This is a genomic window from Neoaquamicrobium microcysteis, from assembly GCF_008180155.1.
Classification (GTDB): domain Bacteria; phylum Pseudomonadota; class Alphaproteobacteria; order Rhizobiales; family Rhizobiaceae; genus Aerobium; species Aerobium microcysteis.
Map to the genome: position 1 here is coordinate 1 of NZ_VSZS01000061.1, position 56,174 is coordinate 56,174.

General features: G+C 63.3%; 55 protein-coding genes and 1 tRNA gene (1 of these 56 running past the window's edge). 36 read left to right on the top strand and 20 right to left on the bottom strand.

Features of this window, described 5'->3' with window-relative positions; genetic code table 11:
* Window positions 1–128: 128 nt before the first annotated feature.
* From FY036_RS09365 to aroQ, 7 genes are read left to right on the top strand one after another with little or no spacing between them, the layout of a single operon-like run.
* Window positions 129–299, top strand: coding sequence for a hypothetical protein (locus FY036_RS09365; RefSeq protein WP_235897608.1), 171 nt, complete (start codon window positions 129–131; stop codon window positions 297–299).
* Window positions 296–1,597 carry a TRAP transporter large permease gene (locus FY036_RS09370; RefSeq protein ID WP_148914471.1) on the top strand — a complete coding sequence of 434 codons (1,302 nt, stop codon included), beginning with the start codon at window positions 296–298 and terminating at the stop codon, window positions 1,595–1,597. Before FY036_RS09365 ends, FY036_RS09370 begins: the two co-directional genes overlap by 4 nt.
* A gap of 4 nt (window positions 1,598–1,601) precedes the next feature.
* Window positions 1,602–2,036 (top strand): type II 3-dehydroquinate dehydratase, encoded by a 435-nt coding sequence (locus FY036_RS09375; protein WP_148914472.1) that lies wholly within the window; start codon window positions 1,602–1,604, stop codon window positions 2,034–2,036.
* Between the two features lie 7 nt (window positions 2,037–2,043).
* Complete coding sequence (locus FY036_RS09380; RefSeq protein WP_148914473.1) at window positions 2,044–2,865, top strand: sugar phosphate isomerase/epimerase family protein; 822 nt, start codon at window positions 2,044–2,046, stop codon at window positions 2,863–2,865.
* Between the two features lie 16 nt (window positions 2,866–2,881).
* Window positions 2,882–3,760, top strand: a complete 879-nt coding sequence (locus tag FY036_RS09385; protein WP_148914474.1) for a shikimate dehydrogenase — start codon at window positions 2,882–2,884, stop codon at window positions 3,758–3,760.
* A gap of 10 nt (window positions 3,761–3,770) precedes the next feature.
* Window positions 3,771–4,151 (top strand): 5-carboxymethyl-2-hydroxymuconate Delta-isomerase, encoded by a 381-nt coding sequence (locus tag FY036_RS09390; RefSeq protein ID WP_148914475.1) that lies wholly within the window; start codon window positions 3,771–3,773, stop codon window positions 4,149–4,151.
* An 8-nt stretch (window positions 4,152–4,159) separates the two neighbouring features.
* Complete coding sequence (aroQ, locus tag FY036_RS09395) at window positions 4,160–4,618, top strand: type II 3-dehydroquinate dehydratase (protein ID WP_148914476.1); 459 nt, start codon at window positions 4,160–4,162, stop codon at window positions 4,616–4,618.
* Window positions 4,619–4,686: 68 nt separating this feature from the next.
* Here aroQ and FY036_RS09400 read toward each other — a convergent pair whose 3' ends face one another.
* Both FY036_RS09400 and FY036_RS09405 read right to left on the bottom strand, forming a co-directional pair.
* Entirely contained in the window at window positions 4,687–5,328 is a 642-nt protein-coding gene (locus FY036_RS09400; protein ID WP_148914477.1) for a glutathione S-transferase family protein, read from the bottom strand.
* A gap of 114 nt (window positions 5,329–5,442) precedes the next feature.
* Window positions 5,443–6,075, bottom strand: coding sequence for an SGNH/GDSL hydrolase family protein (locus FY036_RS09405; RefSeq protein WP_201744734.1), 633 nt, complete (start codon window positions 6,073–6,075; stop codon window positions 5,443–5,445).
* A gap of 76 nt (window positions 6,076–6,151) precedes the next feature.
* Between FY036_RS09405 and FY036_RS09410 the strand changes: the two genes are divergently transcribed.
* A complete protein-coding gene (locus tag FY036_RS09410; RefSeq protein ID WP_161601120.1) occupies window positions 6,152–7,162 on the top strand; it encodes an aldose epimerase family protein in 1,011 nt (336 codons plus the stop codon).
* Window positions 7,163–7,236: 74 nt separating this feature from the next.
* Window positions 7,237–8,754: an aldehyde dehydrogenase (NADP(+)) gene (locus FY036_RS09415; RefSeq protein WP_148914479.1), complete on the top strand. Its 1,518-nt coding sequence runs from the start codon at window positions 7,237–7,239 to the stop codon at window positions 8,752–8,754.
* A gap of 12 nt (window positions 8,755–8,766) precedes the next feature.
* Here FY036_RS09415 and FY036_RS09420 read toward each other — a convergent pair whose 3' ends face one another.
* Together FY036_RS09420 and FY036_RS09425 are read right to left on the bottom strand one after the other, a co-directional pair.
* Window positions 8,767–9,450 (bottom strand): GntR family transcriptional regulator, encoded by a 684-nt coding sequence (locus tag FY036_RS09420; protein ID WP_148914480.1) that lies wholly within the window; start codon window positions 9,448–9,450, stop codon window positions 8,767–8,769.
* 83 nt (window positions 9,451–9,533) lie between these two features.
* Window positions 9,534–10,205 carry a GntR family transcriptional regulator gene (locus tag FY036_RS09425; protein WP_148914481.1) on the bottom strand — a complete coding sequence of 224 codons (672 nt, stop codon included), beginning with the start codon at window positions 10,203–10,205 and terminating at the stop codon, window positions 9,534–9,536.
* Between the two features lie 167 nt (window positions 10,206–10,372).
* On the opposite strand from FY036_RS09425, the gene FY036_RS09430 reads away from it, so the two are divergent.
* From FY036_RS09430 to FY036_RS09450, 5 genes are all read left to right on the top strand, one after another.
* The gene (locus FY036_RS09430) at window positions 10,373–11,338 is read left to right on the top strand and encodes a tripartite tricarboxylate transporter substrate binding protein (RefSeq protein WP_148914482.1); all 966 of its coding nucleotides are present in this window, start codon (window positions 10,373–10,375) and stop codon (window positions 11,336–11,338) included.
* Window positions 11,339–11,415: 77 nt separating this feature from the next.
* Window positions 11,416–11,919, top strand: a complete 504-nt coding sequence (locus FY036_RS09435) for a tripartite tricarboxylate transporter TctB family protein (protein ID WP_148914483.1) — start codon at window positions 11,416–11,418, stop codon at window positions 11,917–11,919.
* A gap of 11 nt (window positions 11,920–11,930) precedes the next feature.
* Complete coding sequence (locus tag FY036_RS09440; RefSeq protein WP_148914484.1) at window positions 11,931–13,472, top strand: tripartite tricarboxylate transporter permease; 1,542 nt, start codon at window positions 11,931–11,933, stop codon at window positions 13,470–13,472.
* A 61-nt stretch (window positions 13,473–13,533) separates the two neighbouring features.
* Window positions 13,534–15,273 (top strand): L-arabinonate dehydratase, encoded by a 1,740-nt coding sequence (araD, locus tag FY036_RS09445; protein WP_148914485.1) that lies wholly within the window; start codon window positions 13,534–13,536, stop codon window positions 15,271–15,273.
* A 13-nt stretch (window positions 15,274–15,286) separates the two neighbouring features.
* Window positions 15,287–16,003 carry a ribonuclease activity regulator RraA gene (locus tag FY036_RS09450; RefSeq protein WP_148914486.1) on the top strand — a complete coding sequence of 239 codons (717 nt, stop codon included), beginning with the start codon at window positions 15,287–15,289 and terminating at the stop codon, window positions 16,001–16,003.
* Between the two features lie 10 nt (window positions 16,004–16,013).
* Here the strand turns inward: FY036_RS09450 and FY036_RS09455 are convergent, their stop codons facing one another.
* A complete protein-coding gene (locus FY036_RS09455) occupies window positions 16,014–18,014 on the bottom strand; it encodes a putative bifunctional diguanylate cyclase/phosphodiesterase (protein WP_148914487.1) in 2,001 nt (666 codons plus the stop codon).
* 288 nt (window positions 18,015–18,302) lie between these two features.
* Here FY036_RS09455 and FY036_RS09460 point away from each other — a divergent pair, with 288 nt between their 5' ends.
* Window positions 18,303–19,343, top strand: a complete 1,041-nt coding sequence (locus FY036_RS09460) for a class I SAM-dependent methyltransferase (RefSeq protein WP_148914488.1) — start codon at window positions 18,303–18,305, stop codon at window positions 19,341–19,343.
* Window positions 19,344–19,368: 25 nt separating this feature from the next.
* On the opposite strand, the gene kduD is transcribed toward FY036_RS09460, so the two are convergent.
* Window positions 19,369–20,145 carry a 2-dehydro-3-deoxy-D-gluconate 5-dehydrogenase KduD gene (gene kduD, locus FY036_RS09465; RefSeq protein ID WP_148914489.1) on the bottom strand — a complete coding sequence of 259 codons (777 nt, stop codon included), beginning with the start codon at window positions 20,143–20,145 and terminating at the stop codon, window positions 19,369–19,371.
* Between the two features lie 244 nt (window positions 20,146–20,389).
* Window positions 20,390–21,538, bottom strand: coding sequence for a hypothetical protein (locus FY036_RS09475; RefSeq protein ID WP_210247466.1), 1,149 nt, complete (start codon window positions 21,536–21,538; stop codon window positions 20,390–20,392).
* Between the two features lie 293 nt (window positions 21,539–21,831).
* Between FY036_RS09475 and FY036_RS09480 the strand changes: the two genes are divergently transcribed.
* The 7 genes from FY036_RS09480 (at window position 21,832) to FY036_RS09510 (ending at window position 29,424) form a co-directional block, all read left to right on the top strand.
* A complete protein-coding gene (locus tag FY036_RS09480) occupies window positions 21,832–22,374 on the top strand; it encodes a biliverdin-producing heme oxygenase (RefSeq protein WP_148914491.1) in 543 nt (180 codons plus the stop codon).
* Complete coding sequence (locus FY036_RS09485; RefSeq protein ID WP_235897609.1) at window positions 22,361–24,910, top strand: HWE histidine kinase domain-containing protein; 2,550 nt, start codon at window positions 22,361–22,363, stop codon at window positions 24,908–24,910. The genes FY036_RS09480 and FY036_RS09485 overlap by 14 nt, the downstream gene beginning before the upstream one ends.
* A gap of 222 nt (window positions 24,911–25,132) precedes the next feature.
* Window positions 25,133–26,005 carry a putative selenate ABC transporter substrate-binding protein gene (locus tag FY036_RS09490; RefSeq protein ID WP_148914493.1) on the top strand — a complete coding sequence of 291 codons (873 nt, stop codon included), beginning with the start codon at window positions 25,133–25,135 and terminating at the stop codon, window positions 26,003–26,005.
* A gap of 11 nt (window positions 26,006–26,016) precedes the next feature.
* Window positions 26,017–26,676: an ATP-binding cassette domain-containing protein gene (locus FY036_RS09495; protein ID WP_148914494.1), complete on the top strand. Its 660-nt coding sequence runs from the start codon at window positions 26,017–26,019 to the stop codon at window positions 26,674–26,676.
* The gene (locus tag FY036_RS09500; RefSeq protein WP_148914495.1) at window positions 26,657–28,219 is read left to right on the top strand and encodes a PhnE/PtxC family ABC transporter permease; all 1,563 of its coding nucleotides are present in this window, start codon (window positions 26,657–26,659) and stop codon (window positions 28,217–28,219) included. Before FY036_RS09495 ends, FY036_RS09500 begins: the two co-directional genes overlap by 20 nt.
* Before the next feature lie 68 nt (window positions 28,220–28,287).
* Window positions 28,288–29,148: an LssY C-terminal domain-containing protein gene (locus FY036_RS09505; RefSeq protein WP_148914496.1), complete on the top strand. Its 861-nt coding sequence runs from the start codon at window positions 28,288–28,290 to the stop codon at window positions 29,146–29,148.
* 78 nt (window positions 29,149–29,226) lie between these two features.
* Window positions 29,227–29,424: a hypothetical protein gene (locus tag FY036_RS09510; protein WP_148914497.1), complete on the top strand. Its 198-nt coding sequence runs from the start codon at window positions 29,227–29,229 to the stop codon at window positions 29,422–29,424.
* Window positions 29,425–29,449: 25 nt separating this feature from the next.
* Here the strand turns inward: FY036_RS09510 and FY036_RS09515 are convergent, their stop codons facing one another.
* The 6 genes from FY036_RS09515 to FY036_RS09540 are packed head-to-tail and all read right to left on the bottom strand — an operon-like array spanning window position 29,450 to window position 35,118.
* Complete coding sequence (locus FY036_RS09515) at window positions 29,450–30,478, bottom strand: ABC transporter ATP-binding protein (RefSeq protein WP_148914498.1); 1,029 nt, start codon at window positions 30,476–30,478, stop codon at window positions 29,450–29,452.
* 19 nt (window positions 30,479–30,497) lie between these two features.
* Window positions 30,498–31,349, bottom strand: coding sequence for a carbohydrate ABC transporter permease (locus FY036_RS09520; RefSeq protein ID WP_148914695.1), 852 nt, complete (start codon window positions 31,347–31,349; stop codon window positions 30,498–30,500).
* Window positions 31,349–32,251: a carbohydrate ABC transporter permease gene (locus FY036_RS09525; protein WP_148914499.1), complete on the bottom strand. Its 903-nt coding sequence runs from the start codon at window positions 32,249–32,251 to the stop codon at window positions 31,349–31,351. Before FY036_RS09525 ends, FY036_RS09520 begins: the two co-directional genes overlap by 1 nt.
* Before the next feature lie 33 nt (window positions 32,252–32,284).
* Window positions 32,285–33,529, bottom strand: a complete 1,245-nt coding sequence (locus FY036_RS09530) for an ABC transporter substrate-binding protein (protein WP_148914500.1) — start codon at window positions 33,527–33,529, stop codon at window positions 32,285–32,287.
* Window positions 33,530–33,550: 21 nt separating this feature from the next.
* Window positions 33,551–34,354, bottom strand: coding sequence for an SDR family NAD(P)-dependent oxidoreductase (locus tag FY036_RS09535; RefSeq protein WP_148914501.1), 804 nt, complete (start codon window positions 34,352–34,354; stop codon window positions 33,551–33,553).
* Complete coding sequence (locus FY036_RS09540) at window positions 34,351–35,118, bottom strand: FadR/GntR family transcriptional regulator (protein WP_148914502.1); 768 nt, start codon at window positions 35,116–35,118, stop codon at window positions 34,351–34,353. Before FY036_RS09540 ends, FY036_RS09535 begins: the two co-directional genes overlap by 4 nt.
* A 149-nt stretch (window positions 35,119–35,267) precedes the next feature.
* On the opposite strand from FY036_RS09540, the gene FY036_RS09545 reads away from it, so the two are divergent.
* The 4 genes from FY036_RS09545 to FY036_RS09560 all read left to right on the top strand — a co-directional run bounded on the left by FY036_RS09545 (window position 35,268) and on the right by FY036_RS09560 (window position 39,273).
* On the top strand, window positions 35,268–36,410 hold the full coding sequence (locus FY036_RS09545) for a mandelate racemase/muconate lactonizing enzyme family protein (RefSeq protein ID WP_148914503.1): 1,143 nt from the start codon (window positions 35,268–35,270) through the stop codon (window positions 36,408–36,410).
* 44 nt (window positions 36,411–36,454) lie between these two features.
* Window positions 36,455–37,321, top strand: a complete 867-nt coding sequence (locus FY036_RS09550) for a DUF6772 family protein (RefSeq protein ID WP_148914696.1) — start codon at window positions 36,455–36,457, stop codon at window positions 37,319–37,321.
* Window positions 37,321–37,656, top strand: a complete 336-nt coding sequence (locus FY036_RS09555; protein WP_148914504.1) for a hypothetical protein — start codon at window positions 37,321–37,323, stop codon at window positions 37,654–37,656. Before FY036_RS09550 ends, FY036_RS09555 begins: the two co-directional genes overlap by 1 nt.
* A gap of 138 nt (window positions 37,657–37,794) precedes the next feature.
* Complete coding sequence (locus FY036_RS09560) at window positions 37,795–39,273, top strand: protein adenylyltransferase SelO (RefSeq protein WP_148914505.1); 1,479 nt, start codon at window positions 37,795–37,797, stop codon at window positions 39,271–39,273.
* 40 nt (window positions 39,274–39,313) lie between these two features.
* On the opposite strand, the gene FY036_RS09565 is transcribed toward FY036_RS09560, so the two are convergent.
* From FY036_RS09565 to FY036_RS09580, 4 genes are all read right to left on the bottom strand, one after another.
* Complete coding sequence (locus FY036_RS09565; RefSeq protein ID WP_235897611.1) at window positions 39,314–39,781, bottom strand: DUF3237 domain-containing protein; 468 nt, start codon at window positions 39,779–39,781, stop codon at window positions 39,314–39,316.
* Window positions 39,778–41,073 carry a TRAP transporter large permease gene (locus FY036_RS09570; RefSeq protein ID WP_148914506.1) on the bottom strand — a complete coding sequence of 432 codons (1,296 nt, stop codon included), beginning with the start codon at window positions 41,071–41,073 and terminating at the stop codon, window positions 39,778–39,780. Before FY036_RS09570 ends, FY036_RS09565 begins: the two co-directional genes overlap by 4 nt.
* On the bottom strand, window positions 41,060–41,605 hold the full coding sequence (locus tag FY036_RS09575; protein WP_148914507.1) for a TRAP transporter small permease: 546 nt from the start codon (window positions 41,603–41,605) through the stop codon (window positions 41,060–41,062). Before FY036_RS09575 ends, FY036_RS09570 begins: the two co-directional genes overlap by 14 nt.
* A 66-nt stretch (window positions 41,606–41,671) precedes the next feature.
* Window positions 41,672–42,691, bottom strand: coding sequence for a TRAP transporter substrate-binding protein (locus FY036_RS09580; protein ID WP_148914508.1), 1,020 nt, complete (start codon window positions 42,689–42,691; stop codon window positions 41,672–41,674).
* A gap of 323 nt (window positions 42,692–43,014) precedes the next feature.
* On the opposite strand from FY036_RS09580, the gene FY036_RS09585 reads away from it, so the two are divergent.
* The 5 genes from FY036_RS09585 to FY036_RS09605 all read left to right on the top strand — a co-directional run bounded on the left by FY036_RS09585 (window position 43,015) and on the right by FY036_RS09605 (window position 48,803).
* The gene (locus FY036_RS09585) at window positions 43,015–43,941 is read left to right on the top strand and encodes an ArsR/SmtB family transcription factor (protein WP_148914509.1); all 927 of its coding nucleotides are present in this window, start codon (window positions 43,015–43,017) and stop codon (window positions 43,939–43,941) included.
* A 185-nt stretch (window positions 43,942–44,126) separates the two neighbouring features.
* Complete coding sequence (arfA, locus tag FY036_RS09590; protein ID WP_148914510.1) at window positions 44,127–45,632, top strand: arabinosylfuranosidase ArfA; 1,506 nt, start codon at window positions 44,127–44,129, stop codon at window positions 45,630–45,632.
* A gap of 114 nt (window positions 45,633–45,746) precedes the next feature.
* On the top strand, window positions 45,747–47,021 hold the full coding sequence (locus tag FY036_RS09595) for an extracellular solute-binding protein (RefSeq protein WP_148914511.1): 1,275 nt from the start codon (window positions 45,747–45,749) through the stop codon (window positions 47,019–47,021).
* Between the two features lie 58 nt (window positions 47,022–47,079).
* Entirely contained in the window at window positions 47,080–47,964 is an 885-nt protein-coding gene (locus FY036_RS09600; RefSeq protein WP_148914512.1) for a carbohydrate ABC transporter permease, read from the top strand.
* Window positions 47,961–48,803 carry a carbohydrate ABC transporter permease gene (locus FY036_RS09605; protein ID WP_148914513.1) on the top strand — a complete coding sequence of 281 codons (843 nt, stop codon included), beginning with the start codon at window positions 47,961–47,963 and terminating at the stop codon, window positions 48,801–48,803. The genes FY036_RS09600 and FY036_RS09605 overlap by 4 nt, the downstream gene beginning before the upstream one ends.
* 130 nt (window positions 48,804–48,933) lie before the next feature.
* On the opposite strand, the gene FY036_RS09610 is transcribed toward FY036_RS09605, so the two are convergent.
* Together FY036_RS09610 and FY036_RS09615 are read right to left on the bottom strand one after the other, a co-directional pair.
* A complete protein-coding gene (locus FY036_RS09610; protein WP_148914514.1) occupies window positions 48,934–50,007 on the bottom strand; it encodes an ABC transporter ATP-binding protein in 1,074 nt (357 codons plus the stop codon).
* Window positions 50,008–50,067: 60 nt separating this feature from the next.
* Complete coding sequence (locus FY036_RS09615; RefSeq protein WP_148914515.1) at window positions 50,068–50,871, bottom strand: FadR/GntR family transcriptional regulator; 804 nt, start codon at window positions 50,869–50,871, stop codon at window positions 50,068–50,070.
* A 136-nt stretch (window positions 50,872–51,007) separates the two neighbouring features.
* Between FY036_RS09615 and FY036_RS09620 the strand changes: the two genes are divergently transcribed.
* Genes FY036_RS09620 through dgoD form a run of 4 tightly spaced genes read left to right on the top strand, consistent with a single transcriptional unit; the run spans window position 51,008 to window position 55,044 of the window.
* Window positions 51,008–52,027 carry a DctP family TRAP transporter solute-binding subunit gene (locus tag FY036_RS09620; RefSeq protein ID WP_148914516.1) on the top strand — a complete coding sequence of 340 codons (1,020 nt, stop codon included), beginning with the start codon at window positions 51,008–51,010 and terminating at the stop codon, window positions 52,025–52,027.
* 52 nt (window positions 52,028–52,079) lie between these two features.
* The gene (locus FY036_RS09625; protein ID WP_201744735.1) at window positions 52,080–52,589 is read left to right on the top strand and encodes a TRAP transporter small permease; all 510 of its coding nucleotides are present in this window, start codon (window positions 52,080–52,082) and stop codon (window positions 52,587–52,589) included.
* The gene (locus FY036_RS09630) at window positions 52,586–53,860 is read left to right on the top strand and encodes a TRAP transporter large permease (RefSeq protein ID WP_148914517.1); all 1,275 of its coding nucleotides are present in this window, start codon (window positions 52,586–52,588) and stop codon (window positions 53,858–53,860) included. Before FY036_RS09625 ends, FY036_RS09630 begins: the two co-directional genes overlap by 4 nt.
* 11 nt (window positions 53,861–53,871) lie before the next feature.
* Window positions 53,872–55,044, top strand: coding sequence for a galactonate dehydratase (gene dgoD, locus FY036_RS09635; protein ID WP_148914518.1), 1,173 nt, complete (start codon window positions 53,872–53,874; stop codon window positions 55,042–55,044).
* A gap of 138 nt (window positions 55,045–55,182) precedes the next feature.
* Here the strand turns inward: dgoD and FY036_RS09640 are convergent.
* Window positions 55,183–55,273, bottom strand: a tRNA-Ser gene (locus tag FY036_RS09640).
* A gap of 521 nt (window positions 55,274–55,794) precedes the next feature.
* Here FY036_RS09640 and FY036_RS09645 point away from each other — a divergent pair.
* A protein-coding gene (locus FY036_RS09645) for a porin (protein ID WP_148914519.1) crosses the window boundary here: on the top strand, window positions 55,795–56,174 show its start. The gene runs 718 nt beyond the window's last position; 380 of the gene's 1,098 nt are visible here — the first part of the coding sequence; it begins with the start codon at window positions 55,795–55,797; its stop codon lies beyond the right edge, outside the window.

Consider the following 56,174-nt stretch of genomic DNA (forward strand, 5'->3'; position numbering starts at 1 on the left):
ATCTGGCCGGCGCCGAACCGTAGAACGGCACCACCATCTGCACAGGCAATGGCCGGAAAGCCGATCATGCATTAAAACTGAAACCGGACCACCTCATAGGGGCAGGCCAGTACGACTATGTGACCTTCATGAAGGTCGAGAAGACAGCCTACCTCAAGTTCCGCTTCGATTGGGTTTTTTCTATCTACGTCGTCTTCGTGGTGGCCATCCTCATTCGTTACGTCTGGTTGTCGTGGGTCGTGCTCCGCGGCTCCGCACCGGACGAATTCGATCCGACCAAGGCGGGGTCGGGCGTATGAACCTCGCAAGCCCATTCTCCCTGTCGGTCATCGCCATAACCACGCTTGCAATGCTTGGCCTGCCGATCGGACACGCCATGATTGCCGGGTCCGTCCTCTATCTGTGGATGGCCGGCCTCGACATGGGTACCGCCGCCGAACAGTTCCTCAACGGGATGTACACAAACTACATCATACTAGCCGTGCCTCTGTTCATTCTGGCTGCCGAGTTGATGAACATCGGCTCGATGACCGAGAGGTTGCTGCATTTCTGCAATGCGTTTGTTGGCCGTTTCCGCGGTGGGCTGGCGCACGTCAATGTTATGCAATCCATCATCTTCGCTGGCATGTCAGGCTCAGCGATCGCCGACGCCGCCGGGTCGGGCAAACTGACACAGAAGATGATGACCGCCGACGGCCGCTATCCGGCCAGCTATGCGGCAGCGCTGACGGCGGTGACCGCCGTTATCGGCCCCATTATTCCGCCGTCGATCCCTGTCATCATCTATGCACTCGTATCGGACGCGTCGATCGGCTACCTCTTCTTGGCAGGGGTGGTGCCTGGCCTGCTCATGGCCGCCTTCCAGATGATCCTGATCGCGTTCCAGGCTCGAAAGCGCAATTTCCCCGTCGAGAACCCAACTCCGCTACGTGACATACCGATGATCACCTGGAGAGCGCTTCCCGCCCTGTTGATGCCGGTCGTGTTGCTTGGTGGCATCTATTCGGGCGTCACGACACCCACGGAAGCGGCGGCGATCGCGGCTGCCTATGCGCTGGTCGTTTCTGTCATTCTCTATCGTTCGGTGAGCTTTGGCGACTTCTATCGATCGGTTCTGGCGAGCGCACGCACCACCGCCTCGATCGGCATGCTGATCGCCGGCGCCATAGTCTTCAACTATGTGGTGACGATCGAGAATATCCCTCAGTCGCTGAGCGCACTGCTGACCGGCTGGAATCTTTCGCCGATCACCTTCCTCATAATCGTGAACGTAATCCTGCTTTTGCTTGGATGCCTGCTCGAAGGCACGACGATTATTCTTGTCATCATTCCGGTGTTCATCCCGTCTGCGCAGGCGCTGGGCATCGATCTCGTGCATTTCGGCATCGTCTGCGTGGTGAACATCATGCTGGGTCTGGTGACCCCGCCTTATGGCCTGCTCCTGTTTATCATGACGCGCATCGCCAACGCCCCGCTGTGGGACATCGTTCGCGAGGTGCTCCCGTTCCTCTACACGATGTTCCTCTCGCTCTTCATCATCACATTCTTCCCGGACACGGTGCTCTGGTTGCCCCGTCTCTTCGGCTATCAGGGCTGACCGGATGAGCAAGCCGATCTACGTGATCAATGGTCCGAATCTCAATCGCCTCGGCAAGCGGGAGCCTGAAATCTACGGCCACACCACTCTGGCCGAGGTGGAGGAAATGTGCCGCAAGGCGGCTGGTGGGCGAGCAATCGTCTTTCGGCAGTCGAACTGGGAAGGCCAGGTCGTGGACTGGATCCACGAGGCCATCGACGACGGCTCGGCAATCATCATCAATCCGGCCGGTCTCACCTTCACGTCCATTCCGATCCTCGACGCATTAAAGATGTTCAAGGGGCCAATTATCGAGCTCCACATCTCCAATGTGCACAGGCGAGAAGCGGTCTACCACAAGTCGCTGATCTCGCCGGTCGCGACGGCCGTCATCGCCGGGCTTCAGGTACACGGCTATGTCGCTGCGATCACCGCGATCCTTGCCCGTGAAGCGGCCTGAGATCGCCATGATCCCGAAACTAGGCCTTGCCCACTTCTCGGCAATCAATGTCCCACCCCACGAGTTCGCGCGTTTGGCTGCGGCGGCCGGTTATGGGAGGATCGGGCTGCGTCTGTGTCCTCCATTTGCCGGAGCGCCGCATTATCCGCTTCGCGCAGGCTCCGATGCCTTGCGCTCCCTGTCACGCCTGTGCGTGGACCTGAGCATCGAAGTCCATGACATCGAGGCCGTGGTGATCGACGCTGGGTTCGATCCCCGGACGATGTTGCCCACACTGGAGGCTGCGGCTGAACTGCGGGCCACCCGACTTACCGTCGCCGGCGACGACCCCGATTACGCAAGACTGGCGGCCAACTTCTCCCTTCTGTGTGAACTGGCTTTCCCCTATGGCGTGAGCGTCGACATGGAGAACATGGGCTGGCGATCGATCGCGACCTATGCCCAGGCCGATGCGTTGGTCGCCTCGATCGCCGCCGACAATTCCGGCGTTCTCGTCGACGCGATTCACTTCTTCCGCAATGGCGGAGACATGGCTCAACTGCACAGCGGGCTCGCGCGTGTTCGCAGCGTTCAGCTTTGCGACGTAGCCGGCCCCGCGCCTGAGACGGCCGAGGCCATGATGGCTGAAGCCCGCGCCGGCCGCCTACCGCCGGGAGAGGGAGAGCTTCCCCTTCACGCTCTGCTCAAGGCCCTGCGGCCTGAGGCCAGCATCTCGATCGAAGTGCCGCTGAGCGAGCCGGGGTGCTCTGCGGCTTACCATATCCAGCATCTGATGGCGTGCACGCGACAGCTCTTCGAAGCGTCAAATGAAACATCCCCGAAACGCTAGGAGCCGGGTTCTTCTTATGCCGCAGAGTGAAAAGAGGGCGCACGGCGCGAAACCCAGGATCAAGGTCGGCCTGATCGGCGCAGACATCCAGGCGTCGAAGTCGCCCGCCCTGCACGAGCGGGAAGCCGCCCATCACGGTTTCGACTATTCGTACGATCTGATCGACCTCGCCGTTCGCACCGGCGGCGCCGCGGTCCTGCCGCTGATCCTGAAAGAGGTCGAGGACAGGGGCTTCGCCGGGGTCAACATCACCTTTCCGGTCAAGCAGGCGGTCATCGAACATCTCACCGACCTGTCTCCGGAAGCGCGCTCGCTGGGCGCGGTCAACACCGTCGTGTTGCGCGACGGCAAGCGGACCGGGCACAACACGGACTGGTACGGCTTCCATGAGAGCTTCCGCCTAACCTTTCCCGACGTGCCGCGGGGCTGCGCCCTGCTTCTCGGCGCGGGCGGAGCCGGCTCCGCCGTCGCGCATGCCGCACTCGCGCTTGGAGTCAGGACCTTGCTCATACATGACGTCGAGCGAGAGCGCGCGAACGATCTGGCGACCAGATTGAACGACGAATTCGGTGCGGACCGCGCCGTCGTGACAACCGACATCCCAAAGGCGATGTCGGAAGCTGATGGACTGATCCATGCGACGCCGACAGGCATGGCTAAGCATCCGGGCCTACCTCTCGATGGTGATCTGCTGCGCTCCCACCAGTGGGTCGCGGACATCGTCTACATGCCGCTCGTCACTCCATTGCTTGCCCACGCGAGGGCAACAGGCTGTAGGGTTCTGGATGGCGGCGGTATGGTCGTCTATCAGGCCGTTGGCGCACTCCAGCTCTTCGCCGGGATCGAAGCGGACCCGGCAAGGATGCGCAGCCATTTCGCCGCGCTCGTCGCATAGGGGGCTCGGCGTGCCGCATATCCTGATCGACTACAGCTCCGGTGCCAACGAGGTGGTAGATATGGCGCGGCTGGTGGAAGCCGTGCACCGGACCGCCCGATCCAGCGGCCACTTCGCCCCGAACGTCGTGAGGACGCTCGCACGCGGCGCCCACTACTCCCTCGTCGCCGACGAGAACCCGCTCAACCAGTTCGTCCAGATCACCATAAGGATGGCACCTGGAAGGAGCAGGGAGGTCCGCAAAGCCTTCTCGCAAGCTGTCTTCGACGCGGCGTCCACAACGGTCCCCGAAGCTTGGTCGCGCGGCAGGTTCGCTCTTCGCGTCGACGTGACTGAGTCCGATCCCGAACTCTCCTCTCAACGAAACCTGCTGCCGAAAGCATCAGAATAGGTGAACGCGTGAATACGATTTACGTCATCAACGGGCCCAACCTCAATCTGCTGGGAAAGCGCCAGCCCCACATCTACGGTCACGAGACGCTTGAGGACGTCAAGAACGCGTGTATTCAAGTTGGCTTGGATAATGGCCTTGACGTCACGTTCATGCAAAGCAATGCGGAAGCGCAGATCATCGATTGGATCCACGATGCACGGGAGAACGCCACGGGCATCGTGATCAATCCGGCGGCGTTCACCCACACGTCGGTCGCAATCCTCGATGCGCTCAACACGTTCGATCATCCGATCATCGAGGTTCACATCTCGAACGTCCACAAGCGCGAGCCATTCCGTCACCACTCATACGTCTCAGGGGTGGCTTCTGGCGTCATCGCTGGTTTCGGCACCCAAGGCTACGTCTTCGCAGTTCAGCGGATGGCGCAGCTGTTGGCTGCCGCAGCCACGGATAGGGCGTCATAGCCTCTCAGTCAGTGACGCGGCGTTGTCTGCTCTTAGGCGGCCAGGAGGGGTCCATTTGCGCCCCAGCCTCACCCCGCCGCCCGTTTCGCGTCGCCAGCTGCGAAGTGGGCGAGCTGGTCGGCGTGGGCCTTGTGGAAGGCGGGGCGGTCGGTGATGCGGGCCACGTAGGCTTCGGTGGCGGGACGGTCTCCGAACGCACGCAGCTTTGCGACGCGCATGACATCGGCCATGAGAAGGTCGGCTGCGGTGAAGCGGTCGGCTGCCAGCCATTCCCGCTCGCCCAGCACGCGCTCAATGTGGGCAAGGCGGCTTTCCAGCCAGCCGGTGAGGTGGTTTTCCTTCGCGCCGGTCACCTCCAGGAACCACCACGGCACGCTGACCATCTCGACGGAATTGAGGGCCGCCATGATCCATTGCGTCGTCTCGGCCTCGCCGGCCGGATCGCGCGGCATCAGTCTCTCGCTCCTGCGGGCCAGATGCAGCAGCCCGGCGCCGCTCTCGAATATCTGCACCGCGCCGTCGTCGATGAACGGCACCTGGCCGAAGGGCTGGCGGTCGAGATGATTGGTGGCGCGGTCGTCGAACGCGACGGTCTTGATTTCGTAGGCGAGGCCGGCCTCCTCGCAGGCCCATCTCAGCCGCAGGTCGCGCACGAAGCCGCGCGGGCCCTCGGGCACCCAGTCATAGGTCCAGATCGTCAGCTCGCTCATCGCCACAGGCCTCCTCCGTGCCGGTATTGCCCGGCGACGATGTGCGCAGGCGCGGGGCGCGTCAATAACGCTGGCCGTAGCATTTGGTGGCACAAGGCGGACGGTTATGACCGTTCAGCCGAGGAAGGCGCGGACCGGCTCCACCAGCGCGGCGCCGATGGCGCGGGTGTTTTGCGCATCGAGGTGGACGCCGTCCGACCCGTGCGCCGTCGCCACGGTTGCCGCGTCGAAGAAGCCGCATCCATTGGCTTCCGCGATCTGGCGATAGCCGGCGGCGAGCTTGTGCGATTCCGCGACGATGCGCCCGGAGGCCGGGCCCTCGCCATTGTCGCAATCGCGAAAGTGGGGAGGAGAAATGACAAATACCTTCGGCACCGGCATCTGCGGCCGGTAAGGAAAGCTGCGCACGATCTCGACCAGCCGGCCCATGCCTGCAAGTGCGCCGTGGGCGCTGGGCGATATGCTGGCCTTGAGGTCGTTGGCCCCCAGCATGATGATGACCAGATCGAGCGGCGAATGGGTGGCGAGCAGCATCGGCAGCGCCTTGGAGCCGTTGCGGTCAAAGGCGGCGGCGTGGTCGTCGAAGACCGTCGTGCGCCCGCCGAGGCCTTCTGGGATGACCGCGTATTGCGGGCCGAGCCCGGCCGCCAGCGCGCTGGTCCAGCGGTCTGCGAAGGCATGACGGCCGCCGCCGACGGGATCGGTTCCCCATGTCAGGCTGTCGCCGAAAGCCATGATGGTGCGCATCCGGATTTGTCCTTTCTGTTTACATTTGGGTTCAGTACTGAAAAGAAGGCGGCCGGGCAACTGGACAGGGATGCGGATGACGGCGGCGAGCAGGTTCGGCACATTGCCAGACGGCGACACCGTCCACGAGGTCACGCTGCGGTGCGGGCGCATGCAGGCGAAGGTGATCTCGTGGGGCGCGGTGCTGCGAGATCTGCGCATCTCGTTGCACGGCGAAGCACGGCCGCTGGTGCTGGGCTTCGAGCGGCTGGAGCACTATCTCGACCATTCCCGCAACCAGGGCGCCAATGTGGGGCGTTATGGCGGGCGCACGCGCGGCGGCAGGCTGGCGATCGACGGGCAAGAGTTTGCGCTGAGCCGCAACCTCGACGGACGGCACCATCTGCATGGCGGGTTCAACGGGCTGGGGCGGCGCAACTGGCGCATCGTCGATGCGACGGACGAGACGGCGACGCTCGAAATCCGCTCGCCCGACGGGGACGAGGGCTATCCCGGTGAGCTGACGCTGCAATGCCGCTACACGCTGGAAGAGAGCGGCCTGTGCGTTGAACTGAGCGCGACGACGACCGCGCCGACGCCGGTGAACATCTTGCACCACAGCTATTTCAACCTCGACGGCGCCGGGCAGATCGACGGTCACACGCTGGAAATCGCGGCCGGCGAGTATCTGGAGTTCGACGCGGAGGGCCTGCCGACCGGGCGCAAGCTGGCCGTGGCGGGCAGCGCCTTCGACTTCCGCGAGCCGCGCACGCTATCGGCCGACGAGCGGTTCGATGCGAGCTTCGTGCTTGCGGGTTCGCCGAGGGGGCTGCCGGTTCACGCCGCGACGCTGACGGGAAGCAGGAAGGACCTGCGCATGGACGTGGCGACCACCGAGCCGGGGCTGCATTTCTACAACGGCTACGCGGCGGCGGCACCTGTGCCCGGCCTCGACGGGCGGCCGCATCTGCCGTGCTCCGGCCTGTGCCTGGAGGCAACACGCTTCAACGACGCGGTCAACCTGCCGCAACTGGGCGACGTGATCCTGCGCCCGCACGATACCTATCTTCAGAAAACCCGGTTCAGCTTCACGCCAATTGCGGCGTAGGTCTGGACCGCCAGCCGGAACCGCCGTAAGCCCTTCGCTTCCGGCAAAGCCACCACGCATGAAGGAGACGACGCATGACATATACGCCGCACGGCAAGCACCTGATCGCAGGCGAGTGGGTCGACGGGCAGGGCACGTTCCAGTCTGAGCCGGCGACGGGCCCGGCGCACGCCTTCGCAGTCGGCACGCCGGAACTGGTGGATGCCGCGTGCAAGGCGGCCGAGGAGGCCTTCTGGTCCTACGGCTACTCCTCGCGCGAGGAGCGCGCCGCGTTCCTGAACGCGATTGCCGACGAGATCGAGGCGCGCGCAGCGCAGATCACCGAGATCGGCTCGCAGGAGACCGGCCTGCCGGAAGCGCGCCTCAACGGCGAGCGCGGCCGCACGACCGGCCAGCTGCGGCTGTTCGCATCGCACATCCTTGCAGGCGACTATCTGGACCGCCGCCAAGACGAGGCGCTGCCGGACCGCCAGCCGCTGCCGCGTCCCGACCTGAAGATGGTGCAGCGCCCGATCGGCGCGGTGGCCGTGTTCGGCGCGTCGAACTTCCCGTTGGCGTTCTCCACGGCCGGCGGCGACACCGCCGCCGCATTGGCTGCCGGCTGCCCGGTGGTGGTGAAGGGTCATTCAGCTCATCCGGGCACCGGTGAGATCGTGGCCGAGGCGGTCGATGCGGCGCGCAAGAAGCTGGGCCTGCATCCGGGCGTGTTCTCGCTCATCCAGGGCGGCAACCGCGAGGTGGGCTCAGCGCTCGTGCAGCACCCCGATATCAAGGCCGTAGGCTTCACCGGATCGCTGGGCGGCGGACGCGCGCTGTTCGACCTGTGCGCGGCGCGGCCTGAGCCGATCCCGTTCTTCGGCGAATTGGGCTCGGTCAACCCCATGTTCCTGCTGCCCGCCGCGCTGGGCGCGCGCGGCGAGGAACTGGGCAAGGGCTGGGCAGGATCGCTGACGATGGGTGCGGGACAGTTCTGCACCAATCCCGGCATCGCGGTGGTGATCGACGGGGCGGATGCGGATGCGTTCGTCGAGACGGCAAAGGCCGCGCTGTCGCAGGTCGGCCCGCAGACGATGCTGACCGACGGCATCGCCAGCGCCTACCGCAAGGGGCGCGACCGCATGGCGGCGTCCACCGGCGTGCGTGAGCTGCTGACGTCCACCTGCGACATGCGAAACGCGACGCCCTACCTGTTCGAGACGACCGGCGAGACCTGGCTGGCGAACCACGATCTGGGCGAGGAAGTGTTCGGCCCGCTCGGCCTCGTGGTGCGCGTGAAGGACGAGGATGAGATGCGCCGCATCGCAAAGAGCCTAGCGGGACAGCTGACCTGCACGCTGCACATGGACGGCGGCGACACGGCGCTGGCACGCTCGCTGATGCCGATCCTCGAGCGCAAGGCCGGCCGCATCCTCGCCAACGGCTTCCCGACGGGCGTGGAAGTGGCCGATTCGATGGTGCATGGCGGGCCGTATCCGGCGTCCACCAATTTCGGCCACACCTCTGTCGGCACGCTGTCGATCCGTCGCTTCCTGCGGCCGGTGTGCTACCAGAACCTGCCGGAAGAGACGCTGCCGGCCGATCTGCGGGGCTGAGCCTTAAACAGGTTAGGGATCGTAGCGGAAATAGTCCGGGCGATCCCTGCTCAACATGTTGGCGATGGCGATCGACTGCGAAAGGTGGTGCGCCATCGCCTCCTCCGCGCCCTCCGGCGATCCCGCCGCGATGGCGTCGAGCACGCGGCGGTGATCGGCCACGATGCGCGCGACCTTGTCGCCCAGCGGGAGATGCAAGGCGCGCAGCCGGTCGATATGAACGCTCTCGCGCCGGATGACCGCAAACAGCCGCTGATAGCCCGAGGCGTCGAAAAGCGTTTCGTGAAAAGCCATGTCGAGGCCGGCGAAGGCCTCCAGATCGCCTTCCTGTGCGTACTGCTCCTGAAGGGAAACGATGTGGCGCAACTTGCGCACCAGTGCGTCCGGCGGGTTGGAGGCGAGGGTGCGCACGATGTTGCGCTCGACCGAACTGCGCAGGAAATGCGCCTCGCGGGCGTGGCGAAGGTCGATGCGGCTGACGACCGTTCGCGACTGGGGATAAATCTCGACCAGCCCTTCCTCCTTCAGCCGCAGCAGGGCGTCGCGCACGGGAGTGGAGCTGACGGCATAGCGCGCCTGAAGCTCGGCGCGCGACAGCGGACTGCCGGGCGGCAGGTCGAGCGCGATGATGCGCCTGCGCAGGTCGGCATGCACGCCGGGCGAGCTTTCCGGCTCAAGGGAGAACGATAGGGACATTTCGGCCGTCGATTATGAACACTAATACATTAGTGGGTCAAAATCCGGCGCGCGGCAAGCCCGCATCGCGACGGGAAGGCCGCTCACTCGGTGGCGGCGAACAGGTCGGGCCGCAGCAGGAGCAGTTCTTCCATGTAAAGGACCGCGCCCGCGATGTGCTTGCGCAGCACGGTTTCGGCGCCCTGCGCATCGCTCCGCGCAACCGCGTCGAGAATGCCCTGGTGCTCCTCGATGAGGGTGGGCACCTTGCCGTCCTGCGGCCCTTGCAGGAAGCGAACGCGGTCGAGATGCGCCTTGCGGGAATGGATGAGACCCCACAGTTCGCCCATGCCGGCGAGCGCGAAGAGCGACTGGTGAAACCTGTCGTCGAGCGGCATGAAGGAGATGAAATCGTTCTCGGCCAGGCGCTGCCTGACCAACAGGCCACGCGGCTCGGCAAGGTCGATCGCGGGCACGGCGCAAAGCTGGCGGATGACGGGGATTTCGAGGTTGCTGCGCAGGAAATGCGCCTGCCGCACCGCGCGCGCGTCGATGCCCGCGACGAACGTGCCGTGCTGCGGCGCGACGGTCACCAGCCCGTTTTCGGCAAGGCGCAGCACCGCCTCACGAAGCGGCGTGCGGCTGACCGAGAAGCGTTCGCAAAGCTCCTTTTCGACGAGAATTTCGCCGGGGCGCAGCTCCAGCATGACGATCATGCGGCGAAGCTGGTCGTAGACCTCGTCGGCGAGTGACCGCCTGCGCCGTGTTGCACTCATCGCGTGATTCCCGTTTCTGCCCGGCATTTACGCAGCGCATGCGAGGTTTGCCAATCGGCCTGTCCACAGCCGGCATCCGACAGCGGCTCTTGCGTATCATGCACAAATATATTAGTGCAACGTCAGTGGTGCTTGCCACACGAATAACCGAGATGGGAGGAACTGACATGAAGAAAACGCTCGCGAGCGTTATGGCCCTTGGCGCGGCAGCGCTTATGTCGACGAGCGCGCTGGCGCAGAGCGACTGGCCGACACGCACCGTCAACGTCATCATCGGCGCCAGCCCCGGCGGCGACACCGACTTCAACGCCCGCACGATGGCGAAGTATTTCGAGCAGATCACCGGTACGTCGATGGTCATCACCAACATGCCCGGCGGCGGCGCGACCATCGCGACGTCGGAAGTGCGTTCGTCGGAGCCGGACGGCTACACGATGCTGTTCGGCCATACCGGCCATCTGATCGTGACCGAGGTGTCGGGCCTTGCCGACTACGGCATCGACGACTTCGAAATCTGCTGCATTCCGGCCATCGACCAGGGCGCGGTCTTCGTGACCAGCAAGTCGTCGGGCATCACCAGCACCGACGACCTGATCGCGCGTACCGAGGCGGAGCCGGGCAGCGTGATTTTCGGCACCGAGCTTGGCGGCTACTCGCATCTTCAGGGCCTCATCCTGCAGCAGCAGACCGGTGCGGAGATGCGCATCGTCGATACAGGCTCCGCGGCCGAGAAGATCACAGCGCTGCTGGGCAACCGCATTCACGTGGCCGGCATCGCTTACGGCGCGATCCAGGACTACCACACCTCGGGCGAGATGGTCGTGCTCGGCCAGCCCAATGAGGAGCGCAACCCGCTGCTGGGCGAAATCCCGACCTTCGCCGAGCAGGAAATCGACTTCGTCATGAACAACCCCTACATCATCGCCTTCCCGAAGGGCACGGATGCCGCCATCGTGGCGCGCATGGGCGAGATCATGGAAGAGATCACCCAGATCCCGGAATATGCGGCGGATCTGGAGCAGGGGTTCAAGCAGCCGGTTTCCTTCTACAACCAGGAAGAAGGGCTTGAGCGGCTGAACGCCATTCGCGAAAACTACATGCAGTATCGCGACGCGCTGCAGGCCGCACGCTGACGCCCGACTGACAATGCGAGGGACGAAGCGCGGTCCGGACCGGGCCGCGCTTCCGTCACCCGGCTTGGGAGCGAACCATGCAGGACGCGCGCGCCAGGGAAATGCTCGTCGGCATCATGATGCTGGCTGCTGGCACCATCTATCTCTACCTGACGACGGGAGTGCCGCGCCGCGGCACCATCGACGCCGCCTTCATTCCCTATGTGCTGGCCTTCGCGATGGTCGCGCTGGGTCTGGCGCAGACCTTCGTGGCGTGGCGGCGCACGGCGACGGACGTGGCTGTCGAGCAGGATGTCGATGACGAGACGCCGACGCAAGGGAAGCCCAATTACGCGACGGTGGTGAAGACCCTGCTGCTGTTTGCGGGCTTCACGGTGCTGATACGGCCGTTGGGCTTTCCGGTGGCTGCCGCGATCTACCTGTTCCTGCAGTTCATCGTGCTGACGCCGGCCGACCGGAAGCCGAACTACCTGTTCTATCTCGTGCTGGCGCCGGTGTGCGCCGCAGTCATCTTCGTGTCCTTCCGCTACGGCTTCGACCTGATCCTGCCGGCAGGCCCGCTCACACGCTATCTTCCGTAAGGGACCGGACCATGTGGGACCTCTTCCTTCAGGGCATCTCCAACGTCTTCGCGCCGCAAATCTTCCTGCTGGTGACGATAGGCGTCGCGGTCGGCATCGTGTTCGGCGCGGTGCCGGGCCTGACCGCCGTGATGGCGATCGCGCTGTGCCTGCCGATGACCTACGGGCTGAGCTCGGCCGCAGGCCTCGCCCTGCTGGTGGCGCTCTATGTCGGCGCGACCTCGGGCGGCCTGATCTCGGCGATCCTGCTCAAGATACCGGGCACGCCATCCTCCATCGCCACCACATTCGACGGCGGGCCGATGATGGAGAAGGGCGAGGGCGCAAAGGCGCTGGGCGTCGGCATCGTGTTCTCCTTCATCGGCACGATCCTCTCCATCGTCGCACTGATGTTCATCGCGCCCTATCTGGCGCGGGCGGCGCTCTCGTTCGGGCCGCATGAATATTTCGCCATCGCCGTGTTCTCGCTGACGCTGATCGCGACGCTTTCGTCAGGCTCGATGATAAAGGGCATCTTTTCGGGCGTTGCGGGCTTCGCCGTATCGACCGTGGGCATCGCGCCGGTGGATGCGATACGTCGTTTCACCTTCGGACAGGTGGAGCTGAACGCCGGCTTCTCGATCCTGACCGTGCTGGTCGGCATGTTCGCGATCGCCGAGATCATCAAGGTGGCGGAGAGCAGCCGGGCAGGCGGGAGCATCGGCGCACCGGTGATAGCCAGGATCAAGGGCTTCGGTTTCAGCCTCAAGGAATTCTTCGGGCAACTGCCGAACGGCTTCCGCTCGTCGGTGATCGGCATCGGCATCGGCATCCTGCCGGGCATCGGCGCGGGAACGTCGAACATCATTTCCTACATCGTGGCGCGCAGCCGCTCGAAGACGCCGGAAAAGTTCGGCAAGGGCACCATCGAGGGCGTCGTCGCCAGCGAGACGGCCAACAATGCCGGCATCGGCGGCGCAATGATCCCGCTTCTGACGCTGGGCATCCCCGGCGACGCGGTGACGGCGATCCTGCTGGGCGGCTTCATGATCCACGGCATCCAGCCTGGCCCGATGCTGTTAATCACGCAGGGCGAGTTCGTCTACACGATCTTCGCCGCGCTGATCCTTTCGGCCGTCATGATGCTGATCCTCGAGTTCTGGGGGCTGCGCGTGTTCATCCGCCTGCTGGCGATCCCCAAGCACATCCTGCTGCCGGTGATCGTGGTGCTGTGCGCGGTGGGTGCGTTCGGGCTGGCGAGCCGCATCTTCGATATCTGGACGATCCTGGGCTTCGGCGTTCTCGGATACGCATTCGTCAAGGCGGGCATCCCGACCGCGCCGTTCATCATCGGCTTCATCCTTGGCCCGATGGCCGAAACCAACTTCCGGCGCGGCCTACAACTGGCGGACGGCGACGCCACCAGCTTCCTGACCAACCCGATCTCTGGGAGCTTCCTCGCGCTGGCCGGGCTCTCCATTGCCTGGCAGGTCTATCGGATGCTGCGCCCGCGCCCCGCCGCCGTTTCGCCCGCCGACGCGGTGGAGGCCAGGGTGAAGCAGCCGCAGGAATGACGGGCCATAAACGACAGGACGACACGAAACGGGCGAGGCGAACGCCGCCCGGGAGAAGAGCATGACGACGATGAAGAAAAAACCCGAAGATCTGAGAAGCAGCCGCTGGTTCGGGCCTGACGATTTGCGCTCGTTCGGCCACCGCTCGCGCATGATGCAGATGGGCTACTGGACCGAGGAGATGGCGGGCCGCCCGATCATCGGCATCATCAACACTTGGTCGGACCTCAACCCGTGCCACGCACATTTCAGGCAGCGGGTGGATGACGTGAAGCGCGGCGTGCTGCAGGGCGGGGGCTTCCCGGTCGAGCTGCCGGCGCTGTCGCTGTCGGAAAGCAACGTCAAGCCGACGACCATGCTGTACCGAAACCTGCTGGCGATGGACGCCGAAGAGCTCATCCGCTCGCACCCGGTGGACGGGGTGGTGCTGATGGGCGGCTGCGACAAGACCACGCCCGCGCTGCTGCTGGGCGCGACCAGCGCCAACCTGCCGGCGATCTTCGTGCCGGCGGGGCCAATGCTTCGCGGCAACTGGAAGGGGCGCACGCTGGGCTCTGGGTCCGACGCCTGGAAATACTGGGACGAGCGCCGCGCCGGCAACATCACCGACGAGGACTGGCAGGGGCTGGAAGGCGGCATCGCACGCAGCTACGGCACCTGCATGACCATGGGAACGGCCTCGACCATGACAGGCATCGTGGAGGCCGTGGGCATGTGCCTGCCCGGCGCGTCGTCGATACCGGCGGCCGACGCCAACCACATCCGCATGGCCTCGGCAGCCGGCCGCCGCGTCGTGGACATGGTTTGGGAAGACCTGAAGCCCTCCGACATCCAGACCCGAGAGGCGTTCGAAAACGGCATCGCCATCGCCATGGCCATGGGCTGCTCGACCAACGCGATCATCCATCTGATCGCCATGGCGCGGCGAGCGGGCGCCGATATCGGGCTGGACGATTTCGACAAGGCAAGCCGGGTGGTGCCGGTGATCGCCAACATCCGTCCCAGCGGCGAGAAATACCTGATGGAGGACTTCTTCTACGCCGGCGGAATGCGCGCGCTGATGCGCACGCTGGGTAGCCATTTCCATCTCGATTGCGTGACCGTGACCGGCCTTACCGTTGGCGAGAACATCGAAGGTGCGGAGGTGCACGACGACGACGTCATCCGCCCGCTCGACAACCCGATCTACAGCGAGGGCGCGCTGGCCGTGCTGAAAGGCAACATCGCGCCGGAGGGCTGCGTGATAAAGCCGAGCGCGTGCGAGGAGAGGTTCCTCAGGCACACCGGGCCGGCGCTGGTGTTCGACGATTACCCTTCGATGAAGGCGGTGATCGATTCCGACGACCTCGACGTGACCGCCGACCACGTGCTCATCCTGCGCAATGCAGGCCCGCTGGGCGGGCCGGGAATGCCGGAGTGGGGGATGCTGCCGATCCCGCGAAAGCTGGTGAAGCAGGGCGTGCGCGACATGGTGCGCATCTCCGACGCGCGCATGAGCGGCACAAGCTACGGCGCGTGCATCCTCCACGTCTCGCCGGAATCTTTCGTCGGCGGCCCGCTGGGCCTCGTGCGCACGGGCGATCTCATCACGCTCGATATCGCAGCCCGCTCGATCCACCTCGAGGTGGATGATGCCGAGCTGGCAAGCCGCAAGGCCGCGTGGCAGGCGCCGGAACCCCGTTACGAGCGCGGCTATGGCTGGATGTTCTCCAGGCACATCAAGCAGGCGCATGAGGGATGCGATTTCGATTTCCTGGAAACACAGTTCGGCCGTCCGGTGGACGAGCCCGTCATCTACTAAGGAGTTCCCGCCAATGGCGCTTTCGACTGAAACCCGCGACAGGCTCAAAACGGTCAGCACGGCGACGCTGTGCACCGCACTGTTCAAGCGCGGGCTGCGCAACCAGTTCATCCAGGACGTGCGTCCGCTCGATCCCGGCAAGCCGAACATGGTCGGCGAGGCGTTCACGCTGCGCTACATGCCCGCGCGCGAGGATCTGAACGGGCTGGAGGTGTTTCGCAATCGCGCCCACCCGCAGCGCAAGGCCGTCGAGGACTGCCCCGAAGGCGCGGTGATGGTGATCGACAGCCGCAAGGATCCGCGCGCCGCATCCGCGGGCTCCATCCTGATATCGCGGCTGATGGTGCGCGGCGTGGCGGGCGTGGTGACGGATGGCGGCTTTCGCGATTCGCCCGAGATCGCCGCACTCGATATTCCCGCCTATCACAACCGCCCCTCGGCCCCGACCAACCTGACGCTGCATCAGGCCATCGACATCAACGTGCCGATCGGCTGCGGCGACACGCCGGTGTTTCCGGGCGACGTGGTGGTGGGCGATGGCGAGGGCGTGGTGGTGATCCCCGCACATCTGGCCGACGAGATCGCGGCGGAAGCCGTCGAGATGACCGCCTTTGAGGATTTTGTCGGCGAGGAAGTGCTGAAGGGGCGTTCGATCCTTGGCCTCTACCCGGCCACCGACGAGCAGACGACGGTGGACTTCCAGGTCTGGCGCAAGGCCAACAACCGGTAGGAAAAGGACGTCAGGCGGGCGAAGAAAGCGGCCGCTTGCGGCCACGCGTACGCACGCCGGCCTCGCGGCTGAGCAGGTCGACCGGCGTGGGGCGGCCCAGATAATAGCCCTGCGCCATATCGATCTTGAGGTCGTGGAGCAGTTCGAGCTGCTCCACGCTCTCGACGCCCTCGACGAGAATCTTCGGACCCCGGTTGCGCACCAGCCGAACGATGTCCTGGAACATCTCGTATCCGCGTTCGCTGTCGCAGTCGTGCAGGAACGAGCGGTCGATCTTGACCGTATCGAACTCTATCAGCCGCAGCCACGACAGGCCGGCAAAGCCTGTTCCAAAGTCATCCAGCCAGATCTCGATGCCCAGCAGCTTGAGGTCGGCGATGCAGCGCAGCACGTCGGAGTGCATCTCCATCTCGAGGCCTTCGGTGATCTCGAAGGCGAGCCTGCTGCCGGACACGCCCGTCTCGCCGAGGATGGCGGCGACCGATGCGGCGAAGCCGGGCATCTTGAGCTGAACCGGCGACACGTTGATGCTCACTATCGGCGTCAGGTCGTTGGCGATCACCTCGAGGCAGGCGGTACGGATCGCCCAGCGTCCGAGTTCGAGGATCGTCCCGGTGCGCTCGGCGACCGGAATGAACAGGCTGGGAGGGACGGAGGTGCCGTCGAGCATGCGAAGCCGCATCAACGTCTCCAGCGCCTCGATGCGGCCCGTCCCGATCTGCTGGATGGGCTGGTAGACCAGCGACACGAGATTCATCTCGATGGCGACCTTGAGCAGGGCTGCGATGTTTTCGCTCTCGTCGCTGCTCTGCGGATCGTTGGGATCGAACAGCTTGACGCAGTTGCGGCCTGTTGCCTTCGCCAGATAGAGCGCGCGATCCGCCTCGTGGATAATCTTTTCCAGCTTGCTGCCGGTGTGTTGGCGCGCGATAGCCGCGCCGATGCTGACGGTGACGATATCGATGCCGTCGCGCCGCTGCTGATGCTTGAGCGCGAGGTTCTGTACCGTCATGCGCAAATCTTCGGCGAGTTCGACCGCTTCGTCGCCGTTTTCCAGCGCAGCCAGAACGATGAACTCCTCACCGCCGTAACGCCCGATGGTCACGCCGGGGCGCATGCGCGCCTGCAACGCCTCCGCCACAACGACGAGGCACTGGTCGCCCTGCTGATGGCCGTAGCAATCGTTGAAGCGCTTGAAGAAATCGACGTCGATCAGCATCGCCGCGAAGGTCTGTCCATGATGTTGCCAGCCGTCCCACAGCTCGCGCAGGCGCTCGTCGATGGCGCGGCGGTTGTCGAGTCCGGTCAACGGATCGGTGCGCGACAGACGCAGCAGCGCCTTGCCGCGCTCGGTCGCCTCGGCATGCTGCAGCTTCGCCTCAAGCGCGTTGAGGAAGACGTTGTAGCGCTCGCGGTTGAGCCTCCAGTTCACGTAGGAGGTGAACACGAAGCACGAGATGTAGAACACGCCGAAGGAGAGCTGGTAGACGCTGTCCAGCGGGAACCAGTTCACCAGCACGAACAGCGACGCAAACAGCATGAAGCCGGACACGACCAGGGAAAAGCTGAAGCGGAAGCTGAAGAACAGGTTGGCGCTCATCATGAAGATGGCGCCGAACACCAGATAATATGAGATGGTGTGCGTGTACTCGGTCGTGATTGCCGAGAACAGCCATCCGACATAGGCGACCACGAGGGCGATCGCGCATGTGACGTCCATGTATGATGCCGGCGTCTCGTGGCGGTATTGCCATTCGACCAGAATCAGCGTGGCCACCCCAACACTGAAACGCACGGCAATCGTCAGCGGCGCGACATCGGGAATCAGCAGCAGATCGGTGATCGAGAAGACGAGGTAGACGAGGACCGCCACCCACAGGCCATGACGAACGCCGACGCGCCGCGCTTCCTCGCGGTCGCTGCGGTACAGCGCCTGCAAGTGTGCCTGCGATGGTGCTTCCGTCACGCCCTGCACCCGGCTGTCGTCTGTATACGCCTTTGCTTGCGCCATGCGCTTTCCCGCTGCGATGTGTTGCTGCCGCGCGCGCCATATGGCTTGCCCGCAGCACGACGCACCCGCTTGTCCCTCTCACGCCAACTCAAAAGACGAGGCATTCACCCGACGCCATCTTCCCGCGACGAACACAAGTTTCGGTTAAAGTGCACGGGCATCATCGTTCTGCCTTAGCGGATAGTAAATCCAGTCCCGAAAATACGAGTTAAATCGCCGCACGGCGTTGCGCCTTTGACACCTCCCGCTTACGGTTAACAAATCGTAAAGACTGGGGGCAGTTACCAAATGGCAGATCGACCAGAGCTGGACGGCGAAAGCCTTATCACTCCAGCGGCGGTTGCGGCGGACATCGCATCGCAGCATCATTCCTACGAAGAGCAGCAATTCAGCCAAGCTACAGCGGAGCTTGGCCTCGTGCTGCACACCGCACAGCAATGGTTCGAGGAGGGCAGGGAGCCGGCGCAGACCATGCGCTGGACGGTTGAGGCGTTGCACAATCTGCGCCGCAAGGTCGAGCCGCCCGTGTGGCGCGAGCTGGTCATCGTCGCGCAGGATCACCCGGTGTCCGAGTTTTTTCTCCAGGACCCTTTCACGCGCTGGTCGTTCGAAAAGCAGCGCGGCTATTCCGGCGATGCACACCTGCTCGATTTCATCTACCGCCACGAAAGCGTGCTGGAAGAAGCCACCGACGCTACGCCCGTAGGGCGCGAGCTCTATGCTTTCAGCAAGTTCTATCCGTCGTGCATAGCGGTGCGCGAACGGCGCGACATTCTCACCCGGCTCGTGGACGAGACGGCGGATGCAAGAGGCGAGGGCACGGAAGTGCTGGCCATCGCGTCGGGCCATCTGCGCGAGGCCGAAAACGCGGCCTCCCTGAAGGACGGGCGAATCGCGCGCTGGGTCGCCATGGATCAGGACCCGCTGAGCGTCGGCGCGGTGACGCGCGACTTCGCCGGCACACGGGTCGAGGCGATCGACGGCTCGGTGCGTGGGCTGCTGACCGATGCCTACAAGCTCGGCTCGTTCGATCTCGTCTATGCGGCCGGGCTCTACGACTATCTCACCGACCCGGTGGCGATCAGGCTGACCAAGCGCTGCCTCCGCATGCTCAAGCCCGGCGGCAAGCTTCTGTTTGCCAACTTCTCCCACGACCTGACCGACGACGGCTACATGGAGACGTTCATGAACTGGACGCTGCTGCTGCGTTCGGAGGCCGACATGTGGAACATCGTCAACGGCAGCGTCGACCGCAATACGGTGGATGCCGAGGTCTTCTACGGCGAGAACAGGAACATCCTGTACGCGACAATCACCAGGCGGGATTGAACGCAGGCCTCTCAGCCGTCTCTTTCTAACGCGCCAGCCAGCCGCCATCGACCGGAATGACGGCCCCGTGCATGTAGTCTGACGCGCGCGCGAGCAGAAACACGGCCGCATCGCCGATGTCGCAAGGCTCGCCCCAGCGGCCGGCAGGGATGCGTTCGAGTATCTGCGCACTGCGGTCGGGATCGTTGCGCAGCGCCTCGGTGTTGTTGGTCTCGATGTAGCCGGGCGCGATGGCGTTGACGTTGATGCCCTTTGCCCCCCATTCGCAGGCGAGAAGCCGCGTGAGACCCAGAACGCCGCTCTTGGAAGAGGTGTATGAGGCAACGCGTATGCCGCCCTGGAAGCTGAGCATCGAGGCGATGTTGACGACCTTGCCCGTGCGCCCGCCGGATTGCAGCACGCGCCGCGCATAAGCCTGGCACAGGAAGAAGGTGCTCTTCAGGTTGACGTCCATGACGTCGTCCCAGTCGGCCTCGGTGAAGTCGATGGCGTCGGCGCGGCGAATGATGCCCGCGTTGTTGACGATGCCGTCGAGCGGCCCTTGCGTGTCCCACGCCTCGTCCAGCATCGCCTGCGCCGCCTTGTGGTCCGCGAGGTCGACCTTCCTGGCGGTAAAGCGCGCGGTGCCGCCGGAAGCCTTGTCGAACAGCGCAGCCGTTTCGTCCATCGACGATCGCCCCGCGCCGATGACGTTACCGCCCGCACGCCCTATCGCCAGCGCGATGCCTTGGCCGATGCCCGTATTTGCGCCGGTGACCAGAACGGTCCTGCCGGCGAGCGAAAAGGCGGATAGGTCGGTCAACAAAGGTCTCCAGGCTGAATCATCTCGACATAGCGTAGTCTACATTGTCGGTCGCCATTGCACAGATGAACGCGTAGTTTGCCATGCCGGCGCCCAAATGGATCGACCATGGCAGCGACGGCGCCGCCTGCTCGTTGGCAACGATGAGGTGACTTGTCTGCTTGGTTCGCCCATCAGATGGATGACGCGTTGTTCGGCCGCGAGATCTCAGTAGAAATAGGCTTCCGTGCAGGTGGACGGACGGCTACTGCACCATCAGTTCCGCGCTTATTTGCTGAAGCCTCGTCTTGCGACGCATGACTTTGTCACGCGTCGGGCCGGACGGCTTCTTCGCGAGAACCTCGTCAAGGATAGCAATCCGCTGAGTCAGGAAATCGGCCGCCAGCAGTTGGCCCAAGCGTTCACCGGGTACCTCCGGTTCGATGAAGGTGCCTTTTCGGAATCTCGCTTTCCAGGCTGAGGGCAATTCGACGTACTGCGCTAGCCACTCGACATCCGCCGCGGCTCGCGCGGATATCTGAGAAATGCTTTCGTCCGGAAGTCCTCGCAGGCGTGGAAGAGACTCTGCAAACGGGGAGAACCGATTACTGATGTGCGGTGCAAGCTCGACGTCGAATTCTTCGGCGGACATCAGTCCCTCCAACGCGCGGCATACCGATGTCACGATGCCGATATGCGGGAGCGACTTCGCGGTGTTCAGCTTCTCCAATCGTATTTCGGGAAGCTGCTGCGGAATTGGTACGGCGGCGGCGATGCTTCCGACGTAGTCCGGCAACATCGTATCGTAGACCAGTATGCGCGCGGCATCCTTCCCGAACGTTTCGATCCACGGCTCAAGCTTCGGTCGATGCAGGAAAGTCCGCACCGTCGTGCCGATCTGCCCGGTCGTCATTTCTTCATTGATGTACTTCTCGAAGAAATCGGCGGCGGAAAGCGTGTTCCACCTGGCAGCGGTCATGCCGAAAACGGAAAGGACAATCTCCTCATGCCGTCGCACGACGTATACGACACGCACGTCATAACCACGTAACTCTTTGCGGACAGACTCGACACCCTCCCGATCAAGCCGGCTGAACGCTTCGCTGCTGATGAGAACGTGACTGCAGTCCGACTTGTCAATCTCGGTTCGAAGATTGCTCCAGCTGCCTAGCTCTGGTCTTTGTCGGTGGTCTCCCAGAGTGCTCCATGCCAGATTGTGCTGACCGTGTATCCGCGCATCGGTCCGCCCAGCGCCGGTAGTGGGGTAGAGAACACCCACGCTGGACAGCTCATCGCGAGCGGCTCTGAGCGCGGCCTGCAGGGAGGTAGTTCCCGTCTTGTGCGGTCCGATGTGCAAAACGACAGTCTTCAACAGCGGGCCTTTCTTGTTGGCGCCGATATTCCAGCACGTCATGCTTGTAGCGCGATGGCTGGCGCAGCATGAGGAAAAAGCGACGACATGAACGTCTGGGAGGGAAGCGTGAATAGTTTCCTTGGCTTGGGCACCCTATCCAGCGCGCCCAATAGTTACAAGCTATCGCCTGCCTGCTACCACAGGTACATGTCGGCTCAGCGTCTTTACATCCCGGCAAAGCCATAAGCGGGGGCGGTGCTGCAACTACTTCCGTCTCGCATCGGCATTAACAAATTTAACTGACAGCCGGACGTGCTGCGCATATTTTGCGCGCCGCATATCTGGAGCGGAATTTGAACGACGTAAGCCTTCGCAGCGCTTTGCGCGCGCATACATCCCATATTCATGAGCAGCTGGACGCCGCCACGCCCGCATTTGCGGACAAAACGGCTTATGTCGATTTTCTATCGAAAACGCTTCGCTTTCGTGCGGCTATGGAGCTCGTTCTGGCGCGCTGCCCGATATGGGAGCCCGATACGCTTGTGGTCGATCTCGAGCGAGATCTCGTCGACCTGGGCGTTGCGAGGCGCGATGCAAACGCGGAACCGCCACATTTTTCCGGTCTATCGGCCCAGCTCGGTGCCCTCTACGTCGTAGAGGGGGCGTCTGTGGGTGCGCGCGTGCTTTTTGCGCGCGCGGCCGCGCTGGGCATGTCGGAAAGCTTCGGCGCGCGCGCTCTGGCGCGGCAGGCACAGGACCGGCAGAGGTGGAAGCGTTTCGTTTCCGTGCTGGATGAAGCGCAGGGCGTCGACTTCGAGGCGGCGAAGAGCGCAGCGCAGCGCGCGTTCGAGTTTGCGTACCGTATTTATTCGGAGCCCGTCTTTGAATCAGCTTAAGCCCGTCGATCTGACCAACTGCGACCGCGAGCCCATTCACATACCTGGCAGCATCCAGCCGCACGGTTGCCTTCTGGCTTGCGACAGCAGCGGGGTCGTGGTGCGTCGTCACTCCGCCAACGCAGGCGAGATGCTGGGCTTTGCCGAGGCGATCAACGGACTGCCGCTGGAAACCGTTCTGGGAGCGCGCGTGACGCATGACGTCCGCAACGCCCTGGCCCGGACGCAGGAGGGCTCGCGACCCGCGCTGATCTTCGGCCGGCAACTGCAAGACGGACGAAGCTTCGACATCGCTGCGCATCGCTACAAGGGCGCGGCGATCATCGAACTGGAGCCTTCGGTAGACGATACCGCAGCGCCGCTGGAACTGGCGCGCACCATGATCGCACGCGTCAGCGCCGCCGAAAGCATCAAGCGGCTGGTGGGGGATACAGCGCGGCTGGTGCAGGCCATGCTGGGTTACGACCGCGTGATGATCTACCAGTTCGGCGCCGATGGTGCGGGCAAGGTTCTCAGCGAGGCGAAGCGCCCCGGCCTCGAAAGTTTCCTCGGCCAGTATTTTCCCGCCAGCGACATCCCCCAGCAGGCGCGCGCGCTCTACCTCAAGAACACGATCCGCATCATCTCGGATGCCGCCTGCGTCAGGATTCCGCTGAACCCCGAGCTGGATGTCTCCGGCGAGCCGCTGGATCTTTCGTTCGCGCATCTGCGTAGCGTATCGCCCATACACTGCGAGTATCTGCGCAACATGGGCGTCAGCGCGTCGATGTCGATCTCGATCATCGTCGACGGCGTGCTGTGGGGGCTGATCGCGTGCCACCACTACAGCCCGCGCACGCTGACGATGACCCAGCGCGTGGCGGCCGAGATGTTCGGCGAGTTCTTCTCGCTTCATCTTCACGCGCTGCACAACAAGCAGACGCTGGAGACAGCGACGAAAGCGCGGACCTTGTTGGACGGCCTGTTGCGCCAGGCGAGCGGGCTGGAAGACATCAACCAGATCCTGCGCGACCGGCTGGACGAGTTCGGCCAGTTCATCCCGTCCGACGGGCAGGGCATCTGGATCGACGGGCAGTGGACGGCGAGGGGATCGACGCCGCCGCCCGACGCGGTGACCGAGCTGGTGCGTTTCGCGCGCACGGCGGCGGAAGGCAGCATCTGGGCGACGCATCACCTGTCGGCGGCATTGCCTACCGCCGAAGCCTATGCGGCAGATGCCGCCGGTGTGCTGATCGTCCCGCTGTCGCAACGCCCGCGCGACTATCTGTTCTTCTTCCGTCGGGAACTGGTCCACACGCTCGAATGGGCCGGCAATCCCGAAAAGACCTATGAATCGGGCCCGCTGGGCGACCGGCTGACGCCGCGCAAGAGCTTCGCCATCTGGAAGGAGACGGTGCGCCAGCAGGCGAACCCATGGAGCGAGGCGGAACGCCAGTTCGGCGAGGCCTCGCGCGCTGCGCTTGTGGAAGTCGCCCTGCGCCATTCGGAATTGCTGGCCGACGAGCGTACGAAAGCCGAAATCCGCCAGCGCATCCTCAACGAGGAGCTGAACCACAGGGTCAAGAACATCCTTGCGGTCATCAAGTCGCTGGTGAACCACCCGACCGAGGACGGGGAGACGCTTCAGGGTTATGTAGAGACCCTTCGCGGCCGTATCCAGGCGCTGTCGCTGGCGCACGACCAGGTCATTCGCGGCGGCGGAGGCGGGGCGCTGGGCGACCTGCTCGCAGCCGAGTTGATACCCTATCAGACCGGGCGCTCCACCATCGAGTGCGACGGGCCGGGCGTCTGGATGGACGCGCGCGCCTACTCGATCATGGCGCTGGCGCTGCACGAGCTCGCCACCAACGCCGCCAAATACGGTGCGCTGGCGCGTGCCGGCGGCGTGCTTTCGGTTTCGTGGACGCTGGATGCACTGGGGGACTGCCACATCGAGTGGTCGGAGACCACGGTAACGAAGGTCATGCCGCCGAAGCGGCGCGGCTTCGGCAGCACCCTCATCGAACGCAGCGTGCCTTACGACCTGGGCGGCGAGAGCAGGATCGAATATCGGCCGAACGGGGTTCTGGCGCGGCTCCGCATTCCTGCGCGTTTCGTCAGAGCCCATGACGAAGAGCGGCGAAAGCCGCCCGAACCCGCGGCAAGAACATTGCCGGCATCCACCGACCTGAGCGGTGCTCGCGTGCTGATCGTGGAAGACCAGCTGCTCGTCGCCATGGATCTGGAGACGATCATCGAAGACGCGAAGGCGACGGTGATGGCGACGGCAAGCTCGGCGCGAGAAGCCATCAGCGTGCTGGATCGGGAACTGCCGGACGTTGCGATCCTCGACGTCAATCTGGGCGAAACCTCTTCCGAGGTCGTGGCACAGCGGCTGAGCGAGCGGGGCGTGCCCTTCATGTTCGCCACCGGATACAGCGACGGGGGCGCGATCCCCGCGCAGTTCTCGAACGTGCCCATCGTGCGCAAGCCTTACGAGGCCATGGCGATCCTGCGCTGCGCGGCAAGGCTGCTGGTAGAGCGCAAGGACAGGTGACGCTTCGACCGGGCACCGTCTCGCCCGGCCAGGCAACCGGTGGTTGACACGACCCTCTCACCGGCTAGATTTCAAATCAGCCCTAGGATCAGGCCGCTGATGCGCCGTGCGCGCTCATGTCCAAAGGACATCTGGCGGTCGAAGCGGCGGACAACACGGCAACAGGCCGTCCGCAATTCCGGTCGTTCAGGCGCAGTCAATTTTCTCTCTGGAGGATACGATATGCTTCGCCTGATCGGCGGTGCGGTCGCTGTTGTCGGCTTGATGTTCGGCACCGCGACAGCCAGCGCCCAATCCACGCCCACGCTCTATTTTTCCGCTATCCCCGATGATGACGAGACGCGCCTTATGGAGCGTTTCGGCAACGTCGCGGCCTATCTGTCGGAACAGCTCGGCGTGCCCGTCGAATACGTTCCCGTGAAAAGCTATGCGGCCTCGGTGACGGCGTTCCGCAACGACCAGATCCAGCTCGCATGGTTCGGCGGGCTTTCGGGCGTGCAGGCGCGGCTGGCCGTGCCCGGCTCGCAGGCGCTGGCTCAGGGCGACGAGGATATGAAATTCATCTCCTATTTCATCGCCCACGAAAGCACGGGACTGGAGCGTTCGGAGGATTTTCCGGCCGAGGCCAAGGGCTTGAGCTTCACCTTCGGTGCGCAGACCTCGACATCGGGCCGCCTGTTCCCCGAATTCTACATCCGCGAGGAGACGGGCGAGGCGCCTGACGACTTTTTCTCGCGCGTCGGCTTTTCGGGCGACCACGGCCAGACGTTGCGGCTTGTTGCGACCGGGGCGTTTCAGGTCGGAGCGCTGAACTACACCGTCTACGACACGGCGGTAGCGGAGGGCGCTCCGGAAGCGGAAACGACGCGTATCATCTGGCAGACCCCGCCTTACCCCGACTACAACTGGACCATCCGTGGCGATGCGGACGAACGGTTCGGCGAAGGGTTCAGCGAACGGGTCAAAGCCGCGCTCATCGGCATGGACGATCCGGAGCTTCTCGCCTCGTTCCCGCGGGCGGCGTTCGTGGAGGCTTCAAACGAAGATTACGCGCCGATCGAGGAGACGGGACGAGCGCTCGGCATTCTCGACTAGGCGTCCGATCCATGCTGCAGTTCAGCGGCGAGGCGCTCGCCTATGGCGACCACACGGTTCTCTCGGGCGTAGATTTCAATCTGCGCCCGGGCGAACGCGTCGTGTTGCTGGGGCGCAGCGGCGCGGGCAAGAGCACGCTGCTGAACGCCTCCTATCGCCGCCTGGCCGAAACCCATCCGGACATCGCGCTGGTGCCGCAGGAGCATGGGCTGGTGCCGCAGCTCTCAGTCTTTCACAATGTCTACATGGGGCGCCTCGACGCCCATGGGGCGCTCTATAATCTCGCGAATCTGGTCTGGCCCTTTCCCGCGCAGCGGCGCACCGTCGCCTCCGTGCTTGAAACGGTCGGTCTGGCAGGTTTCGACCGCAAGGCCGTCGAGAGCCTGTCGGGCGGACAGAAGCAGAGGACTGCGCTGGCCCGCGCGATCCATCGGGGCGGCCGCGTCCTGATCGGCGACGAGCCGGTGTCGGCGGTGGACGAGCGCCATGCCGCGGCTCTCGTCGACGAACTCGCAACACGCTTCGAAACGGTGCTTCTGGCACTCCATGACGTTGGGCTGGCACGCCGTGTCGCCACGCGACTGGTGGGCATTCGCGCCGGGCGCATCGTCTTCGACCTGCCCTCTGCCGAAGTTTCCGACGGCGACATCCATGACCTCTATCGCGCCTGAGCGCTTGCGCCTTCCACGTTTCGGCCGGCTGGGAACGGCGGCCGCCTTCGTCGTGCTGGCGGTCGCACTTCTGCCCGCCGCCGACTTCCGCATTTCAGGGCACGACCCATGGGCCGAACTGGCGAGGATGGGGCAGGGCCTGCTTTCTCCGGATTTCTCGGCGATCGGCACATTGGCCAGAGCCGCCGCCCTCACAGTGGCGTTCGCCATCTGCGGCGTCGCGCTGGGGGCATCGACGGGCTTTGCGCTGGCGCCTCTCTATCGCTTCGCGCCGGTGCGGTTGTTCTGTGTCGCGATACGCTCCATCCATGAGCTCTTCTGGGCGATCCTGCTGCTTCAGATCACCGGCCTGTCGGTGACGACCGGCATCCTCGCTATCGCGATCCCCTATGCCGGCATCTTCGCGAAGGTTTTCTCCGAATATCTCGACGAGGCCGACCCTCGCCCCGCGGCCGCCATGCCTCCGCGTGCCGATTTCATATCGGTGCACTTCTTCGCCCGCCTGCCGCTGGCGGCGCGAGAATTTCAGGTATACCTGCTCTATCGGCTCGAATGCGGTCTGCGCTCCAGCGCGGTGCTTGGATTCGTCGGGTTGCCGACGCTGGGCTTCGAGCTGGATACGTTCTTCAAGCAGGGAATGTATGGCGCGGTCGCCGCCGTGCTGATCATCTACTACGTGCTGATCGCGACGATGCGGCTGTGGATGCGCTGGCCGCTCGCCCCGTTTTATCTGCTCGCATCGATAGGCTTCATGGCGACGCTGGCGAGCCCGCCCATGGCGCCCGGCGCGCTGATCCGGTTTGTGACGAGCGACATCGTGCCGGCCCCGTTGCGCAATGGCGATTTGGGTGACCCGGAGACCTGGGTGCGCTTCGGCGACTGGCTGCACATGCTGCTATTCCAGCAAGCGCTGCCGGGGCTGACGGCCACGATGATCGTGGCTCAGCTTGCGCTGGTCGTTGCCGGGTTCGTGGCGCTAATCGGCTTTCCGCTGCTGGTGGTCCCGGTCGTCGGGCGGTTCGGCTCGGCACTCGGCCATATCGGCCTGGTCGTCGGACGCTCGACGCCGGAATACATGCTTGCCTACATCGCGCTGCAGATATTCGGGCCGTCGATGCTGCCGGCGGTCATCGCGCTCGGGTTGCACAACGGCGCTATCATCGCGCATCTGCTGGGCCGGCAGTCGGCCCATGTCCACGAGAACCTGCGGCCGGACGCGCCGCGCGGGCTCGTGCTCTACGCATACGAATTGCTGCCACGCATCTATGGCTCGTTCCTGGCCCTCTGCCTGTACCGGTGGGAGATCATCGTCCGCGAATCCGCCATCGTCGGCCTGCTGGGGATTGCGACGCTTGGGTTCTACGTAGACCGGGCCATACAGGAGATCAGGATAGACCGTGCGATCGTGCTGCTGCTCGTCACCATGCTGGCGACGGTGGCGATCGACGCCATTTCGCGCAGGCTGCGAAAGGCGATCGGCATCGACGGCCTGGTCTCCAGGCGGGATCAGGTGCCGGGAGCGACGGAAGCCAGGCTGGCGTGAGCATGCGCAGCTACGGCTGAAGTGCGCGCAGCTTCCGCTGGCAAAGCGTTCGCGCTTATCATGCTCGAATGACCCGCACCGCCCGCTGGATGCAACGCGCCTTCATATTCCTGATCGCTTCGGGAACGCTGTGGTTCATCGTCACCCAGATATTCGAGCGGATCGACCAGCGGGTTCCCGTCTTCGTCGCGCTGTTGCTGACATACGTGATCGCGGCCTATCTGGTGCTGCCATGGATCGTTCGCGCGAGCGTAGCCGTTCTGCGGCGCAACCGGATACCCAGGGTAACGCGCGCCGCCGACGGTCTGGCCGCCGACCCTGTAAACGTGGTGCTGATCGGCCGGCAGGAGCAGCTAGATGCCGCGTTTGCGGCTGCCGGATGGCATGTCGCGGATGCGCTGACGTTTCGCTCGGCGGTGAAGATGGCTGTCAGCTTCGTACTGAACCGTTCCTATCCGACCGCGCCGTTCAGCGCGCTCTATCTGTTCGGCAGACGGCAGGACATCGGCTTTCAAGAGGACGTGGGCGACAGCCCGAGGAAAAGGCATCACATCCGCTTCTGGGCAGCGCACGCCGACCTGGAGGAGGCAGGCGGCGACCCGGCCTACTGGACCCGCCGGCCGCACATCGACCCGGCGCGATCCCATGTCTGGGTCGGAGCCGGCACCACCGACACCGGCTTCGGCTTCCAGTCCATGACATGGCAGATCTCGCACCGGGTGGATCGCGACGCAGACGCCGAGCGCGAGCATGTCGTCGCGGCGCTGCGGGCGGCGGGATGGGTGGCTGACGAGCGCTATATCGAACCCGGCGAACCGGTGGGCACCCGGTTCGTCACGGACGGTCGAATATTCCATGCACGCCTGCTTTCCCTCGGATCGAAGCGGGGCAGTCGGACGGGAGCCGACGATGACGGGATTGCGACCTGAAGATTGGCATCGACGAGGCCCCTGGAGCGTCATAGGATGGCTGTCGTCTGCAACCGGTTCCCAGCCCTGGAGGTTGTCATGGCTGCTTTGGGTGACAGAATGCCCCCGATCGTCAACAAGGCCGCGGCGCTGTTTGCGATCGTCGTCGGCTTCCTCATCGCTGCCGAAGGCTATCGCACCGGCTCCGGATGGATCATCCTTGCCGGCGTCGCCGCGCTTGGCATCGGGCTCGCCCTGCTTGCGCTGAAGATATCCCGGCGCAACCGCGGGGCCTGAACCGCTGAAGCGAAGGCGAGGGCGCTCAGCCGTGAAGGTTTCGTTGCGCCCTGCCGTCAGCGCCGAAATGGTGCAGATCCTTGCTTGCCGCGACCAGCCCCACTCTGGCGTCTGCCTCCGGTGAATCGCCGTCGATGACGACGAGACAGGTCTCGCCACTGTCCAGGGCAACGTGGAGCAGCGAGGAGGCCCCGGTATATTCGGTGATGACGACCTTGCCGGAAAGTTGGCCCCTGTCGGGCGCGACGATGGAAAGGTGCTCTGGCCGGATGCCGACGCTCGCCGTGCCGGCCGGCTGCGCGCCGAAGCCCGCGGCCGAAGCTGCCGGGAGTATGTTCATCTTCGGGCTGCCGATGAACTGCGCAACGAAGATGTTGTCCGGCCGCTCGTAGAGTTCGCGCGGGCTTCCGACCTGCTCGACGAGGCCGTCGCGCAAGACCACGATCTTGTCCGCCAGCGTCATCGCCTCGACCTGGTCATGGGTGACGTAGATCATGGTGTTGCCAAGGCGCTTGTGCAGCGCTGCGATCTCCGAGCGCATATGGACCCGCAGTTCGGCGTCGAGGTTCGACAGTGGTTCGTCGAACAGGAACACGTCGGGATGTCCGACGATGGCGCGGCCTATTGCGACGCGCTGGCGTTGCCCGCCCGAGAGTTCGCGCGGAAAGCGCTCGAGAAGGGCATCGAGCTTGAGGAGGGCGGCCGCTTCGGCGACGCGCCGCTCGCGCTCCGGCCCCGGCACCTTCCGCACCTTGAGGCCGAAACCCATATTGTCGCGCACGTTCAGGTGCGGGTAGAGCGCGTAGGACTGGAATACCATGGCCACGCCGCGCTTGGCCGGCTGCACCTCGTTGACGACGCGGTCGCCGATGCGCAACTCGCCATCGGTGACGTCTTCCAGACCCGATATCATGCGCAGCAGCGTGGACTTGCCGCAGCCCGACGGCCCGACGAAAACCACGAACTCGCCGTCGGCGACGTCGAGATCGACGCCGCGTATGACCTCGACCCGGCCGAAGCGTTTCTGGAGATTGCGAAGTGTGAGGCTGGACATGGCGTTTCCGTAGTTCAGGTCAGCCCTTGACCCCTGACAGGGCGAAGCTCTCGATGATCTGACGCTGGGCCATCAGGTAGACGATGAGAATGGGCACGACGGCGAGCGTGGTGGCCGCAAGCTGCAAGTGCCACAGCGGCGAGCCGTAGGGATCGGTGAAGTTGGACAAGGCCAGCGGGAGCGTGAATTTCTCCAGCGACGAGATGAAGATCAGCGGCTCCAGAAACAGGTTCCACGAGTTCAGGAAGGTGATGATGGCGACGGCGGCCAGCGCCGGGCGCGACATAGGCAGCGCGATGCGCCACCAGATGCCGAAGCGCGACAGCCCATCCATTTTTCCGGCTTCCTCCAGCTCCTTCGGCAGTGCCAGGAAATACTGGCGCATGAGGAACGTCCCCACGATCCCCTGCGGGCCGAAGACGGGCAGCAGGATCAGCGGCCAGTGCGTGTCGCTGAGACCCAGCCAGCGGATGAGGAAAAAGTTCGGGATGATGGTCACCTCTTCCGGGACCATCAGCGCGGACACCAGAAATAGCGCGACGAGTGCGGCGCCGGCGAAACGCAGCCGCGCCAGCGCGTAACCTGCGAGCGACGAGATGAACAGCGTCAGCGCGGTGACGGTGACGGCGATGTAGAGCGAGTTGAAATACTGCCTTGCAAAGGGCTGGTAGTTGAAAACCTCGACGTAGTTGTTCCAGCGAAACGAGGTCGGGATCAGGCTCGGCTGCCCGAATATCTCCAACGGCCCCTTCAGGCCCGAAGAGATCATCCAGAGAAACGGGAACACGAACGGGATCGCGACGATGCAGAGCGAGATGGTCCAGCAGACCTGCTTGACCAGCCTGAGCTGGGACTGGGTGAGGGAGCCGATCACGTGTCCCTCCTGCGCAAGGCGAGCTGAACGATCGTCAAAGCCATGACGATAACGAACATGATCATGGCGAGCGCCGAGGCGTAGCCGACATCGAAGAACTGGAAGCCCTGCTGATAGATGTAGAAGGCGAGGACAAGCGTTCCGTTCTCGGGTCCGCCACCCGTCATCAGGTAGATGTGGTCGAACACCTTGAACGAGCCGATCGTGGTGATGACCATGATGACGAGCGTCGTCGGCCCGAGCAGCGGCCAGATGATCATGCGGAATATCTGCCAGTTCGACGCGCCCTCGAGCCGCGCCGCCGCTTCGTAGTCGCGTGGGATGGCCTGCAGCGCGGCGATGTAGAGTATCATGTTGAGCCCGACCATCTTGATGACCCGGGTCACGATGACGGCGACCATCGCCCAGTCGGGCTCGCGCAGCCAGTTGGGTCCCGATATGCCGATGCCGGCCAGCATCTGGTTGACGAAGCCGGCTTCGCCCTGCAGCAGGAATTTCCAGACGATGGCCCACGCGACAGCCGACGTGACGACGGGCGCGAAGAAGACGGTGCGGAAGAAGATGACACCCGGAAAGCGCCGCGACAACGCCAGCGCGAGCCCAAGGGCGAGCGCCATGTTGAGCGGCACGAGGCCTATCGCGAAGACGATGGAGTTGCGTACCACCTGCCAGAAATCGGGATTGCGCAGCAGCGCGTCATCGTAGTTGTCGAGCCCGACGAAGGTGGTCTGCTGCGACAGCAGGTTCCACTCCGTCAGCGAATACCAGACCACCGCGAACAGCGGCCCGACGAAGAAGATGAGGAAGCCGACAAGCGTGGGGCTCAGGAAGAGCCATGCTTCCATCGCCTCGCGCATTTTCAGCGTGAGCCACGGCGCGCGTTCCCCGCGCGCCGTCATGCTTGTTGCCGGCTTCCCCGCCACTCAAGTCCCCTAGAGCTGGGGCTGGATGGCCGCGCACACGGCCTTCAGCGCCTCTTCGACATTCGCGTCCGCCCGCCACAGGGCGTCCACGCGCGGCTTCATCGCAGCGAGCAGCTGTGGGCTGCGCTCGTGGCTGGGCAGCACGCTGCCCTTGGCGATGGCGTCGCCGACGATTTCCATCTGTTCGGCCGGGATGAGCTTGTTGGATGCGGTGAAGGCCTCGCTCGACAGCACGCTGTTGCGCGCCGGCGGAAAGAACTGCGCCATCTCGGCAACGTTCGCCTCGTTTGTCATGTGAGCGACGAATTCGGCGGCAAGCTCCTTCTGGCGGCCCGCGGCGAAGACGACGATCGCGGCCTGGCCGATAACCGGCGCTTCGCCGCCGGGGCCTGTCGGCAGCGGCGCTATCCCCCAGTTGAAGCCGGCGTCGGGCATCAGCGAGGCGCGCGAGATCTGGTTGATCGTCATCGCGGCATTGCCGGAGAAGTAGTCGCCGTTCTCGCCGGGCGGCACGATGGATTTGTCCGTGAACACCATGTCGTGCAACTGCTGTACCGCAGCCACGGCTTCGGGCTTGTCGAAGCCGCATTCGCCGTTCGACCACACATCACCGCCATAGGCGCGGATCGGCGGCATCAGGGCGTGCATGATGCGCGTGTCGTAGCCCTGGCCGTCCTTGAACTCGAAGCCCCACTTGCCGTTGGCCTCGGTCAGGGCCTTGGCGACTTCCTGGAACTTGTCCATGTCCCACTTGCCCTTTTCGGCCAGAGCCAGCGGGTCCTCGAGACCTGCGCTGTCGAACATGTCCTTGTTGTAGAAAATCACGAAAGGCGAGGTGGAGAAGGGTACGCCCCAGACCTTGTCGTCCGCCGTCCAGAGGCCCATCGCAGGTTCGGAGAAGTCGGCGAGGTCATAGCCCTCGGCGGCATTCAGTGCGGGCGCCAGATCCTCCAGCACCCCGGCATTGGCGAAGGTGGAGGCGGCATCCTCCATCATCCAGCCGGCATCCGGCGGATTCCCGCCGGCAAGCTGGAACGTCAGCTTCTGCGTGTAGTCGCCGGCCGGGATCGTCTCGTATCGCACGGTGACGTCCGGGTGTTTCTCCTTGAAGCTCTCGGCGATGCCGTTGAGCATGGCGAGATGTGCTTCGTTGCCGGTCCAGACGGTGAAGCGCAGTTCAGCCGTCCATGCCGGCGACGAACCGAGCATCAGCGCGAATGTGGATGCGGCCAGTATTCCCTTTGCGGCTTTCATGGGTCTCCTCCCTGGATTGTGTCAGCCGTTTGCGAAAGTCTTGTCCTCTGCGGGCAACGCGCCGGGCGCGTCGCCGATGGTCCAGCCGCCATTGACCGGCAGGTCGGCGCCCGTAACGTAGGCGGCCGCGTCGGAGCACAGGAACAGCACCGGACCCACGAGGTCCTCGGGGCTGCCGGCCCGACCGGCGGGAATCTTTGCCGTCACCGCCCGGCGAAATGCCGGGTCGGCATACCGGGCCGCGTTGTGCTCCACCTCGATCGCACCGGGCGAGACGACGTTCATCGTCACCCCGCTGGCGGAGACCTCGCGCGCCAGCGCGCGGACGGCCGTGAGTTGCGCAGCCTTCATTGCCGCGTAGGCGATCGTCTCGGCACGCGGGCGTTCGGCCATCACGCTGCCGGTTGCCACCACCCGACCCCAGCCCCGCGCAGCCATCGGCGGCACCAGATGCTGCGCCAGCGCCAGCAGCGAAAGGAAGTTGGCGTTGACATGCGCCATCACATGCGGAGCCGAAGCCTCCTGCCACGGCACGCGCCGTTCGATGGCGGCGTTGGCCACGAGAATGTCGATCGGACCGTGATTGGCCAGGACGTCGGCGGCAAGCGCCTCGGCCGCTCCGCCGCGTGTGAAATCGGCCTCGACCATCACTGCCCCGCCAGCTGCTTGCGCCACATCGGCAGCTCCGGCAGGATCGCCGAAGTGGTGCACGACAACCTGCGCGCCCTGCTCGAACAGGCCGAGCGCGATGGCCCGGCCGATGCCCGAACTCGCGCCGGTGACGAATGCGCGCCGTCCTTCGAGCGAGAAGCGGCCGCTGGTCATCTTCCGCGACCTTTTTCCGCCTTGAGCTTGCCCGTCACTTCGAGCGAGGCGATGTCGGCGGCTTCGTAGTGTCCGGCGATGGCCTGCTCGGCGCGCGCGCCATCTCCGTCCGCGATAGCCTCGTAAAGCGTACGGTGTCGCTCGATCGTCGCTGCCCAATCGGCCAGCGAGCGGTTGGCGCGGCGGGAGAACAGTTCCGACACCTCGCGCTGCACCGAGCGCATACCCTCCATCTGCACGCGGATCATCGAATTGCCGGTCGCCATGGCGAGGCCGACATGGAAAAGAATATCGGCCTCGGTGAAGGCCGCCGCATCGCCCAGACCGGACTGCATTTCGTCGAGCGCGCGCTGCATGGCGGCCATGCCGGCCTTGTCGCGGCGCTGCGAGGCGAGGCGGGCGATGCCGGTCTCGATGACGCGTCGCATCTCGTTTGCCTCGCGCAGCCTCGTAAGGCTGGAACGGACCGCATAGCCGTAGATTTTTTCCAGCGGTTCGCCGTTCAGCGCCTTCGCACGGGCGACCTTGCCCTGCTGCGTGAAGATGAGGCCGGCCGAGGTGAGCTGGCGCAGAGCCTCACGGGCGATGGGTTTGGAGACACCGAACTCGCGGGCGATTTCGCCCTCGGGCGGCAAGGGTTCGCCAGGCGCGATGCGGCCGTCGAACAGGGCGGCCGCGATTGCGTCCGAGACGGTGTCTGCAAGGCGTGCGGGGCTGGCAGGCCTTGCGGCGAACAGCGGCTTTCTGTCCGGTTCCGTGTTCATCGTCCTCCCTCCCGGCTCGTCACGATCGCAAATCGGTAACACGACGTGCTCCAACTTAGCAACTAAGTTTTTCAGTTGCCAAGTAACCTGGTTCGCGGCTACAGATTGCGCCAACCGGCGAACGGCCGGCGAACGAGGAGGGACGACGGGTGAGCGAGAGTGCAGACAGCGGCGCGGATATCCGCATCAGCGACATCATCGCCCATCCGCTTACCCAAGAACTGCCACGGCCGACGGTGACCTCCTGGGGCAAATACACCGAGGTCTCGATCGTGCTGGTGGAGGTGCGCACCGATGCGGGCATTACCGGCGTGGGTGAGGCGCTTGCCCGCTTCTCGCCCAAGGCCTATGCCGACCTGATCGAAACCTCGCTCAAGCCGCGCCTGATTGGCCAGGACCCGACGGCCATCACCGCCCACTGGAACACGATGCGTCGCGCGCTTTCAGGGCGCGCCGGCGGGATGCTGTTCGAGGCGATCTCCGGCGTCGACATCGCGCTGTGGGACATTCTGGGCAAGGTAGCCAACATGCCGATACACCGGCTGCTGGGAGGCATGGGCCGGACGGAAGTTCCCTGCTACGCGGCCTCGGTGAACTGGGGCGACGACGATTTCATGGATCGCGAGCTCGACCGCTATCTGGAAAAGGGGTTCCCACGCATCAAGGTCAAGATCGCCAATCCGGTCAAGGATGCCTGCCGACGCATCAAAAGGCTGCGCAGGCGCGCGGGCGACGACATCGACCTGTGCGTCGATGCCAACTGGGCCTACACGCTGGAAGAGGCCGTCGAGGTGGGCCGGGCGCTAACCGACAACCGCTATTTCTGGTTCGAGGAGCCGCTGCGCCCCGAGGACGAGACCGGCTACGAGGAGCTTCACCGCCGTTGCGGCACACCGCTGGCTGCCGGCGAAAGCAACTACACGCTCGACCAGGCCATGCGGCTCGTGTCGAACCGCACCCTTTCCTATCTGCAGCCCGACGTTGCGCGCTCCGGCGGCATCAGCGAGACGCGGCGCATGGCGGAATTCGCTGCCGCCCACGACGTGCAATATGCCCCGCATATCGGCATGTCGGGCATCATCTGCGAGACGGCGAGCGTGCATCTCGCTGCCGCCATGCGCAACGTCAAGGCGATGGAATGCGAGACGGACGAGAGCCCGTTCAAGACCTGGATCACCGGGCAGGCTCCCGGCGCCGACCGCCAGAAGAACGGCATGCTGCCGGTGCCCACAGGCCCCGGTCTCGGCATCGAGGTCGACTGGGACGCCGTCAGGCGGCTGCGGGTTCAGTGAAAGGCGGACAGATGAGCCAGACCACGACCGAAATCACCGAGGCGCTGCGGGTTGCGCTGCTGCGCGCCGACCCGAAGCTGTCGCGGTTCGATCCGCTGCCGCGCATCATCAGCCACGATGCGTTCGCCGACGGCCATTGCGGCTGGTCGCAACTCGTCGGCAATTACGAGGACGATCTGGACACCATGCTGCCGGGCTATGCCCAGCACACCAGCGCCATGCTTTCGACGCTGGCCCATTGGGACGCCGGCTCCCATGGGGGCATGGGCTCGTCCTATGCGCTCAAGATCGCGACCCGGCCGCGCAAGGGCGCCCAGAACGTCGCCATCAAGCGTCACACTTTCCGGCATCGCGGCAAAATCCGTTTCGAGACCTATTTCACCTTCAAGCCCGAGGCGGCCGAACTCAAGCTTTCAGAAACCGACGTGCGCTCGATCGGCTTCCTGTTCGACCTGCAGGCCGGCGACACCGACGCCGGAGCCGAGCGGGTGATGCCGCACCTGCGCTTCCTCAATGCCCTCGACGGAAAGCACGTTCAGAAGTGGCAGTTCAAGCACCGGACGACCGAGTTCAAGCCCATCGGCAAAACCGACAAGACGCTCAGCCACTATCATCTCGCCCCCGATGACTGGGAAGACCTGCCGGGCGGCACGCAGCGCCTGTGCTACAACGAGATCCCGACCAAGGTGAACTGGACCTATCTGCGCTTCGACTTCGATCTCGACACGATGAAGGCGCTGGACTTTCAGTGCAACGACCGCGTGTTCGACATGTCCGGCTTCGAATCGATTCGGATGCCCGCCATGAAGAACCTGTGGTGCATGCTCAACTTCGCGCTGTTTGCGGAGACCGATACCGACCGGCGGGCATTCCTTTATGTCGATTCCGTCTGCATTTCGGGAGATTTCTGATGCTGCCCGAAAACATCACCGCGATCATCGCCCGCAACGAGACCTGGCGAGGCAGTGCGGCTACCGAACCGCACGAGGCCGGGTGGGCTCGCGAAGCCACAATCTTCGTACGCGCGCTGAAGGAGCCGAAAGGACCGCAGCCCGATGCCCGCGTGGAGATATCTCCCGACGGCATGAACTGGGTGGCTGAAGGGACGCAGGCGGCGATGCCGACGGCCCGCGACGGCATCGCCGTGCTGCGTGTCGCCCATTTCGGTAACTGGCTGCGCGTTGCGGCGGATTTCGAGAAGGGCTCGGAAAGCGTCGTACTCGTGACCATGCACTTGAAGGCATGACGTCGCCGGGGAGGCCGGACAATTCGCAGCAGCCACGCTGAAGCCCATCTCTGACCGAGCCGAAGTCGACAGGAGTTGCTGGTCGGCGATCGGCAGAGCACCTATGTAGTGATATCCCGAACCAGCAACGAGGATGTCATGCGCCCCGCCCGCTTTCAGCACAGCTATGCCTCCGATCTTCCGGACCGGCTCTATGCGCGCACGGACCCGTCTCCGGTCTCGGCACCCCGTCTGCTTGAGTTGAACGAGAATCTCGCGACCGAACTCGGCCTCGACGCAGACTGGCTGCGCAGCCCCGATGGTCTGGAGCTTTTGGCCGGTGTTCGCTTCCCGGCCGACGTGCACTCGATCGCGCAGGCCTATGCAGGCCACCAGTTTGGCAACTTCGTGCCACAGCTCGGAGACGGCCGCGCCCTGTTGGTGGGAGAGCTGGTCGATACCAACGGAAAGCTGCGTGACCTGCAGTTGAAGGGGTCGGGTCAAACGCGGTTCTCGCGCAATGGTGACGGACGGGCAGCGCTCGGCCCCATGATGCGCGAGTACGTCGTCAGCGAGGCGATGTACGCACTCGGGATTCCAACCACGCGAACCCTGTCGCTGGTTGCCACCGGGGAGCAGGTCTACCGCGAAACCAGGCTCCCCGGCGCGCTGATAGGGCGCGTCGCCGCGAGCCACATTCGCGTCGGCACGTTCCAGTTCCTTGCCGTGCGGGACGACACCGCCGGCCTGAGGGCATTGGCCGACTATGCCATTGCGCGGCATTACCCGCATCTGGCGGATGCGCCGGACCCCTATCTCGGGCTCCTCAACGCCGTTGTCGAGGCGCAGGCGAGACTGGTGGCGTACTGGATGCTGGTCGGCTTCATCCACGGCGTGCTCAATACCGACAACGTCGCCATCTCCGGCGAGACGATCGACTATGGCCCATGCGCATTCATGGACGCCTATCATCCCGCCACCGTGTTCAGTTCCATCGATCGCGACGGCCGCTACGCCTATGTCAACCAGCCCCGCATCACGGTGTGGAACCTGGCGCGACTGGCTGAAGCGCTGCTGCCGATCCTGGGCACTAGCGTCGATGGAGACGACGATGGACTGGAGCAGGCAAAAGCTGCGATCGGATCGTTCCAGGCGCGCTACGAGACGGCCTTTCACGAAGGCATCCGCCACAAGATCGGTCTGTTTTCCGAACAGCCCGGCGACCTCGAGCTCGCGGCCGACCTGCTCGACCTGATGGCGCGGAACGGCGCCGATTTCACCCTGACATTTCGTGGTCTCGCCGATGAGATCGACGGCGTCGGGCCGGTGCGTGACCACTTCATCGACCCCACTGCCTTTGACGGCTGGGCGAAGCGCTGGCGTGAACGGCTGGCTCGAGACCCGGAAAATACGCCTGACCGGGCCGCTCGTATGCGCAAGATCAACCCGAAATACATCGCGCGCAATCACCGCGTCGAAGCCGCCATAGTCGCGGCCACGGATGACGGCGATCTTGGTCCTTTCCGGCGCCTGCTGAGCGTCCTGGCCTGCCCATTCGACGAGCAGCCCGAGATGGAAGAGTACGCGCAGCCGCCCGCTCACGAGGAGCGCGTGCTCCAGACATTCTGCGGCACGTAGCGCGCAACTGCTGATGCTGTGCTGCGCCAGATGACGGCAGCTACAGGACTTCGAAGAACGTGACTCTCACGGCATTCGCCAGCCTTGCGCCGGTGCCGATGCAGATGGTTCGGTTCAACCATTCGTAACGGGGGTCGCCCGTTTCGAACCGCGGATGAGTGCGCATGTAGTATTGCGAAGGATCGACCGTTTCACCCCTGGCAAGCGCCGCCAAGACGGGCTCCGGACCGTGGCGAAAGCCGAAATTGCGAATATCGATCAATACGCCGTCGTGGGTGCGCATGGCGTAGCGCGTGTCCAGCTCCGCAGTGCCGTCCGCGAAAATCGTCTGCCAGTCGGCCCCTAGATTGAGAATTTCCCCCGACAGCCGCTCGCCCGTCACTCGGCCGCCAACGATCGGGATGATGCGTCGCCTGCCGCGGTGACCATCGCCGATTTCAACGGGCGTGCCGAGTTCGACGTTGAGATCGGCAAGGTGGCGCAAAGCGGGAGTGTTCATCGTGGTCATTTCATTGTCATCGGCAGGAACAGCACGATCGCCGGAAACACGACGAGGATGATCAGCCTGACTATGTCGGTAAGTACGAAAGGCAGGACCCCTCGAAAGATGGTGACGAGGCTGACATCGCGGGCGATGGAATTGATGACGAAGACGTTCATGCCCACGGGCGGCGTGATCAAGCCGAGTTCCACCGTCATCACGACGATGATGCCGAACCAGATCGGGTCAAAGCCGAGAAGCATGACGACCGGATACACGATAGGCACCAGGAGGATGATCATCGCCATCGCGTCCAGGATGCAGCCCAGAACCAGAAACAGCCCCAGGATGACGGCCAGCGTACCATAGGCGCCAAGGTCGAGACCGACTAGTAAGGCGGTGATCTTTTGAGGTGACTGCGTGATGGCCAGGAAGTAGCCGAAGAGGATGGCGCCGATCAGAACCGTATAGATCGCGACAGAGGTGCGCAGGGCTTCGATAAGGCTGTCGAGGATCTTGGCTGTATCGAGTCGACCGCGAACGATGCCGATCAGCGCGGTCAGCACCGACCCCGCGGCCGCGGCTTCGGTGGCGGTGACCAGACCGAGATACATGCTGCCGATGATCGCCACAAACAGCAGGACGATGGCCCAGATGCCGCGCAGCGAGGCGAGCGCCTCTGAGAACACGAAACGGGACCCCTCAGGCAGGGACTTCGCGTACGCGACACGCACCGCCACCATATACATCACAATCGCGAGCAGCCCCGGAACGATGCCGGCTATGAACAGGCGTCCGACGTCCTGCTCGGTCATGTAGGCATAGATGGCGAGCACGACCGATGGCGGGATGAGGATGCCGAGCGTGCCCCCCGCGGCAATTGTGCCGGTGGCGATACGGTCGGAATAGCCGATGCGGCGCATCTCCGGCAGCGCGATCTTGGTCATGGTTGCGGCCGTCGCGACCGATGAGCCGCAGATCGCGGCGAAGCCACCACAGGCTGCGATGGTCGACAGGGCCATGCCGCCACGGAACGGCCCAAGCCACGCCTGGCCAGTGCGAAACATCTCACGTGAGATACCGGAGTTTGTTGCCAGTACCCCCATCAATATGAAGAACGGGATGAGCGTGAGATTGAAGTCGGTCACGGTTCGCAGGGGCGACTGTGCCAGCAGGTTTAGCGCCGGCCGCCATCCGGCGATCGCGGCGAAGCCGCCGACGCCGACAATGCCCATAGCGATGCCGATCGGTACGCGGAGGGCCATCATCGCGAACAGCGCGATGAAGCCTGATATGGCGACGAGATCACCGCTGCTCATTGCCGGGACCCCTGTCGTCAGGCTCGATGTCGATCGTCTCGTGCGGGTCCAGCCCACCTTTACGTTTCGCGATCAGCAGAATGCGGGCCGCCACCGTTACAATGCTGACGCCGACGCCGGCCGCGATGAGAGCCATCAGCGGCCACGCCGGAAGGCGCAGGTCGAAGGTGGCTTCGCCGCTGGCATACGCGCTCGCGACACGCTCGGACATCTTCCAGAACAGTACCGTGGTAAAGGCGCCCAGAACCAGCCAGGCGAAGAGGTCGCAAAGCCGGCGAATGCGTGCGGGCATCATCTCGGCGAAGAGATCTACCTTGATGTGCGAGCCGCGGTAGCCGACGCTGGCCAGGCCCCACATGATCGCGGCGCCGATCAGAAGTCGTGACAGATCGAAGGCATCCGGCACCGGCATCGCGAAAAGATAGCGACCGATGGCCGACACAACGATCAGCACCGTCACGATGCCGAGCAGGACGCCGGCGATCTTTTCGATGCCCAGCGTGAAGCTTTCAAGAAAGCGGAAGAATGTCATTTGTCCAACGCAGGTTCGTCAGACGAGAACGGCGCGGGACATGTTCCGCGCCGTCTTCGTTTTCCCTCACTCGTATAGCGCGTCGTTCCTCTTCAGCGCCTCGACGTATGACGAATAGATCGCGTCCGGGTCGCCCCCCTTTGCGGTCACATCCGCCCGCCAGGCATCCATGAGCGGTTCGGCCGCGTCGCGCCACAACTGTACCTCTTCCGCGGTCGGCTCGTACAATGTGTGGTCGGGTGAATCGATCATCTTCTGACGGCCGGAATACTCGTTGTCGGCCCAGCCGATCGAGAACTTCTCCGACCACTCAGGCGTGCAATGATCGTCGATGACCTTCCGGTTCTCCTCGCTCATCCCATCGTAGGTCGCCTTGTTGAAAAGCAGCATCTGCGAGGAGATGTAGAAAGGCATGTCGAGGTGGTGCTTCGTAGCCGCATCGATGCCGAAGATGTATATCGAGTTCCAGGGGAAGGTCATGGCGTCAGCCGTGCCCTTTGTGATTGCCTCGCGCGCCTCCGGTGCCGGCACCTGAACGCTCGCCCCACCAAGCTGGCTGACGAAACGCGCCATGGTGGCGTGAGCCGGACGGATGTTCTTGCCGGCGATGTCGGCTGGAACCTTGATTGGATCCTTTGAATGGATGGTGCCCGGATCGTGCGGGTTGATAAGGCAGAATTTGACATCCGCCATCTCCGTCTCGGCCAGCGGCGCGTACCACTCGTGGAGCGCCTTGGCACCTGACTTGGCGTTGGCCACGTGGAACGGGATTTCGGCCAGACCGTATACGGGGAAGCGCCCGGCCTGATAGCCGGGGTTGGTGTAGGTAATGTCGGCAATGCCGTCGCGGGCCATGTCGTAGTGATCCGGCGCCGCACCCAGCTGGCTTGCCGGGTAGATCGTCATGTTGATGCGGCCATCCGAGGCCTGCCTGATCGACTCGATCCATGGCTCCATGCCCAATGGCTGCACAGGATGGGTCGGTGGCAACCAGTGGGCCAGTCGCAGTTCGACCTCCGCTGCAGTGACGGGCCCTGCAGTGGCGGCAAGAAGGGCGGCAGCGGCCGCCGCGATTATGAGCTTCATGTTTTCCTCCCATTGGCCCGTCGCTGAAGCATTCGTCTATCTGAACGGGCACGGCTCGATTATTATAAGGTAGAACAATTCAAGCAAGCGGAAACAATCGCGACCTGTCGATGCTCAGTTGACGGGGCTGCAGGCATATGATGCCTGCTATCGGCTCATGACCAGGCGGAATCGCGTCACTGCCCGCTGTGCTGGCTACCTCGACTGCTGTGCACGCTTGCCCGCAAGACAATGCCGGAACGCACGTCCGAGCCGCAGCAACGGCTTTCTCCATATCTGATTTCCTGATATTAATCTCGTTTGGTGATGTACTTCGGGGTCTCATGTCGAACCAATTCGTCGTAATCGATCCGCTGGAGCGGATTGATCTGTTGAAGAGTCTTGCCAGCGAAGTTCGCGTGAGGATTCTCGAGCTTCTGCATCGGGAAGGCCCACGCAATGTGAATGAAGTGGCAGAGAAACTGGGGCTTCCGCAGTCGACGATATCTGCCAACATACAGGTGCTGGTTGACGTCGGGCTGATTACGACCAAGTCGCAAAAGGCGCGCAAGGGCAGCCAGAAGATCTGCTACACCACATTTTCCGAACTCCTGATCGCTTTCAACGATCGCGACAGGGCGCAGCATAAGGGCGCGATCGAGGTGGCGATGCCGCTTGGCCTCTACACGCGCTGCGAGGTCACTGCACCGTGCGGTCTCTGCTCCAAGGACGGTGTCATCGGCCTGCTGGACGTGCCGGACACGTTTCTTGAACCCGACCGGATGCGCGCGGGCCTTTTGTGGTTCACGCGCGGTTTCGTCGAATATCAGTTTCCCAACAACGCAACGCTCGCCAAGGCAAAGGTAGAAGCCCTGGAACTCCAGCTCGAGCTGTCCTCGGAGGTGCCGGGCACCTCGAAGAACTGGCCCTCCGACATCACGGTGGCAATCAACGGGCAGGACATCGACACCTGGACGGCTCCTGCCGACTATGGCGACAAGCGCGGCAAGTTCACCCCGGACTGGTGGAAACTGGCAGGCTCCCAGTATGGCGATCTGACGACGTGGCGCGTGACGCCGGAAGGTACGTTCAGGGGCGGACGGAAGGTCTCGAACTGCGCGCTCTCCAATCTGGGTCTCGACGAGCACCGTTCGATCAGGGTTCGCATCGGGGTCAAGGCAGACGCTCGACACCCCGGCGGAGTCAACATATTCGGCAGCGGCTTCGGCAATCACAGCAAAGATATCGTCATGCGGCTGCTGACGGAATGAAGCGGCCGGTGCAAGCCCAGTCTCCCCGGCGCCGAATGTAAGAGCGGCATCCCAAGGCCAAAGGCCTCCTGGCGACTGTGCGTTGAGGGGAGAACTCTTGACGCGCGGCGTCTAGCAGCGCCTAATGATCCCGAAATGTAGATACAGACCGGAAAGATGGATTGTATCCTGATCGGGGAGGGATCATGAAGGCCAGAGTAACCGCCAGCGCCTCATACACAATCGGCGACATCGACAAGCGGCTTTATGGCTCCTTCCTCGAGCATCTGGGTCGAGCGGTCTACACCGGCATCTATGAGCCGGGACATCCGGCGGCCGATGCGCAGGGGATGCGTACCGACGTGATCGAGCTGGTAAAGGCGCTCGACACCCCGATCTGCCGATACCCCGGCGGCAACTTCGTCTCCGCCTACAATTGGGAGGACGGCATCGGGCCAAAGGAAGATCGGCCGAAGCGCCTCGACCTCGCATGGCGCACGACCGAGTCGAACCAGGTAGGCATTCACGAGTTCGCGGACTGGGCGGATAAGGCCGGCACCGACATGATGCTGGCGGTCAATCTTGGCTCGCGCGGCCTGGATGAGGCTCGTGCTTTCGTCGAGTATGTAAACCATCCGGGAGGAACATACTGGTCGGATCTTCGAGCCAGGAATGGCCGGAAGGAACCGTGGAACTGCCGCCTGTGGTGCCTCGGCAACGAAATGGACGGGCCATGGCAGGTCGGTCACAAGAGCGCTGCCGAATATGGCCATCTGGCCAATGAAACAGCCAAGGCGTTGCGCGGCCTCGATCCGACGCTGGAACTTGTCGTGTGTGGCTCGTCACATTCGAACATGCCGTCCTATCCCCAATGGGAGGCAACCGTTCTGGAGGCGACCTACGACCAGATCGACTACATCTCCCTGCACATGTATTTCGAGAACTACGAGAAGCGGACGGACGAGTATCTTGCCCTGCCGCTGAAGCTGGACCGATACATCAGCACCGTTTCCGGCGTGATCGACTACGTGAAGGCGAAAAGCCGCTCGAAGCGCGACGTCAGGATTTCATTCGACGAATGGAACGTCTGGTATCACGAGCGCAAGCAGGACGCCCAACGCATGCGCGATTGGGACTGGCCCGAAGCCCCGCGTCTTCTGGAGGACATCTACAATTTCGAGGATGTTCTTCAGGTGGGTTGCATCCTCAACACCTTCATTCGCCGCTGCGACGTCGTACGCATCGCCTGCATCGCACAACTGGTCAACGTCATTGCGCCGATCATGACCGAACCGGGTGGCCCAGCCTGGCGACAGACCATCTACTGGCCGTTCATGCTGGCATCCAGATACGGACGCGGGACGGCCCTGCAACTCGCGGTCGAAGTGCCCTTCTACAGCGCCGCCGTTGCCGACCACGTACCTTACCTCGATATCGCAGGGGTCCACGACGCGGACAGCGGCACCCTGACGTTCTTTGCGGTGAACAGACACGCCACGGAGATGCTGGAGGCGGAGCTGAGGCTGGACGGGTTCAAGCCCAGATCAGTTGAACACACGATCATCAAGCACGACGACCTTGCAGCCACCAACACCAGAAGTGCCCCCGATAATGTCGCACCCAGAAAAGGCGAGGGGGCTTCACTGTCGGGCGGCGGCTTGTCGCTGGCGCTGCCTCCGCATTCCTACTCGATGGTTCGCGTGCAGCTGTAAAGTCCATATCCGTACTTCAGATACATACCGCTATGTCGGTTGAAGTGTTGGTCGTTTAGTGTAGCATGGTCGTGCGACAGCGGATCGAACCGCGGCAAACGGGAGGAGACAGACATGCACTTTCGCAGGTTGATGGCGACCGCGCTGGTCGCAACCGGTGGCCTTTGGGCCGCCTCAGCCCATTCCGAGGAGACGGTCCTGTGGTGGGATTTCCTCGGCGGCGGCGACGGCGTGCGTATGAAACAGATGATTTCCGACTTCAATGCGGCGCACGCGGGCACGATCAAGATCGATGCCACCACGCTGGAATGGGGAACGCCATTCTACACAAAGGTGCAGACTTCAGCGGCGGTTGGCGAGGCGCCCGACGTCATGACCTATCACGCAAGCCGTATTCCGCTCGCTCTCACCCAGGGCGTCCTGGATGAGATCACTGCCGACGACTGGTCGGCGATGGGGCTTTCGCAGACCGACTTCGCGGAAGCGACCTGGGACGCAGTAACGAGCGACGGCAAGCAGTACGCCGTTCCCCTCGATACGCATCCCATCGTGCTCTACTACAATCGCGACCTGCTGAAGAAGGCCGGCGTGCTCGGTGACGATGGCAAGCCCACGGGCCTGGGCAGCGGCGAAGAGTTCACGGCCATGCTGCAGGCGCTGAAGGACGCGGGCGTTCAGTTTCCTCTCGGCAGCGTCACGGCTAGCGGCGACTTCATGTTCCGCACGATCTATTCGTTCATGTGCCAGCAGGGCGGAGAACTGATGACCGGCGACGAGTTCCTCGCGGGGGATAACGCCGACAAACTCACCAACACGCTCGAACTCCTGCAGCAGTGGACCAATGACGGCCTGCAGTCGAAATACACCGACTACCCGGCAACGGTCGCCCTGTTCACGTCGGGCGAAGCCGCGATGATGATAAACGGCGTTTGGGAAGTCCCAACGATGACGGACCTCGCAGGGCAGGGCAAGCTGTTCGATTGGGGGGCTGTCGAGCTGCCCGTCGTATTCGACAAGCCCTGCACATATGCCGACAGCCATTCCTTCGCCATCCCGAAGAACCGGGGCAAGGAAATGTCGGCGGAAAAACGCGCAGCCGTTCTCGAGGTCATTTCCTGGATGGAAAAGAACTCGCAGTTCTGGGCGACTGCGGGCCATATCCCGGCATATGGGCCGGTGACGGAGTCGGCCGAGTACAAGGCGATGGAGCCGAACGCGACCTATTCGACGCTGACGGCGAACATGATCTTCGATCCGAAGTCGCCGCTCGCCGGCATCGCGGGGCCGATCTTCGACGTGATGTCGACCTATTACGTGCCGACCTTGAATGGAGAAATGGACCCGGCCGAGGCTGTGGAGGGCATAAAGGAAGAACTTAACGCGCTCTGAGCGTACCGAGGTCACCGGGAGCCGTCCTGATGGCGGCTCCCCGTGCGGAAAGATCAGTATGCTCAAGGATCGACGCAGGGATATTCTCGTAGCGCTGATGATGATCGCTCCGTTCTTGGCGATCTACCTCCTCGTCTTCGTGTATCCCACCATTCAGATGTTCCGCGTTTCCTTCACCGATGCGCCTCTTATCGGTGATGGAGAATGGGTGGGTTTGGCGAACTACGCCAGACTCGACAACGACCCGCTGTTCCGCCGCGCCGTCTGGAACACTTTCTATTTCGTCGCCCTTACCGTTGTACCCGGAACGCTGATTGCGCTGGCAATCGCCCTGGGCGTTGCGCGGCTCACCGGGCGCCTCCAGGCGATCGTCCTCGCCTTCTTCTTTCTTCCGTACATACTGCCGGTCTCGGTCGTGTACCTCATCTGGGACTGGACGCTGAATTTCCAGTTCGGCATCGCGATGCACGTTCTCGACTGGCTCGGCATCGACCGCGTACCAGTCACCAAGTCGGCAAGATGGTTCATGCCGGCCATCGCCTGGGTGACGATCTGGTGGACCGCCGGGTTCTCGATCCTGCTCTTCCTTGCCGGGCTGAGGACCATTCCGGTGGAAATCTACGAGGCGGCCGCGCTCGATAGCGCGAACCGTTGGACCGTATTCCGTCGCATCACCTGGCCGCTTCTGAGCCCTGTCACCGCATTGGTGCTGACGATCCAGCTTATCCTGCAGCTGAAGATTTTCGATCAGGTCTACCTCTTTTCTCAAGGGGGGCGACCCAACGACAACATGGTGCTGGTCTATTACATCTTCCAGCGCGCGTTTCAGCAGAACCAGGGGGGGCGCGCAGCAGCAGTCGCCGTCACGTTGTTCGTGCTTGTGGTGGTCGTCTCCGTTCTGAAATTCCAGCTTCTGCGCTACGCGGAACGGCGGCGCCAATGACCGCCCTGGCAGCGCAACGATGGAACTTCTGGGGTGGCGTACTCACCGTCGTCACCATTGTTTGTGCGGTGTTGTGGGCGTTCCCGCTGTACTGGGCGGTCGTGTCGTCGATCAAACCCGAGCACGAGGTGGTCCGGCCGTATATCGAACTTTGGCCGGAGACGCTGACGTTCGAGCACTACATCCACGCCATTACAGCCACACAGATCGGTACGTGGTACATCAATTCGATCGCGGTAGGCGTCGGCGTGACGGTCATCTGCGTGTTCACGTCGATGTTGTCGGGCTACGCGATCTCCCAGCTCCGGTTCCCCGGCCGGACCGCCCTGTGGTGGTTGATACTCGCCTCCTTCATGGTCCCCGGCCAGGCGCTCATCATCAACCATTTCGTGCTGGTGGCCGATCTCGGTCTCATCAACACCTGGGCGGGGATCATGCTTCCCCAACTCATCCACCCCGTTCTCATCATCGTCTACAAGCAGTTCTTCGATCAGGTGCCTCGCGACTTCCGCGAAGCGGCCGTCATGGACAACGCCTCCGAATTCACAATCCTGTTCAAGGTGTATCTTCCGATGAACTGGGGCGTCACCACCGCACTGTCGATCGTGTGCTTCATCTGGACGTGGAATGCGTTTCTCTGGCCGTTCCTGTCGGTCACGCGAACGGAGATGATGACCGTCACCGTGGGGATCACGCAGGTCAACGACGCATTCGGCATCTACTATGCGCGTGAGCTGTCCGCCGCGGTGCTTGCCGGCCTTCCGGTGGCGCTCGCCTATCTGTTGTTCCAGCGCAAGGTGACCGAGGCGATCACTCTGTCGGCCGGCATCAAGGGGTAAGCCTCAATATCGCGAAAGGCAGCCGAACTGGCTGCCGCGCATACTCGCCGGAGAGGCGCGAGTGGGCAGTGCGACCGCCCCCGGGCCAGGAAGGCCTAGGGGCGCTTTCGGGCCGAAAAATCGTCACGCGTTAGCGAGAATGCCAGGCCGCGCCATCGGGGCCGAACAGATGGAGGGCGGCCGTGTCGAAGGCAAGCCTTACCTCAGATCCGGGCTCGACGGTCGAAAGCCCGGCATCCTGAGCCGTAACGTTGGTGCCGTCAGCCAGACGGACGTGTACCAACGTCCGCTCCCCAAGTCGTTCGACCACTGTGGCCACGCCCGTCGTATGCCCACCATCCGCGACGATTGACAGCGCTTCGGGCCGCACGCCCAGTTCGAACCCTTCCCCCGAGGGCGGCGTACCTTGAAGTCGGATCAACGCACCGTCGGCGAGCCGCGCCTGGGGCAAGTCGCCCGCGGCCGAGATCGTGACCGGCAGAAAATTCATCGCGGGAGAACCGACGAACCCGGCGACGAATCTCGATGCGGGACGGGAGTAGACCTCCATCGGGCTGCCGATCTGCTCGATCCTGCAATCGTTGAGGATGACGATGCGATCGGCGAGCGTCATCGCTTCCACCTGATCGTGCGTCACATAGATCATCGTCGATTTCAGGCGTTGATGAAGCTCGGCCAATTCCACCCGCGTACGCGCGCGCAGCGCGGCATCAAGGTTGGATAGGGGTTCGTCAAAAAGAAATGCTTTGGGCTCTTTGACTATGGCGCGTCCGATCGCAACGCGCTGCCGCTGCCCGCCCGAGAGCTGTGCAGGTTTGCGCTGAAGCAGCGCTTCCATCTCAAGCATGCGGGCGGCCTCGTCGATCCGCTCGCGGATGACGCTGCTCGGGACACCGACGTTTCGCAAGCCGAAGGCCATGTTTTCAGCAACGGTCATATGCGGGTAAAGCGCATAGTTCTGGAACACCATCGCGACGTTACGCTTTCCCGGGTGCAGGGTCTCGCAGCGAACGCCATCGATCGTCAGCGCACCTTCATCGATGCTCTCCAGTCCGGCGATCATGCGCAGCAAGGTCGTCTTGCCCGAACCGGAGGGCCCCAGAAAGACGACAAGTTCCCCGGAGCCTACGTCGAGGCTGACGTCACGGATGACCTCGACGCTGCCGAAGCGCTTCCAGACACGAGACAGCGAGATATCCGCCATGGAGCATTCCTCCCTTTGCTCCATCATTCCGGATAGATATCCGCTGTCAAGGTTCAATAGCTAAGTCGTTTCACCAGACGGCTTGGTTCGAACCGTTTCAGCCTCGTCGGCACGCCGCTGCCAATAGATCGTGGCCGTGTCGCGGTTCAGCCCCAGCATCTCTTCCATTTCCGCTCGCGCCCGAGCAGCGTCGCGGTCGCGTATCGCTTCGGCGACACGGATATGACCCTCGCGACTTACGGGCTTGTCATCCACGATAAGCACGCCGAACTCGTAGGATATTCGCAGGACACTCAGGATGATGGGGCGCATCTGCCTCATGATGAGATTGCCGGTCGCCTCCAGGATCATGGAATGGAAGCGGCAATCGGCGGCGAACAGCGTTTGGATGTCTCCTTCGTCGGGATGCATCGCATTCGCGGCTTCCAGCAGGATCTCCACCTGTCCCGGGGTCGCCCGTTCCGCTGCCGCCGCCGCCGCTGCCGGCTCGATGATGCAACGGAGTTCCGTCGTCTCCGCGAACATCTGCGCGACGCGCGGATGCTCGGGCGCGTGCCACGAGGTGACGTCCACGTCCAGCAGGCTCCATTCCTCGATCGGCCTGACGCGCGTGCCGTAGCGGCGCGCCGTCTGTACGAGACCCTTGCCTGACAGCACCTTGATCGCATCGCGCACCGTCGCGCGGCTGACACCGAGAGAAGCGGCCAGCTCTTCCTCCGTGGGGATCGTCTGTCCCTGGGGGTACTCGTCATTGACGACCCGTCTGCCCAGTATCTCGACGACCTTCTTGGTGGTTCCGGTAGGCAGCGATGCGCCGAGCTGAAATGGCAGCTCTATCGTTGCGCGGTTTTGGGTATCGGCCATCAGATAAATCCGATTAAGTTCTTTACATATGATCTAAAGACGAACATGATCCATTCCAAGGCGCACGCTGCGGATGGGAGGAGCCATTTGGAGTGTGCGACTCTGCCAGTAGCAATTGGCCTAACGGGAGGAAAGCATGAGAATTCGCACTTTAGTTGCCGCGGCGACGCTCGCCTGCGCAAGCGCTGTCGCCCTTTCCGCGAACGCGATGGAAATCAAGTTCGGCATAGGCGTCGCGGAAGGCGACTACCCGGAATACAACGCCCTTGTCAGATTCAAGGAATACGTCGAGTTCAAGACTAACGGCGAAATCACGGTCAGGCTGTTTCCCGGAAACCAGCTTGGCGGTGAGCGGGAGATGATCGAGCAGGTGCAGCAGGGCAGCCTCGAGCTCACTTTCCCGGCCGATGGCGCAATGGCGGGCTTCTATCCACCGGTTCAGGTGTGGTCGATCCCCTATGTTTTTGAAAGCGCACCGGTTGCATGGGAGGTGATCAACGGGCCGTTCGGAGCGGCGATGCGAAAGGACATGCTGGAGCAGACCGGTATTCGAGCACTGGCATTCTCTCAGAACGGCTTTCGGTCATTCACGAACAATGTCCGGCCGATCATCGAACCGTCCGACATGTCGGGTATGAAGATACGGACGATGGAAAGCCCTGTATTCATGGAGATGGTGAACTCGCTTGGCGCCACCGCCGTGCCCATCAGTGGCGCTGAAGTGGTGATGGCGCTGCGCCAGGGCGTCGTCGATGGTCAGGAAAACCCGCCGGCCGTCGTCTACAGCGGCGGTCACGGCGAGGTGCAGAAGTACTATACGCTCAACGAACACGTATTCGGTCTCCACGTCATCATCGCCAACAACGACTGGTTTGAATCCCTCGAACCCGGTCACCAGCAGATCATTCAGGATGCGGCCCGCGTGATGGCCTGGACCGAGAACCTCGAGAAGACCGAGGGAGACTGGTTGTACAGCCGCAAACTGCAGGAAGAACTCGGCATGGAAATCCATGTCTCGTCACCTGAGGAAAAGGCGGCGTTCCGCGAAATTACCCAGGATCCCGTCGTGACGTTCATTCGTTCGAGGGTCGGTGACGAACTGGTCGACGATCTGTTGGCGGAAGTGGAAAGCGCCAAGGCCCGGCTATACGACTGATCGGGGAAGGCAGGCGGCTGGCCGACCAGCCAGCCGCCGCCGGCGCGAAATCATGGCAAACAATTTCGCAAAGAGAGCGGCGAGAACGCTCGCCCGCACGACAGAGGTCGCGGCCACTATGCTGCTGGTCGTCGTGACCTGCCTGAATCTGACGCAGGTCATAGGGCGTTACGTCTTCAGCACCGGCTTCAACTGGACCGAAGAACTCATGCGCTACCTGATGATCTGGCTCATGATGCTGGGTTCGGTCGCCTGCATCTTTCGTGCCGAGCATATGGCCGTCGAGACGCTGGAAACCCGCGTCGATCCGGCCAAGGCGCGGCTGGTAAAGTCGGCGCTCTATACCGTCGCCGCGATCTTCTGCGTCTTTGTGCTCGTTTATGGCTGGCCTCTGGCGCTGCGCAATGCCGCCCAGGTTGCGCCCGCATCGGGGATACCGATGATCTACCCTTACATGGCATTGCCGGTCGGCGCCGCGCTGATGCTGGTCCAGATCGCGCTTTCGTGGGTCGTCGGCTTCGAGCCTGATCAAACTACAGACGACCGGGAAGGTGCATCATGATTCTGGTCGCCCTGGTCGGCCTGGGCCTTCTGTTCATTGGTGTTCCGGTTGCCTTTGCCCTGGGACTGGCCGGATTGGTCGGCATCTGGATCGCAGGCATTCCCTTCTCCATCGTGACGACACGCCTCTTCACGGGTGTCGACAGCTTCGTCTTCCTGGCGGTGCCCTTCTACATCCTGGCTGCAGAGATCATGAACCAGGGCGGCATCACGACGAGGTTGATCGCTATCGCCTCGGGCGCGACGCGCTGGTTTCGCGGTGGAACCGCCTACGCCAACGTCGGGACCTCGGTCATGTTTGCCGGGATTTCGGGTTCCGCGGTGGCTGATGCCGCCGCGCTCGGGCGTGTCTTCATGGAGGAGATGCCGAAGGAAGGTTACACCAAACCTTATTCCGCCGCGGTAACGGCAGCCTCATCCATCATCGGACCGATCATTCCCCCGTCCGGTCTCGCAATTCTGCTGGCGGCCGTATCCGGCCTGTCGGTCATCGACCTGTTCCTGGCCGGTGTGGTGCCGGGGCTGCTGCTCGGGGTGGCTTGCTGCGCCGTCATCGCGATCGACGCCTTTCGCGGGCACCTGCCGAGGCCCCGAAGGAGCTTTGGCAGCGGCCTGGGATGGCGGATGATGATCGAGGGCGTTGCGGTCGCCACCCTGCCGCTCATAATAATCGGCGGAATGCTTGCGGGGGCATATACCGCCACTGAGGGTGGCGGCATCGCGGTCGCGTATGCGATCTTTCTCGCGGTCGTCGTGTTCCGCAAACTCGATATGCGCGGCCTTTGGCAGGCATTCGTGAATGCCGCTCGCATCTCCGCGACGATCTATCTTCTCGTCGCCGCCGCGACGGTCCTGTCGTACGCGCTCAACTTGCTGGGGATAGCGGGATGGGTTCGAGGAGCTGCGCTCCTGTTCGAGGACCAGCCGGTTCTGTTCCTGTTTGCGATCATGGGGCTGATGCTGGTTCTCGGCACGTTCCTCGACATCGGGGCGGCGATCCTCATCTTCGTGCCGCTCATCATGCCGGCCGCATATGCGCTGGGAATCGACCCCCTTCAAATCAGCATGGTCGTGATGCTCAGCCTGGCGATCGGTCTGCTCACGCCACCTGTGGGCGTGGTCCTTTTCGTCATCATGCGTGTCGGCGACATTCGCATGACGCCGCTCCTGCGCGCGCTCGCCCCGTTCCTTGCGGCCGAGCTCATCGCCGTGGCGATCCTCTGCCTCGTCCCTGAACTCTCCACCTGGCTCCCAGAGCTCCTAAATCCCTGATCGAGGTTACCTTGAAGATCACCGGCATCCAAACGGTCGTCGTGAACGCCCTCTACCGCAACTGGATATTCGTCAAGGTTCTTACCGATCAGCCGGGCCTGTACGGCTGGGGCGAGGCCACGCTGGAATGGAAGACGCGGGCCGTGGTCTCGACGGTGGAGGATCTCGCGCCCATCGTCGTGGGACAAGACCCGATGCGGATCGAGCATGTCATGGCCCGCATGAATCGAATGAGCTTCTGGCCGCTCGGCATCATCGGCATGACCGCGGCTTCGGGGATCGAGCAGGCGCTATGGGACATCAAGGGGAAGGCTCTTGGCGTCCCCGTATGGGAGCTTCTCGGGGGCCAGGTGCGAGACAAGGTGCGCGTGTACACGCACCTCAAGCGCGGCGCCGGCGGGCCTGCGTCCACTGACGACATCGGCGCCTTCTGCGATGCGGCGCAGGAAACCGTCGAGATGGGCTATGACGCGATCAAGTTGGGGTTCGTCCCGTACACCGGATATGACGCCCCGCTTCAATCCGTGCTGCACGTCGAAAAGCTCGCCGAAGCCGTGCGCGAACGTCTGGGCTGGACGGTCGAGATCATGACGGACTTCCACGGCCGACCCCAATCGATCGACGCAGCCAAGGCGTACATAGATGCGATTGCCCCGATCAAGCCGCTCTTTGTCGAAGAGCCGATCCCGCCAGGCGATGTGCGTGCGATGGCCGATCTTGCCCGGCGTGTACAGGTGCCGCTGGCGACCGGTGAACGCCTGCTCACGCCGCGCGAATATGCCGACCTCGCGGAATCCCGGGCCGTGACCTACATCCAGCCCGACCTGGCCCACTGCGGGGGATTTTCGGGTGGACGCAGGATCGCCGCCATAGCGGAAGCCGCGAATATGGGCGTGGCCCCCCACAATCCCATGGGGCCGGTCGCAGGGGCCGTGGCGCTGCAGTTCGACGCTGCGACACCGAACTTCGTCATCCAGGAGGAGATCGTCGGCGTCGTTCCATGGTTCGAGGAAGTGTGTTCGCTTTACCCGCTTCAGTTGACGGACGGCTCCTGGCAGATACCGCGGCATCCCGGACTGGGAATTGAGATCGACGAAGCAGTCGCCGAAAAGCATCCCTTCGAGCAGGAAATAATCCTCTCCCTCCATGCGACACTAGCCGACGGAACAGTCGCAAACTGGTAGGCGCGATGAAGCGAATGCTTAGACGTCTTGATAAGCCCCGCCAGATATCCGGTTGAAGGCGGACGGGCCCGAGGCCTATCCGGAATATCGTTGGCCTGAACGGGCAGGGAGCTGATTCAACCTGGTGGGCTAAAGGGATGGCGGAGAGGATGGGATTCGAACCCACGAGAGCCTTTTGAGCCCTACTCCCTTAGCAGGGGAGCGCCTTCGACCACTCGGCCACCTCTCCGTCGCGTGCTGGATAAAGAAAACCGTTCCTCTAATCAACAAGCGCGTTGGCTCCGCGTGAAAAAAGCGCGCGATGCCGAATGACGCACCCAAGCGTATCGGCCGGGGCTCTGAAGCGGCATCGGCATGCACCTGCGGGCCGGGAAGGCCGTGCCTGAATGGGCGCTGGAATCACTCGTGCAAGCCGCAGGACGGATTCGGGCCACCGATGCCGGTGATTCCGGTGCCGATTCCGACTGTCAGGGGCTCGCTGGGGCCGTCCGGCACGCCTCAACCGTTAAGACATCCTTACCCGATCGTCTAAATCGTGGCATTTGTGCAACATGAATTCTGGATAGCGTGTCGCTAACGTCCGGGAAGCAGGGAACGCAGTTGAACGCGGCGAACCGTTGCGTATTGTCATGCTCGAAGAAGGGGCGTGCATTCGCGTCTTTTTCGAGAATTGGGGATGGGGCAGGGAACGCTGTCCTTCAGCAAAAAAAACCCAGACCCGTTTTTTAACTTTTGACTGGAGGTCAGAAAATGAACATTAAGAGCCTGCTTCTCGGCTCCGCAGTGGCTGCTGTTGCTGCAACCGGTGCTCGCGCCGCTGACGCGATCATCATCGCCGAGCCGGAGCCGATGGAATACGTTCGCATCTGCGACGTCTACGGCGCTGGTTTCTTCTACATCCCGGGCACCGAGACCTGCCTGCGCATCGGCGGCTACCTCCGCTACGAAATGCGCTACACGGACTACGCTGATGGCGGCGAGTACACCTTCGGCAAGTTCTCGCGCTTCCAGCTGAACGTTGATGCGCGCAGCGAGACCGAGTGGGGCACGCTCCGTTCGTACGCAGAAGGCCGCTTCGACTGGAACTCGCAGCCCGTAACTGGTCGCGACAATGTCTACCTGAACCAGGG

What these genes read in the sequence shown, in the direction of transcription:
- FY036_RS09595 (WP_148914511.1), top strand. Translation starts at nt 45,747, where the DNA reads ATGCACTTTCGCAGGTTGATGGCGACCGCGCTGGTCGCAACCGGTGGC.
- FY036_RS09415 (WP_148914479.1), top strand. Translation starts at nt 7,237, where the DNA reads ATGACATATACGCCGCACGGCAAGCACCTGATCGCAGGCGAGTGGGTC.
- FY036_RS09540 (WP_148914502.1), bottom strand. Translation starts at nt 35,118, where the DNA reads ATGAACACGGAACCGGACAGAAAGCCGCTGTTCGCCGCAAGGCCTGCC.
- FY036_RS09565 (WP_235897611.1), bottom strand. Translation starts at nt 39,781, where the DNA reads ATGACCACGATGAACACTCCCGCTTTGCGCCACCTTGCCGATCTCAAC.
- FY036_RS09525 (WP_148914499.1), bottom strand. Translation starts at nt 32,251, where the DNA reads ATGACGGCGCGCGGGGAACGCGCGCCGTGGCTCACGCTGAAAATGCGC.
- FY036_RS09575 (WP_148914507.1), bottom strand. Translation starts at nt 41,605, where the DNA reads ATGACATTCTTCCGCTTTCTTGAAAGCTTCACGCTGGGCATCGAAAAG.
- FY036_RS09600 (WP_148914512.1), top strand. Translation starts at nt 47,080, where the DNA reads ATGCTCAAGGATCGACGCAGGGATATTCTCGTAGCGCTGATGATGATC.
- FY036_RS09455 (WP_148914487.1), bottom strand. Translation starts at nt 18,014, where the DNA reads ATGGCGCAAGCAAAGGCGTATACAGACGACAGCCGGGTGCAGGGCGTG.
- FY036_RS09380 (WP_148914473.1), top strand. Translation starts at nt 2,044, where the DNA reads ATGATCCCGAAACTAGGCCTTGCCCACTTCTCGGCAATCAATGTCCCA.
- arfA (WP_148914510.1), top strand. Translation starts at nt 44,127, where the DNA reads ATGAAGGCCAGAGTAACCGCCAGCGCCTCATACACAATCGGCGACATC.
- araD (WP_148914485.1), top strand. Translation starts at nt 13,534, where the DNA reads ATGACGACGATGAAGAAAAAACCCGAAGATCTGAGAAGCAGCCGCTGG.
- FY036_RS09400 (WP_148914477.1), bottom strand. Translation starts at nt 5,328, where the DNA reads ATGAGCGAGCTGACGATCTGGACCTATGACTGGGTGCCCGAGGGCCCG.
- FY036_RS09605 (WP_148914513.1), top strand. Translation starts at nt 47,961, where the DNA reads ATGACCGCCCTGGCAGCGCAACGATGGAACTTCTGGGGTGGCGTACTC.
- FY036_RS09385 (WP_148914474.1), top strand. Translation starts at nt 2,882, where the DNA reads ATGCCGCAGAGTGAAAAGAGGGCGCACGGCGCGAAACCCAGGATCAAG.
- FY036_RS09450 (WP_148914486.1), top strand. Translation starts at nt 15,287, where the DNA reads ATGGCGCTTTCGACTGAAACCCGCGACAGGCTCAAAACGGTCAGCACG.
- FY036_RS09625 (WP_201744735.1), top strand. Translation starts at nt 52,080, where the DNA reads ATGGCAAACAATTTCGCAAAGAGAGCGGCGAGAACGCTCGCCCGCACG.
- FY036_RS09425 (WP_148914481.1), bottom strand. Translation starts at nt 10,205, where the DNA reads ATGAGTGCAACACGGCGCAGGCGGTCACTCGCCGACGAGGTCTACGAC.
- FY036_RS09630 (WP_148914517.1), top strand. Translation starts at nt 52,586, where the DNA reads ATGATTCTGGTCGCCCTGGTCGGCCTGGGCCTTCTGTTCATTGGTGTT.
- FY036_RS09490 (WP_148914493.1), top strand. Translation starts at nt 25,133, where the DNA reads ATGCTTCGCCTGATCGGCGGTGCGGTCGCTGTTGTCGGCTTGATGTTC.
- FY036_RS09555 (WP_148914504.1), top strand. Translation starts at nt 37,321, where the DNA reads ATGCTGCCCGAAAACATCACCGCGATCATCGCCCGCAACGAGACCTGG.
- FY036_RS09620 (WP_148914516.1), top strand. Translation starts at nt 51,008, where the DNA reads ATGAGAATTCGCACTTTAGTTGCCGCGGCGACGCTCGCCTGCGCAAGC.
- FY036_RS09365 (WP_235897608.1), top strand. Translation starts at nt 129, where the DNA reads ATGAAGGTCGAGAAGACAGCCTACCTCAAGTTCCGCTTCGATTGGGTT.
- FY036_RS09505 (WP_148914496.1), top strand. Translation starts at nt 28,288, where the DNA reads ATGACCCGCACCGCCCGCTGGATGCAACGCGCCTTCATATTCCTGATC.
- FY036_RS09370 (WP_148914471.1), top strand. Translation starts at nt 296, where the DNA reads ATGAACCTCGCAAGCCCATTCTCCCTGTCGGTCATCGCCATAACCACG.
- FY036_RS09475 (WP_210247466.1), bottom strand. Translation starts at nt 21,538, where the DNA reads ATGACGTGCTGGAATATCGGCGCCAACAAGAAAGGCCCGCTGTTGAAG.
- FY036_RS09420 (WP_148914480.1), bottom strand. Translation starts at nt 9,450, where the DNA reads ATGTCCCTATCGTTCTCCCTTGAGCCGGAAAGCTCGCCCGGCGTGCAT.
- FY036_RS09530 (WP_148914500.1), bottom strand. Translation starts at nt 33,529, where the DNA reads ATGAAAGCCGCAAAGGGAATACTGGCCGCATCCACATTCGCGCTGATG.
- FY036_RS09535 (WP_148914501.1), bottom strand. Translation starts at nt 34,354, where the DNA reads ATGACCAGCGGCCGCTTCTCGCTCGAAGGACGGCGCGCATTCGTCACC.
- FY036_RS09430 (WP_148914482.1), top strand. Translation starts at nt 10,373, where the DNA reads ATGAAGAAAACGCTCGCGAGCGTTATGGCCCTTGGCGCGGCAGCGCTT.
- FY036_RS09460 (WP_148914488.1), top strand. Translation starts at nt 18,303, where the DNA reads ATGGCAGATCGACCAGAGCTGGACGGCGAAAGCCTTATCACTCCAGCG.
- FY036_RS09510 (WP_148914497.1), top strand. Translation starts at nt 29,227, where the DNA reads ATGGCTGCTTTGGGTGACAGAATGCCCCCGATCGTCAACAAGGCCGCG.
- FY036_RS09570 (WP_148914506.1), bottom strand. Translation starts at nt 41,073, where the DNA reads ATGAGCAGCGGTGATCTCGTCGCCATATCAGGCTTCATCGCGCTGTTC.
- FY036_RS09410 (WP_161601120.1), top strand. Translation starts at nt 6,152, where the DNA reads ATGACGGCGGCGAGCAGGTTCGGCACATTGCCAGACGGCGACACCGTC.
- FY036_RS09560 (WP_148914505.1), top strand. Translation starts at nt 37,795, where the DNA reads ATGCGCCCCGCCCGCTTTCAGCACAGCTATGCCTCCGATCTTCCGGAC.
- FY036_RS09515 (WP_148914498.1), bottom strand. Translation starts at nt 30,478, where the DNA reads ATGTCCAGCCTCACACTTCGCAATCTCCAGAAACGCTTCGGCCGGGTC.
- FY036_RS09495 (WP_148914494.1), top strand. Translation starts at nt 26,017, where the DNA reads ATGCTGCAGTTCAGCGGCGAGGCGCTCGCCTATGGCGACCACACGGTT.
- FY036_RS09585 (WP_148914509.1), top strand. Translation starts at nt 43,015, where the DNA reads ATGTCGAACCAATTCGTCGTAATCGATCCGCTGGAGCGGATTGATCTG.
- FY036_RS09405 (WP_201744734.1), bottom strand. Translation starts at nt 6,075, where the DNA reads ATGCGCACCATCATGGCTTTCGGCGACAGCCTGACATGGGGAACCGAT.
- FY036_RS09440 (WP_148914484.1), top strand. Translation starts at nt 11,931, where the DNA reads ATGTGGGACCTCTTCCTTCAGGGCATCTCCAACGTCTTCGCGCCGCAA.
- FY036_RS09375 (WP_148914472.1), top strand. Translation starts at nt 1,602, where the DNA reads ATGAGCAAGCCGATCTACGTGATCAATGGTCCGAATCTCAATCGCCTC.
- FY036_RS09615 (WP_148914515.1), bottom strand. Translation starts at nt 50,871, where the DNA reads ATGGCCGATACCCAAAACCGCGCAACGATAGAGCTGCCATTTCAGCTC.
- FY036_RS09610 (WP_148914514.1), bottom strand. Translation starts at nt 50,007, where the DNA reads ATGGCGGATATCTCGCTGTCTCGTGTCTGGAAGCGCTTCGGCAGCGTC.
- FY036_RS09435 (WP_148914483.1), top strand. Translation starts at nt 11,416, where the DNA reads ATGCAGGACGCGCGCGCCAGGGAAATGCTCGTCGGCATCATGATGCTG.
- FY036_RS09500 (WP_148914495.1), top strand. Translation starts at nt 26,657, where the DNA reads ATGACCTCTATCGCGCCTGAGCGCTTGCGCCTTCCACGTTTCGGCCGG.
- FY036_RS09580 (WP_148914508.1), bottom strand. Translation starts at nt 42,691, where the DNA reads ATGAAGCTCATAATCGCGGCGGCCGCTGCCGCCCTTCTTGCCGCCACT.